Below are 57482 nucleotides of genomic sequence, written 5' to 3'. Positions count from 1 at the left end.
CAGCCCCTGACACAAGGTCCAGCGACTCGCCACCAACACATCGTGCCCGTGCGCCGGTAATGCCTGACGTGTGGTTCAGATCCAACGCCGTAGCAGCGGCCATTCCGGGCGCAATATCGATCAGCGCGATCTCATCCGCGATATCCTGCATCGCCGCCAGATGCGCCACATTGCCCCCGACGCCCCCTGCCCCGATCATGGCAAGTTTGCCAAGCCTTCGGGCCTTGTGTTTCGCACGCACCGGAGCAACCCATTTTGGCGAGCGGCGATACAACACCCGCTGCATTGAAATAGCAGCGTCTGTACGCGTTGGTTGTGGCTTTTCCAGCGGTCCGTCGACAAGCTTTATGCCAACACGCTCGGCAGTTTCGCGTGCCAAGGCCGTCACGATATCGTCGGGCAGGACTTCAAACACGATCCGACCGCGACGGCGGGCATCTTCAACCGCCTCTGAACCTATAACGCGCGGCGCTGCCATCAGTTGGCTCGCCCGTCCACCGCCTCTATCGCGCGGGTTGCGGCCTCGACGGCGGTCTTGACCGAGTTTTCAGACCCCGAGATGAACAGGCGGCCAAATCGCCCCACGGCGCGCACTTCGACAATATCGATCTCTGCTGCCTTCTCCGCTTCATTCGCGGCAATCGAGATATAAGCAGCCGGGGCACATTCGACGATGCCCAACGTCTGCCCTGGAACGATCAGAGCCCCCTTGCGCCATTTGTTCAGCAGTTGCGCCTGATAGGGTTCGACGCTGGTGATAATCTGCGTGGAACTGATCGCCGGTTTCAACCGGTCAGACATTGTTGCGCCGAGCTCGGCCAGCATCGCATCGCGCGCGGCGGACACCTCCGCATTCGACGGAGACCGCAAGATAAAAAACCCGAACTCGCGCTCGACCATCTGTGTTGTCGCCTCAACCGAAGATGCCTTGAGCGCCCGGTCGATCAGCGAGAATACTCCGTTACCCGGCGCAAACTCTCCGATCAAAACCGTATCCCCGGACAAGGGCACCGACCCTTGCACCGTCGCACCGTTATAGGCGGCGAATTTTGGTTGCAGGTTGTCGATCTGCATCAGCGCCCGGATGGTAATCTCGCTCATGCGCCATACTCCTCGTAAATGTCGCGCCAGGGTCTGCTTTCATAGGCTACCCGTTTGATGTTGATGAGATGCAGGGCCGTCACATTGTCCGAAGTGATCGAACCGGACCACGTGCCGGTGCCCAGCATGAAGGATGGTTCCAGATCAGTCGAATATCCCATACCGCCCATGATGCCCGGTGTATTCACCAGTACCCGACCCGTCGGCACGGTGGCAAAACGGGCCACGATCTCAGGGTCGTCCGAATGGATGACCGAGGAATGACCCCACCCTTCGAACTTGGCGATGGATTGCGCCAGCTCGATCCCATGGTCTGTGGATTTCGCCGCGTAGAACGCTAGAACGGGGTTCAGCTTTTCTGCAGACAGCGGGCGCTGCCAACCTACTTCTGTCTCTTCCGAAACAAGGCACCGGGTGCGTGGTGGGATGGAAAAACCGGCAGAATCCGCCAGCGCCTGCGGGCTTTGCCCCACCTTCTCAGGGTCCATGGCCTGCACGCCTTTGAAGATCACCCCGGCAAGACGATCCGCTTCGGCCGGTGTGCAGAAATAGGCACCTTTCAATTTAAGCTCGTGGCGCAAATCACGTGCGATCTCAGGATCAGCGACGACGGCCTGCTCACTGACGCAGGCGGTCCCGTAGTCAAAGCTCTTCGACGTCACGATCATCTCGGCGACTTCCGCCAGATCGCGTGCTTTCGACTTGTGTACGTAACACGGCACGTTGCCCGCACCGACCGCGAGCGTGGGTTTGCCGCTGGAATACGCCGCTTTGACCATGGCAGGACCACCGGTTGCCATCACAACCGAGGTACGGCGATGTTTCATCAACTCGGCTGTGCCCTGAATTGTCACGGAATCCAGACATTGGATTAGACCCGTGGGCGCACCCATTTGTTCAGCCACGCGCGCCATAATTCGCACCGTTTCGATGCCACAACTCACACCACGCGGATGCGGCGCACACACGATCGCATTGCCTGCCTTCACCGCAGAAAGCACTTTGTAGATGATGGTTGAAGTGGGGTTCGTCACCGGGATCAGAGCTGCCACAACGCCCATCGGTTCACCGAAGGCTGCGATCTTTGTCGCATCATCGCGCCAAAGCAATCCCAGCGTTGTCACATCTCTTAGATAATCCGCGACTGAAAGCGCGTTGAACAGGTTCTTGACGCGCTTGTCCGGCACATTCCCATATCCGGTTTCCTCGACGGCCATTTGCCCCAGCCGTTCGGCCTCGGGCTCGATGGCGCGCGCCATGGCGTCGACTATTGCGTCTACCTGCGCCGGGTCGGTGCCCAGAAAGGCGCGATAAGCCTCGAAAGCGCTATCTGCGGCACGCCGTGCGGCGGCGATTGATTTCAGATCTGCATCCATCAAGAAGCTCCGGTGACGATGGTGTCAAAGATACGGCGCGCTTGATCAACGTCGCCCGCTGAAACCCCTATTGCTTCGAGGCGCCGTCCGGCGGCAGCCACATCCGCCCCCAAAATTCGGTCGGACATCGCGATCAGGCTGTTCGTCAGCGGGCTCGGGATACCCGCAAGCTCACCCGCTGAGACCAAAGGTACAAGCGAGCCCAACACGCCATCCCGCATCATACCGCGCGACGTTTGTTGATCCGGGATCGGACGCGCGCCCGAGCCACGTTCGGCGCCGGCAAAAGTGGATATCCACCGCCCTGTCTCCGGCAGATTACGAACTCCAAACGCAGCAGCAATGCGTCGCCGTTCGTCTGCAAGACCCTGAATGACATCTGTCTGGTCCGGACCAATCAGAGACGCAAACGTCTGGTTATCCTCAAGCGGAACACCACCCATTGGAATGCCAGGACCACCTGTCCCCATTGCGGCACCGCCGAGGATCAGCGCAGGTATCTCGACTGCGGCCGACAGATCGTTGAAGCCGCACGACAAAACCGAGTCGACCACCTGAACGCTGGACAAATAGGCGGACACGGCGTCCAGAACCTCTTCCCGACCGCGCGGCAAGGTTGCCGCAGCCATCGGTGCCGCCTGCGAAAGCGTCAAAGCTGCGCCCTCGGAACGGAACCAGTATGGCAGACCCTGAACCTCAACCAGCGTGACGTCCGCCGCGCAGCCTCCGATCCGCAACAACCAGGCTGTTTCCACAGCCCCGAGAGATCGTCCCGGCGCAAGGACCAAGATTTGCCCGTCGCTGAGGTGATCGGCCAGCACCATCGCATACGTGCGCTGTTTGTGAAGCGGTCCGGTCAGGAATATCACCTGTGCATCGCGCACCGCTGCATCCAGCTCAGCGGTTGTGCGCACCGACGGCCCATCCCGATCGACTTGATAGGTCCCGACCGGACCTTCACCGCGAAGCGAGATGCCTGAGGACTGGGCCAACAGCGACAGTTCGGCCCCATAGGCCGAAAACAAGGTGACTTCAGCCCCTTCGGCAAGACAAAGAGCGGCCAACAGGCGCGCATCAGCCCCGCCGCCCAACACCGATATTCGGTCGAGCTTGGGATGTTCAGGTGCACCCCGGGTTGAGCCACGTGTCGCTGCACGTGTGAATTCCTCGAAACCGGCTGACATAGCGTCTCCTCAAGACAGACGGATTAAGCCGCAGAGCCAGCACCAAGGCTGTCGATTATGGCCTCAAGTTCATCATGTGGGCGCGCGATCACGTGGACGGATACGACTTCACCAACTTTGTTTGCCGCTGTCGCACCTGCATCCGCGGCGGCTTTGACTGCGCCGACTTCACCACGCACAAGGGTGGTGACTAGGCCTCCGCCAGCCTTGGTTTGGCCGACAATCGAAACGCTGGCCGCCTTGACCATCGCATCTGCCGCTTCGATCGCGCCGACCAGTCCGCGCGTTTCGATCATGCCCAGGGCCATTTGCCCCGCCACTGGTTTCGCCATTTTTAGTTCCTCCAAAGAAATTTAGATGTTTGGTGTTCTTGGTTCAGGTCGTGGACACGCGATCCACAATCGCGATGATCGCCAGATCGACGGGCGCGGTGGACAGACCGGCGGCCATACGCGCCGCCGAGCCGTTGACCAGCAGAACCGTATCCCCCACCCCGGCACCGCAGGTGTCGACGGCGACCCGCGCCGGTTCGATCACCTTGCCTTTGCTATCGACCAAATCCGTCACCAGCAGTTTCGTACCGACCAGTTTTGCGTCTTTGGCCGTGGCTGTGACGGTCCCGGCGACCTTGCCCAAATGCATCAGAAAGTCCTCAGGTAACGGTCCAACTCAACCGGAGTGACCTGTTGATTGAAGAATTCAAGCTCGCGCTCGGCCTGTTGCAATACCAACTCCCACAGCATTTCGCCCATGAGATCGCGAAGCCATTCGGATCCTCGCGCCAGTTCGATCGCCGTTGGCAAGTCGGTCGGGATCGGATCGCCGATCCCTTCTTCGTAACCGTTGCCGGTCGTCGGTTCTGACGGAGCCAGGCCCTGCTCGATCCCGTCCAGCCCCGCTGCAATCTCGGCCGCCAACAGAAGGTAGGGGTTGGCATCCGCACCAGCATCGCGTTTTTCCACGCGCACCGCGCTGTCGGATCCTTCAATGACCCGAATACCAACGGTTCGGTTGTCATAACCCCAGCTCGTGTTGATCGGGCAGAAAGTATAAGGCTGACGGCGTCGATAACCATTGACGGTGCCACTGCCACAGATTGCCGTTTCGCACATGCGTTGTTGCAGCCCGGCGATGAAGGATTTGCCGGTATCGTTTATCTTGCCGTTGTCGGCAAAGACATTCTTGCCGTCTTTCCAAAGCGAGTAGTGTGTGTGGAAGCCGTTGCCGGACTGATCGAAGAACGGTTTTGGCATGAAGGTTGCCAGATAGCCGTGGGCGATGCCCAGCTGGCGGATCAGCGACTTAAACAAGACGACACGATCTGCCGCTGCCAGCGCTTCGCCGTAACGGATATTTACCTCAATCTGACCCGCAGCGTATTCGGGGTTCGATTGCTCGATTGGGATACCGCACTCGTTGATCTGTTGACGGATCGGCCCAACGATGTGCTCCATCCGCGCAGCACGGCCCAGACCGTAGACCTGGATCCCGCTATCGCGCGGCTGTCCGGTCTCCGGATCCAGTAGATAGAATTCAAGTTCAGTACCGACATTGACCTCGAACCCCATTTCGCGGGCCCGTTCAACTTGACGCACCAACGCCTGACGCGGATCGATCGGAACAGGCTTGTGATCCATACCTTCCGCCCGACCAAAGCAAACAGCGACGCCTGGCTCCCACGGCACAGCGACGGGCTGGGTCATTGGGAAGACGTGCATATCGGGGTAGCCGTTGTCGAAATTGACATAAGGCGTATCCCAGACGTCGCACGTCATATCGATCGCCATCAATGCAATCGACAGCGCATTGCCGCTTTTGCAGACGTGGTCCCAGTGGCTGGCCGGAATGCGCTTGCCGCGCATGATGCCGTTGAGGTCACCCACACCGAGTATGACGGTGTGCGTGCCTTCGGGCAGATCAAATCCCGAACTCATTGATGCGCTCTCCCTGTTTTTTGGCTTTATAATTGTTGTATTCTGTATACAGTATTCACAAAGACAATCGATAAACAAGGAAAATCTGCATCATGTCCAAGAACTCGGTCATCGTTGTCGGAGGCGGCATCGTCGGCGTCATGACGGCGCTTACACTGCAACGACGTGGTGAGGCAGTGACTTTGATAGATCGCTGGGAACCGGGACATTCCCGTGCATCTTCAACGGATTACAACCGTGTCATCCGTGCGATTTCCGGGCGGGATGAGTTCTATACACGTTGGGCCCGCGAAAGCCGCCTGCGCTGGCTGGAACTGCAAGCCGAGAGCGGCCAGAACCTGATGTATGAATGCGGTGCGCTGATTCTTGCAACAGGCGGTCATTGCGACTGGGAGAACGCCACAGCCGAAACCTTCGACCGCGTTGGTGTGCCCTACTACAAGTTCGGGCGGCAGGACATCGAATCGCGATTTCCGCAGTTTCGCGTTCCTGACATCGAATACGCCCTGTTCGAACCCGAAGCCGGAATGCTGATGGCGCATCGCTGCGTCCTGACCGGGCTTGAGCTGTTTCGTCGAGCGGGCGGGATCGTACGGCGCGGTCGCGTGACCACCGATGGATCAGAGCGCCCAATGCTGGATGGAAAGCCGCTTGAGGCTGATCTTATTATTGTCTCAACCGGCCCCTGGATGGCGGACATGTTCCCCAGGACGATCAAGCCGATATCGACGGTGGTTGGTGTGAATGTCCTCTATACCTCGACGCCAGATGGGTCCGAGGAGTTCGATATGAGCCGGATGCCCTGCTGGATCGATCATGGTCAGGGCTCATTCGGGCTGCCCTCATCCGAAGGTTCAGGCGTGAAAGCCGCAGTCGTCATCCCGGACAAGATCGATCTGGACAATGACGAAAGGCTGATCCGACAGGAAACGCTAGGACGCACTCGCAGCTACATCCGTCATCGTCTTCCGGGCCTTGAAGGTGAGCGGATAGTGGATTCCAAATTCAACCAGATCATCCTGACACCTGACACGCACTTTATTGTCGACTGGCACCCCGAGCATGAAAACGTGCTGTTCGCCGGAGGCTGCTCGGGACATCTGTTCAAACACGCGCCGGTTTTTGCAGAGTTTGCGGCAGGTGTTGGAATGAAGGATTTCGGAACTGCTGATCGTTTCAAGATCACTGGTCGAAGAAAACTGAGCCCAAAAGAAAGTCCAAGCGGGCGTTAACCTTCTGAAAGCGCCGCATAGAGCCCTGAATTCGGGCACTTTTCCTGAGGCAGGCGAACACCTGATCGAATTGCATCTCGGCAGGTCTTTGCTTGGCGACAATGTCCACATTTTTCCGCCAACTCAAGGCCAAGCTCAGGATGGGCCTTAAGATCATCTTCACTCAGGCCAAACTGACTAGCCATCGAGAGTATACGCTCTCGCGCGTTGGGCGCGCCAGAGCGCAACATGGCCAAATCAGCGCGGGTCAGGCCGAGATCCGATAGCTCCAGATCGCTGATACTTCCCTCGCGTGGAGCATTCACAATCCGCGCAATCCTCTCAAAGAAATCCTTGTATCCCGTCATTGCCAACTCTCCCAACCGATTTTGTATACAGTATACATAATGCGGCTTGGCTGGACTTGATTAGGATCAAGAGCCGTTCGCTCAAAGGCTTATTGTTCAGGGACGTACGTACCGCGAAAAAGCTCTACTGCTTGAAGCGCTGCAATATCGTCCGGCACCTTTGCCGCGTTGATCGAGGACATCCCATCATCCGCCTCCGTAGCTGACAAAAGCACCTCTCGACCTCTGGTGAACAGATCGCGCAAGTGATGCGCCTTGTATTCGGGATGAAACTGAACAGAGCGGGCAGGAAAATCATAATCCAGTGCACCAACTGGACAGTGGCTCGCCGATCCGGTCACCCGAGCCGAGTCCGGAATGCTTGTTACCTGATCCTGATGCCAGACATATGCATCCACGCTATCTCCGCCATAGTCGAAGGGCCGTGCGCCAACGACATTGCCTACCTCGGCTTTCTCGGCCCGACCACCATAGACGTCAGCCATGATCTGATGACCGAAACAGATACCAAAGACTGGTTTTCGGATTTCTCGACAACGGTCCAGGAAGGCACGTAGCGGCTGCATCCAATCCGTGTCATCATAAACACCAAATTCAGATCCGCCGACTATAGCGCCGTCGAAATCGCTCTCGTCCGGGAGCGGTTCTCCATCAACAACCCCTACTACTACGAACTCGGCTTCCGGTAGGTGTGGGGCGATCCACTCCTGAATCTGCTGTGAAGTCCGCGGCATTCCCTCCAACAATGGCAGCGGGTGGCTAGTCAACTCAAGAACTGCGATTTTCACCAGTCAAAAGCCCTGTCAATTCCAGCCATTTTCACCCCAGTGAAAGCTGACGCTTGAAAGCTAAGCGCACGCAAGTCTTCGGTTTCCAGATTGTGTACCGAGGACTTTCCGCAGGCTTTCGTAAGCGCTGTAATCTCCATGGTCATGGCCGTCAAATAGCGCGCAATGCGCTCTGCCCCTGCATTCGGGTTCATACGAGCTTCGAGACTTTCATCCTGCGTCGCAATCCCGACCGGGCAGCGACCTGTGTGACAATGGTGGCAGGCACCTGGGGATGTTCCCAAGGCCGCGTAATCTTCGAGATAGCGCGGACTGTTGCATCCTAGCGCAACCATGGCCGCGTTGCCGATCATCACAGCGTCAGCACCGAGGGCCAGACACTTCGCCGCGTCCACACCGGACCGAATGCCACCGGCAGCGACCAGAGAGACTTTGCCGGTCATGCCGCATTCGTCTAATGCTTCACGCGCAGCGCGAATGGCGCTCATCGTCGGGATACCGGTATGGTTTAACAACAACTCCGGAGACGCGCCGGTACCACCTTCGGCACCATCAACTACTACAACATCAGCACCCGCTTTGGCGGCAACTGCCACGTCAAACCGGGGACGTGTCGCACCCATCTTGATGAAGATCGGCACCTGATAGTTGGTGGCGATGCGCAATTCTTCAATCTTCACTGCCAAATCATCAGCGCCGAGAAAATCTGGATGGCGGATCGTAGATCGCTGATCCACGCCTTCGGGCAAAGTTCGCATCTGGCTGACGCGCGGGCTGACCTTCATACCCAGCAACAGACCCCCGGTTCCGGGTTTCGCACCCTGACCCACGACAAGTTCCAAGGCATCCGCGCGGCGCAGATGATCCAGATCCACACCATACCGCGCGGGTGACATCTGATAGAGCAGGCGTTGGGAGGCTTCGCGCTCCTCTTCCAGCATGCCACCCTCACCCGTGCAAGTCATGGTTCCTACTTTCGAGGCCCCATAACCCAGCGATGCCTTGGCCGATGCCGACAAAGCACCAAAGGACATTGAAGCGATGTAGATCGGGATCTTCAATTCAAGCGGGCGCTCCACAAGGCCGCGCCCTCCACCCAGTACGGTCGTCGTATCGCAATTCTCGCGATAGCCTTCCAGCGGCAGACGGGTCATCGTTGCAGGAACGAATGTCAGATCATCGAAGGTCGGCAATTGCTTGTTGAACGTGTTGTATCCACGTACCTGATAGCGCCCAAGCTGCGCCAGCGCGTGAACTTCCGAGATCGCCTCGGGTGTCCAGCGGGTCGAACCTCCTTCATCATACGACGAAGGAACGCCAGCCGGGCGGTCGTCGATCGCTCCCGCATCGCGGAACCTGATTTCCTCTTCCGAGGCAACATCGAACGGATATTCGTAAGGTTTACTCAGATCATGAGCCATGCGCTTGCGTCCCTGCTTTCAAAATACCAAAGACGCTGGCCCGAAACCATTTTGCGCCAATTTCGCGAACTGTCGACAAGCCCGAGCGGGTCGAGGATCGCATCAACCTCGGCTACTTCTTCAGCAGTCGGTTCGATCACGTCGACATCCACACCCAGGCTGTCGACCTCGCCAGCTACCCAGACTTCGCCTTCCCAAAGCGCATCAGCACAGGATTCACCCGCACCGCCAAGCGCTATGATCCGACCGGAATGCGCCATGAAGCCGGACTGATAGCCAATCTTTCCTTCGACGACGATGTTTCCACCTTTCATCGCAACGCCCACCCTTGGCCCCGCATCGCCTTTGACATGGATCGTGCCGCCGATCATCGCAGCACCACAGGACATACCGGCATAGCCACCGACAGTGATGTGCCCTTTGGCCATACCTTCGCCAACGGCCCAGCCGCAGTTGCGTTCGATAGTGATTTTCGCCCCGGTATTGAGACCGCCGCAGTAATAACCAACCGACCCCTCGAAAGCGATATCCACATTGTCTGGCAGACCCACGCCCAAATTATGACGAGACAGCGTATCTACGACGCGGATCGGCCGACCCATTGTGCAGGCTTCCATTATCTCACGATTGACCTCGCGGATATGTCGCTTGCCGACTTCGATGACGATCTCATCCATCTTTGCAGCCACCTCATTCATGCCGCCAAACTCCGGTTTCCGACGCCCCAGATACCGGTCAGCGACGGGCCGTCGTAGTTGATCACATCGCATTCCTCGGTCATCACCCGGCGGACCGCTTGTTCTTCGGTCGCAGCCGCCAGATCGCCATTGCGTTTGACGACGACCAGAGGCTTCATTGCAAATCGGTCTTTGGCAAACCCAATCCCGTTTGGCGTTGCGATCATGTAGGTAAACACACCATCGATAGAGGTAATAGACTTCTTTAGCGCCTGCTCCATGGTCAGGCCCGCCTTCATCTGGTCGCTGACCCAGACGGCAATCAACTCGCTGTCATTCTCAGTCAAGAACCGATAACCCATTCGGGTCAGCTTATCGCGCCAAGTGAAGTAATCGGTGATCTGCCCGTTATGTACGATCGCGACATCCGAAAATGGGCGCGCCCAGAACGGATGCGATGCGTTAGGCAATACCGAACTTTCCGTAGCAAGCCGCGCATGCCCCAGCCCATGTGTTCCTATCATATCGCGAACGCCGTGCTTTTCTGCCACGGCTTCGGCACCACCAATATCCTTAATGATCTCAAGACTGCGGCCGCAGGATTGAACTTCAATGCGGTCTGTCAGCTCATCCGCGTCCGCGACCCAGGCTTGAAGATTCCTTGGGTCTGAAATTTCCATCCGAAAGCAATAGTGACGACTTTGGTCCGTTACGATTTGGGGGTCAGACAGAAAGCTGCTTCCGTGTTCACGCAATATCGTTTCAAACGCGGAGAGATCCGCATCCTGTTGAGACTTGTCGAATCCCATTCCGCGTAAAACGTATCCCGTTTCTCGTGGCAAACCATAAACGGCGAAGCCAGTGCTGTCGGCGCCTCGATGTTCCTGCGCATCCATCAGGTCAACAAGATCCGCCCCAACCTTCCCGGGCGCGGCCAGTATTCTACCAGCAATTCCACACATGAAGAGCTCCCTGTTCATTCTTTCCTGTATACTGTATACAGTACACGAACAATAGCAACCCCATTCGCCTTGGCAGCAGTTGTTTTATTGAATACAGAATTCATGAAGGACAGAAAGAGAGGCTCCGAGTGGCTCTGAAACAAATCAAAACACAGCGCAGACGCCTGGCGGACGAGGTCTATGACCAACTGGTCGAAGCCATCATGAGTCGCGAGATCACCGGTGAAGATCGGCTAGTGCAGGAAAAGTTGGCCGCCGAGTTGAACATCAGCAGGACGCCTGTACGCGAAGCGCTCATGCGGTTGGAGACTGAAGGCGTGTTGGAAGTGGCCGCCAGCGGCGGATTTCGACTGGCGCGCATGGACCAGACCGAGGTGCGGCAACTATACCAGGCACGTGCAGCCATCGAAGGACAAGCCGCGCGCATACTTGCGGTACACGCTGAACCAGAGGTGCTGGATCGATTGCGTGAACTCATTCGTCGCGAAGAAGATCTGAGTCAGCCGACGACCCGAGACTACTTTATCGCAAACCGGCGCATTCACCGTGCCTTCATGGTTGAGGCGGGCAACAAATTTCTGATCGACATGTTCGATATGATTTGGGGCAAAGCAATGGCGTTCCATCTGTTTTCGGCGATTGAAAACGTCGATATCTCCAAATCGCTCGGAAACCACCTGACGCTCGTTGACGCGATTGCGACGGGTGATGTCACCGAAGCGCTGGAAACTTTCACCAGCCACATTCAGGAAGGTTTCGACCTTCAGATCGAAGGTCTGAAAGAAGCGGATAACGGCTAAACCGCGTTTCTGATCGAGCGACCAATCAGGGCCTGAGCCCTGATTGGCCGCAACTGGTTCAAATCACAAAATGCAACCTATCGAACTCACTGCGCCATCCAGATACCTCGGATAGAACGGATTCACCGCCCAAGCCACGTCGGATCAGTTCTGCCAGACGCTCTGCATCTCCTGCTGTCATACCCCACCGGACCAGCTCGGGCGTGCCGATCCGTAGGCCATTCATGTCGCCTTCCACCGGCTCAACTGGCAATCCGATCCCACATGCCAGAAACCCGGATTTTCGAAGCAGTTTGGAGGCAGTCTGACCCCCACCATACGGCGCTGCCAGTACCGCGAATTGATGAGAATTGGTGAAACCCTCTCCACCCGCGAAGACCGGAACACCTTGCGCATCCAACGCGGCAGCAAGTGCTTTGGACATCGCAATCATTTCATCTGCATAGGCTGATCCGAACTCTTTCCAATCCAGCATGGTGACGGCAAGTGCAGCCGTTTTGGCTGCATCAAAGTTGGCTGTCATGCCGGGGAAAGCAATTGTATCCAGCGCCTTGGCGATTTCCGCATCGTTTGACACAATCAGCCCCCCGGCCGGTCCGCCAAGGCTTTTGTAGGTACTCATGGTCATGAAATGCGCACCCTCCTTCAGCGGGTTGGACCACGCATGCCCGGCGATGATCCCGCACTGGTGGGCGGCGTCGAACATGACCTTTGCGCCGATTTCATCCGCTATGGCACGCACTTCGGCCACAGGATGCTCAAACAGGTTCAGACTGCCGCCTATCGTGATTAGCTTGGGGCGTTCGGCTTTCGCCAATGCTCTCAACCGGTCCAGATCAACGGTATACCCATCTGCGTTGACGGGGGCCTCAATAGTGCGCAGACCAAACAGACCGGCACACCCCGCCAGGTGGTGCGTCACGTGGCCACCAATCGACGCGGGCGGAGCGATGATCGTACCTCCGGGTTTGCAGGTCGCCATAAAGCCATAGAGGTTGGCAATGGCCCCCGAGGGCACGCGAACCTCGGCGAACTGCGCATCAAAGACATCGGCACATAGTTCTGCGGCGATAACTTCGATCTCTTCGATCGCCTCCAGTCCCATTTCATATTTGTCACCGGGGTATCCCAGCGATGGTCTGGATCCAATGCCCGAAGACAATAGCGCCTCGGCCCTCGGGTTCATGACATTTGTCGCCGGGTTGAGGTTAAAGCACTCTTTTTCGTGAATGCGGCGGTTTTCGTCCGCCAGATGCTCGATCCGGGCCAGAAGATCGCCAGACGACAACGATGCGGCCTTTGTCGCGATGTCCTGGATCAGAGTTTCGCTTGCGGCAGGCACCCAATCTCTTTGTACAAGTGTCATCTGACATCCTCCTGTTTTTTGCAGTTTGGCGGCTTTCGCGTGACACCGCAAAGCAGAATTGTTATTTCTTGGCGTAGAAAAACTAAGGCTAGATCAATGAGTGTCTCCCCCAAACGCCCCAAGGGACCTCCGCTGAATGCAATGAGGGCGTTCGAGGCCGCGGCGCGTCACGTCAGCTTTGTCGCGGCGGCGGAAGAGCTGAACGTTTCTCCGGGTGCGATCTCACAACATGTAAAGGCGTTGGAGGGTTGGGCAGGTGCGCCGCTGTTTCGCCGCAACGCCCAAGGGGTGGAACTGACGCCCCAAGGTCAATCACTTGTCGCGGTCTTCACCACAGCCTTTGATCAGATGGGCGATGCCGCTCGGGCCCTTCGGAACCTCAAGCCAAATGCCGATTTTCACATCGCCGCCTTGCCTGCTGTTGCCCAACTCTGGTTGCCCAAACGATTACGCCGGATCAGAAAGTGTTTTCCGCATATCAATTTTTCGGTCACGGCGCTGGAAACACCACCCAGCCTTTCGCGTGAGATGTTCGATTTGGCGATCTTCTTCGCGACCTTGGACGAAGCACCTGACCAAATTGTGCTGTGCGAGGATGAAACCCAACCGGTTTGCGCCCCTGCTCTGCTGGATCGGGTGACCGACAACAACGGGTTTCAAGGCACTCCCTTGTTGCACGATCAGACGTGGAGCAGCGATTGGTCCACATGGTCGCGAAGCACAGGTTGTGAGGTCCCAGATGTCAAAACTGGCCCGCATTTTTCGCTTTACAGCCTTGCCGTGGAAGAGGCCAAGGCCGCAGCTGGCGTGCTAATGGGGCACCTATGCTTACTCGAAGAGCCATTGAAATCTGGTGCACTCGTAACGGCCCACGCGCAATCCTGCCCGACAGGGCGTGCTCTAGCGGTTCAAGTGCCAGTGGCATCGCGACGAAGAGCCGAAACCGATCAAGTCATCGCCTTGTTGTCAGATTGAGTCAAATCTCATCAATCCGGTACATTGTGCACGACACTTCACATTGAAAGCCGCGCACAAAACAGTCTCGCATAGACCGCAAGGCAACTCAGATTTCATGGGGTATATGGCGGAGAGACAGGGATTCGAACCCTGGAGACGGTTTCCCGCCTACACACTTTCCAGGCGTGCGCCTTCGACCACTCGGCCACCTCTCCGGTAGAGGTGACTTATGCGAATTTCTGAACCGAGCGCAAGGCCCCATTCGCAAAAATGGACCGGTCAGAAAATACGAAAGCTGGCGACAAATGGCAGATGATCCGACACCTCATCCTTGAACGCCTCGCGCCCCATATTCATGGTCCAGTGCATTGGAAACAGCCGCAGGCTGCCGCGGACATAATCGGTGGAATAGGTGCGTGATACGGCAAAACCGTCCAGTAAATTGGCGCGACCCTTATCCAGAATATGCGAGAACCGATCCTGCAAGTCCCAGCACGAAACAAAGTCCATCATGTCATCCCCACCAAGATGGTGGAAATTGCTGACGTCCTGACCGGGGATCATGTTGAAATCACCCATCAGAAGGATCGTGCGCTGTGTCAGACCGGGGGTCGAGCGGATCTCGGCGATCTTGTCTCCGATAATCCTGCATTGGCTGTCACGTATCTGCTGCTCGGGCCGGTCTCGTCCGGATTTAAGATGCACAGCGATCAGCTTGGCCTTGAATTTGCCGACCTCGACATCGGCGATCAGGGCCTGGCGTCCGCCGGGATCGTCACCTTCCGAGCCGTCGATCAGCTGCAAACCTGTCACCGAGACCCCCGGTTTGTGCAGAAACCCGATATGGATATTGCCGTTGGGCTGCGGCAGGATCTTGACCTGATAGTCCAGCCCCTTATCGGCCAGACCCAAGGCCAACCGATCGATATGTTCGATGGGGCTGACCTCGACCAGAGTGATCAGTTCGGCGTCCAGCAGGGCCAGCCCTTCGATTTGATGGGTGACCCGGTCACTGCTGGCCGGAATACCCAGACTTGTGTTTACTGGATTGAAGCCGGCCAGATTCCAGACGGCAATACGCGCGAGGCTGTGTGAAAATGTAACCATCAAAATTCCTCCTGCAAATGACTTCAGACTACATCAAAATGAAACAGTCCGATAACCATTTGCGGGAAAATGTCGATCGCATCACGCTCAGTGGTTGTCGCCCTCGCCGTCCTGATCCCCTGCCGCGTCCAGATCGTCTGCTGTCATGTCCACTGGTTTTGTCGATGGCGCATGGGGTGATAGGTCGTCATCCACGGCAGAAGCATCATTGGACGGATCGGACTGACCCGTCAGCACCTCAGGGTTACGGAGCCACAGGTCACGCTGCGCGAACGGGATCTCGACGCCTTCCTCAACGAACCGGCGATTGATCTCGTGGTTCATGTCGGATTTGACAGACAGCACCCAATTCACATCCCGCAGGATCGCGCGGATTTCGAAATCCAACGAGTCTGCACCGAAGCCCTGGAACACTACGCTGGGCGCGGGATTGGCCAGAACCATCGGGTGCCCGTTTGCGATCTCGCCCAGAATAGTTTCGACCTTGCGGGTATCGGTACCATAGGCGACGCCTACAGGCACGATCACTCGGCCAATCGTATTGCCCCGGGTGTAATTCGTAACCACCCCACTGATCAGGTCCGAGTTCGGAACGATCACATCCGTCCGGTCGAACGTCTCGATCCGCGTCGACCGGACTGAGATATCGCGCACATATCCCATCATACCGTTCACATCGATCCAGTCACCTTTGGAAATAGGACGCTCAACCAGTAGGATGATCCCTGAGACAAAGTTCGATACAATGGTCTGAAGACCGAAACCGATGCCGACCGACAAAGCACCCGCCACGATCGCAAGCGAGGACAGGTCAAAACCGGCAACCATGATAGCGATCAGTGCCGCCAGAAAAATTCCGACATATCCGGTACCCGACACGATGGCATTCTGCCCGCCGGGATCAATGCTGGTCTTCGGCAGCAGTGAATTGCGCAGCCCGCTTTGCAGCAAACGGGTCAGCGTATATCCAATGGCGAAAATGGCAACGAACGTCAGGAAGTTACTGGGTGAAATCGTAACCCCGCCAATATCGAACCCCAGCAACAATCGCGACCAAGCTTCAAGCAGGTCCGTCTGGCGCGCGCCCCAGTAAAGCGCCAATATCGGCAACGCCAGAATGGCCAGCGCGAACCCGACCAGAACCGAAAACAGTGAATCGCGCGCGGCGTCGCCCTGCCCCGAAAGCCAGCCATATACCGTACCAATAAATCGCTGCACGATCACCAGTGCTGCAATCAGAACCAGCGTTTTGATGGCAGGAAATACGATAGCTTCGGCAGCGTTGATGTATCCGAAGGCCCCCAAGATCGGAGTCGCAATCCCAAGCATGAACAAGGCGCGCCGCAGGAACTCGACCAATTGGCTGAACCCTGCGCCACGGCGGGTAGCTTCCTGGTCTGACTGTTCTTGCTGAGGCTCTGATTGGCGGACCTGACGCACACGCAGCAAAAGAAGGGCCGATACCACAACGATCGGGAAGCCAACAACGGCACGGGTCGCGTCCGAGATATTCTCGATCTGCTCGAACAATTGCGCCAGCTCGTGCAGAATAAGCATGACCGCCAACAGGTCGATATAAACCCGCAATTCTCTGATTTTGCCTGCGGACAGTCTTTGGAAGTTCTGCGCCGCTCCCATCAGATAGACCTGCCGGCCGATCCAATCAAAATAGAAGATAATCGCGGCCCAATAGGGGATTTGCTGGAACAAAAGTGTACCGCGCAGGCCCAGCACGCCAGTTAGCACGACAGCGGTGACCAACGCCAACACGCCCAACCAAGGCAATAGAATGCGCAACAGCGAGACAATAAAGGTCCAGACCCCGCTGCCGCTACCTCCTAGCGAGCGGAGATATTCGCCGCCTTTCTCAGACCATTTGCGCCCAAACAGCAATAGAACTGCTGAAACAACCAACAGCACGAGAATGCCAAGACCGCGCTCGCGGATTTGTTCGCGCACCACATCAGAGCGCAAGTTTTCGATGGTTTCGTTAATAAGGCTGTGCGTCGCCTCTTTGATGTCGACCCAAGCTGGTCCCCAATAGACGGGGTTGAGCGGCGACGGCCCGCGTTTCAGCATCTCTTTCTTTTGTCGGTCTCGGACGATCCGATCAATTTCGCTGATCAGCCCATTCGCGCGACTGAAAGCCTCTTCCGAGATGATGCGGGGAACACGCAAACTGTTCAGTTGTGTTTCGAGTTGCGCACGCAGCTTGGCAATGTCTTCGGCCTCGCTTTCCCCTTCAGCCGGCTTTGGGCCAAGCGCCTTGAGTTGGCTTTCCAGCGTCTGAATACGATCGGTGTTGGCACCTCGGGCTTTGTTAAAGTCTTCGCGATACTCATTTATTTCCGAACGCAAATTCTCTAATGCTGCGTTGGATGCACGGTTCGCGCGAATAACAGATTCCGCCCGGTCCGCCGTGCTGACCCAGCCCTGATAATACTCGCTTTGCCGATCAGTAAGTTGGGCAGAGGCGATTCCGCCCAAACCAATCAAGCAGAATAGCACCAGAACCAGACACAGGCGGACCTGTTGCAGCATCACACGTCCTCAAACACGCCAGGAATACTGCGCGGCGCATCGGTCATCCAATCGGGCACGGGAAGTTCCTTTTCACGCAGGAATTCAGGATTGAACAGTTTGGATTGATAGCGGGTGCCGTAGTCACACAAAATCGTAACAATGGTGTGCCCTGGCCCCAGTTCTTTCGCCAAACGGACGGCACCGGCAATGTTGATCGCGGTTGACCCGCCCATCACCAGACCCTCTTCGCGCAGCAGATCGAAGATATAGGGCAGCGCTTCGCTATCGGTAATCTGCCAGGAATGGTCAGGTGTGAACCCTTCGAGGTTCTTGGTAATCCGCACCTGTCCGATACCTTCTGCGATAGAACCACCCTCCATCGCGATCTCACCCGTAGTGTAGAAGGAATAGAGCCCCGCCCCCATCGGATCAGCCAAACCGATCTTGACACCCTTGGGCTGCAACGCTTCGGCCACCCCGGCCAGAGTACCACCCGATCCAACGGCACAGATGAAGCCATCGACTTTACCGCCGGTCTGCTCCCAGATTTCGGGACCAGTGGTTTCCACATGTGCCTGACGGTTGGCGACATTGTCGAACTGATTGGCCCAAATCGCGCCATTTGGTTCGGTTTGAGCCAATTGTTCGGCCAGACGGCGCGAATAGTGCACAAAGTTGTTGGGATTACGGTACGGCGCCGCAGGCACCTGCACAAGCTGAGCCCCCGCCAGGCGGAGCATATCCTTTTTCTCTTCGGATTGGGTTTCAGGAATGACGATCACCGTCTTGAACCCCATCGAGGCACCAACCAGCGCCAGACCGATGCCGGTATTCCCGGCCGTGCCCTCAACAATCGTGCCGCCGGGTTTCAGATCACCGCGCGCTATCGCATCGCGGATGATAAACAACGCAGCACGGTCTTTGACGGACTGACCCGGGTTCATGAATTCGGCCTTGCCGAGAATCTCGCATCCCGTTTCTTCGCTGACGCGACGCAGCCGGATCAAAGGTGTTTTACCGACAGCGTCGGCAAGGTCTCGTGCAATGCGCATGGCATCCTCTTGTCATATGGTATTGCAGCAGATTTACAGGTGCCCTGACGCGATCACAAGCAGGGATCACTTAGCGCGCAGTCGATCGCGGTTCCGCGCCAACCAATAAGCAAGAGTTAGAAGCGGCAGATCCTTGAAAACATGAGCATCTACCATGCTCATGAATTCATCAAACGGCAGAATTCTGCTGCGGATATCCTCACCTTCGGAAGCGAGGCCACCGCTTTCAACCGTACTAGTCAGATCCCCAAGACCGACATAGAGATAAACATATTCTGTTGACGATCCGCTGGATGAATAGGCACCACCTGCATATTCCAGTTGGTATAGTGAAATCTGCGCTTCTTCCATGGCCTCGCGGGTGGCCGCCTGCTGAGGTGTTTCGCCCGGGTCGATCATGCCAGCCACAGGCTCCCACATCCACGGCTCGGGGTCGTCGATCAGGAACACGGGCGCGCGGAATTGCTCTACCAGCAACACCGTATCGCGCACCGGATCATAAGGTAGGACGACCACAGCGGACCCTTGCATCAATCCATTGCGATGCAGCACCGGACTCATCTCGCCGTTATTCTGACGATGCTGCAGTTCAATTTCATCCATCCCAAAATAGTTGACATAGGCGCGCTTGCGGTCATGAACGATCACGTCATCCGCAACGCTCCGCTCATCCCCCGCTCCACGTTGTCTTGCCGCTAATCTGGCCCAGGCGCGTGTTCTTATGGCTGGAAAGCTGCGCACGATGTCCGAGGCATCGACTCTTCCATAATGGGCCATCACCTCGTCTGCCGCGAACACCGAAAGCGCACCCCAATCCCTGATCCAGGTTTCAAGATCCCACGGTGCGCCTTTTTTCCAAATGTCAGTATCCGGAAAGAACACCAAGGCCTGATGTTCTTTTCCATCCTCAGTCACGATTGTCTCCGGGCGCAGTTCATATTCGAAACCGCCTTCATAGAAGGCCAATCGACTACGCTCGACGTCACCTAGGCCCTGCACCAGAATGCCACTGGCCTTACTGCCCTTTTCGGTGACAATCATTGGAAAGGGTTGATCTTGAACCGCGTATACGGCGTGATCCGGCAAAACAGCCTGCATCGCCGATAAATCGCCTGCGCTGCGACCCATGACGAGTTCCAGCAAAGAGACATGGCGCAAAGTGCCATAGAAAAACAGATTGGACAAAGCAGAGGCCCCGAATTGGCAGATCAGATTTAACGCCAGCGGCGAAAGGCAATTTCGGTAAGTATCCCGCTGAGAACAGCACCAAAACCCAGCGTAAGCAGGATTTCCGGTGCCAGAAGCTGTTCACCATAGGCAATCCCGATCTGAAAGATGGCAAGCAGAGCCTCAAACGGACCACCAAACCGATGGCGCATCGCCTGACTGAACATCTCGTAGGTGCCCTGAACGAACAGCCCCCAGAACACCAGTGCCGCAACACCGGTCAAACCGTTGTTGACGGCCGCGGTCCAGCCACGGCCAGCACGTTTACCCATGACAACCCAGCCACAGATCCAACCCAGGATTATGTTCACGTAAGTGAAATAACCATAGTCCTTACCCTCTTCCCCGTTGTCGATGATCATGCCCGTCACAAGGAACGCGATCACCAGCAGACACAACGCGGCGACGAGACGTGAGGCTGTAGGCATTCGATTTTTCCGTTCTTCAACTGGGTTTGGCTATCGTGATCTGTGTCACATCACAATTACCGGTGTCAAAGGCTGCGCCACATGCGGTCAAATAATAATTCCACATGCGGCGAAAACGCTCATCAAACCCCATCTCCGATATCTGATCCCACTTGGCATTGAAGGTCTCGTACCAGCGCCGCAGGGTCAGATCGTAGCTTTTGCCAAACTCTTTTGAGCGTACAACGGTCAACCCCGCCTGATCGATCTGATCTCTAAGGATAGACGGTGCTGGCAGCATCCCGCCGGGAAAGATATATTTCTGAATGAAATCAACGCCGTTCTTGTAAATGTCCCAGCGATGATCCGCGACCGTGATGATCTGCAAAGTGGCATGGGCGCCAGGCTTCAACCGATCACGGACCGTGTTGAAATATGCGGGCCAGTATTTCTGACCGACTGCCTCGAACATCTCGATCGAGGCAATTCCATCATATTGACCCTGCTCATCGCGGTAGTCCTGTAGCTTGAACTCCACGAGATCAGAAAGTCCCGCTTTTTCAATTCGCTCTCTAGCAAACTTCAACTGCTCTTGGCTAATGGTCAGCCCGGTGACGCGCAGCCCACGCTCTTTCGCGGCATATTCGGCGAACCCGCCCCAGCCGCACCCGATCTCAAGGATATGATCCCCCGGTTTGGCCCCCATTTCATCCACCAGGCTGGCATATTTCGCAGTTTGCGCCTTTTCGAGGCTTTCCTGACCCGTTTCAAATATGGCGCTGGAATAGGTCATCGTGTCATCCAGCCACAGGCCATAGAAGTCATTGCCGAGATCATAGTGATACGAGATGTTCTTTTTCGCCTGCGACCGGTTGTTACGATGCAACCAGAACCGCAGTCTTTCATAGGCTCGCACTAGAAACTGTCCGGTAAAATCATCGTAGACCGTCTCAGTTCCCAGATGCACGAGGTCCATGAAACTGCGTAGGTCCGGTGTGCTCCAATCGCCTTCAAGGTAGCCGTCCGAGAAGCCCAGCTCTCCCTCGCGCACCAGCCGGGAAAAGACGTCCGGGTCGTGGATGTCCACATGTGCCACGGGGCCTGGTTGGGGCGCATCCGCGCGGAAAATGCGGCCGTCGGGCAGCGCGATGTCAAGTCGGCCGCGCTCCATCCTCTTCAACATCTTGAAGACTTGTGTAAAATATCTCGGCAGGTTTTCCTGCCCTTCGGTGCTCGTCAGGAACATCCGCTCTCCCCTCTGCGGTTGCGGGTCAAAGCTAGGACGGGATTCGGTTTCTGGCAAGTTTTCAGTTCCTTACTGGTCTTTTCCGGCATTATACGCGCCCAACGCACGGGCGCGGCCTTCCTTCAGCCCCACCACAGGTGCGGGATACATCTGGTCACGAGAAAGCCCCCATGATCGCGGCACGGCATCAAAATAGGCCAGCGCGGTCGATGGCGGCTCGGATTGGCCCTCGGCAATCCAGCGACGCACATAACCTGAGTTTGGATCAAACCGCTCGCGCTGTGTGTCGGGATTGAAGATACGGAAATACGGTGCGGCATCAGGGCCGCAACCGGCCACCCATTGCCATCCCATCGCATTTGCAGCTGGGTCCCAGTCGATCAGGCAATCCCCGAACCAGTCTGCGCCGATTTTCCAATGCGTCATCAGATGCTTTGTCAGATAACTCGCGACAATCATTCGAGCCCGATTGTGCATGCGTCCGGTGACATACATTTGTCTTAGACCGGCATCGACAAGCGGAATTCCGGTTCTTGCCTGACGCCACGCGCGCACTTCGGGCGTGTCGGGATCAGTATTCCAAGGGAATGCGTCCCATTCAGGCTTCCAATTGGCACTCAGAAGATGCGGCCAGTGGTACATTAAGTGATATGCGAACTCACGCCACACAAGCTGACGCAGATAGCCTTCACCACCATGCGCCCCGGTTTGGTCGGCGATTTGCACCCGATGCCAGATTGTACGCGGCCCGATCTCGCCCAGTGCAAGGTATTCTGAAAGATCAGAGGTTCCAGATTGATCTAGTTGATCCCGCTGTTCGCGATACTGATCAATACGTTCCAGAAACGCGTCCAGCTGGTCCAGCGCCGCGTTTTCGCCCGGGCGGACAAACGGGCGGACCACTGCGGCCCCGCGCTGCATATCCCGATCCAGTCGCCAATCAGACAATTGATCGGACGCAGGCCAGGTTTTCGGCGTCATAAGCCGCGTGGGCGCGGGCTCGGGCAAAGAGACTTCGCGCCCCTGCACTGATCGCCACATCGGAGTGAAGACCCGAAACGGCTGGCCGGTTTTGGTGGCGATCGTCCAAGGCTCAAACAAAAGTTGGCCAGCAAAAGACTGTGCCTGGATACCCTGTTCGGTCAAAGCAGCCTTGATCTGGGTATCCCTGTTGATCGCCTCCGGATCATAAGCCCGCGTCCAGAATACGGAGCCTGCCCCAGTTTCTCTGACCAGTTCACAAAGAACATCCAGTGCTTGACCCTGGCGCAGTATCAACTTGCTGCCAAGCTGCTCAAGCCTGCCGGCAAAAGCGTCAAGGCCCAGACCAAGGCGCCATTTCGGCGCGGCACCCAAAGTCTGAACCTGATGATCTAGAACAAATACGGGCACGATGGGTCGACCTGATTGCACCGCCGCGCTCAGCGCCGGATGATCTCCTAACCGAAGATCGCGCCTGAACCACAAAATGATCGGAGAATGATCAAAATCCATGTCCGCCCCATGTTTTCTTCGAACTACGAAGCGCCGCAGAAACTGGATCACAAAACGCGGTCAAGCGCCTCCAAAAGCTGATCAATTTCCTGTCGACTGGTGTAGTGTGTAAAGCTAAGGCGCAAGACCCCTTGTTCTGCGTCAACGCCCATCGCTTGCAAAGGGCGATGTGCGTAGAAATCACCGCCACCTGCCATGATACCGTGTTTGGAAAGCTCGGCAGCAACAGGCTCGGCCTTCTTATTCAGACTTAACGCTACCGTCGGTGCGCGCCGACTGGCATCAGACGGTCCGATCAGGCGCAGAGCGTTCCGGTCTTTGACCGCGTCCAGTAGAGGTTGCAATAGAGCGACCTCGTGTTCCCGCATCAGATCATGCACAAAGGACCCCCGTGCCGAAGCTCCTGTTTCCGGTCCTCCATGATGGGCACAAAGCAGGTCCACATAGTCCGCCATGCCTGCGCTGGCCGCGATCTGAGCATGGTCAGGCCCGGCTGGTGTGAACCGCTTGAAAAGAGTGTCGCCGTTAAAATAATGCGCTTGGTTGGGCAGCAATTCACCCAGAGCTCGTCGAATAACCATGCAACCCTGATGCGGGCCATAGGTTTTGTAGGCGGAGAACAGATAGATATCAGGGCCCAGATCACCGACATTGGGGAACCCGTGCGGTGCGTAAGAAACCCCGTCGACACAGGCAAAAGCACCCGCAGCATGGGCGATTGCGGTGATTTCGGTGACCGGGTTGATTTCCCCAACAACATTCGAGCAATGCGGAAAGCACACCAGCCGCACTTTCTCGTCCAGCAAATTCTCCAAATCTTGCGGGTTCAAAGACCCACTCTCCGGATCAATCTTCCATTCCCGAATTTCGATCCCCTCATCGGCCAATCGCCGCCAGGGCCCCGAGTTTGCTTCGTGGTCTTGATTGGTCACGACAATCGCTTCGCCCGGCTGCATCCACTGCCGGAATGCCTGAGCCAGTACATAGGTGTTCTGCGTCGTCGAAGGGCCAAAGCTCAGCTCATCTGCTTCCACCCCCAATATCGCGGCAAGTCGCGCTCGTGCTTCGTCCATTTCCGCGCCACCCACACGGCTCGCCTCATAGGGCGCGTAGGGCTGAACCTTTCGCTGGGTGTAGAACCGGCTCAACCGATCAAGCACAGGTTTGCAGGTATAGGATCCACCTGCATTCTCAAAAAAGGCCTGTCCTTGAAGGCTGGGTTCCGAAAAGGCCGGGAACTGCGCCCGAACGAATTCAATATCAAGAGCGCCCATCGCATCTCTCTCCCTTATCATGCACTACAGTCCGGGTCGTTGCCCGTGCAAAGTCCGGACATCCCCGAAAACAAGGCAGGTCTTCCAGCCTAGCCGCAGGTCCTTGGAACGGGTAAGGATCGACGGCAGCCCCCATGATGGCCCCATCACCACCAGCAGACCCGGCCAGATAGCCAGAGGTAGAAGGTTGGGTCAAGTGATTGCGTTAATGGTATTTTTTGCCGCCACGCAATGCGTGCACTGACGACGTCATTGGCCCACGCGGGGCTTAGTTTCTTTTTGAGTACAAAAATGCCGGGCAGAGATGCCCGGCTCAGTGTTGTTCAAATCAGCATTAGCCCTGAACTTTGGTATAAGTCCCCTCACCCGCCAGGATGCCGCGGAACCCGCCGGGCTCATCCAGACCGAAAACGATCAGTGGCAGATTGTTGTCGCGCGCCAACGCTATGGCCGATGCGTCCATCACGCGCAGCCGCTTGGCCAAAACATCGTCATAGGAAACCTGATCATAGCGCACTGCATCCGAGTGTACCTTGGGGTCTTTGTCATAAACGCCATCCACACCGTTCTTGCCCATGAAGATCGCCTGACACGCCATTTCGTTAGCGCGCAGAGTCGCAGCGGTATCGGTGGTGAAATAGGGGTTCCCGGTTCCTGCGGCAAAGATGCAAACCCGCTTTTTCTCAAGGTGACGAACAGCACGGCGGCGAATGTAGGGCTCGCACACCTCATCCATCCGAATGGCCGAAATTACACGTGTAAAGACCCCTACCCCCTCCAGAGCGGATTGCATCGCCAGCGCGTTCATGACAGTCGCCAGCATGCCCATGTAGTCGGCTGTCGTACGCTCCATCCCCTGCGCAGATCCAGACAGACCACGGAAGATATTGCCACCCCCGATGACCATGCAAATCTCAACACCAAGATCATGAACCGATTTGACCTCTTGCGCGATGCGCTGAACGGTGGGCGGATGCAGTCCGAATCCCTGATCTCCCATCAGCGCCTCGCCGGAAATCTTCAACATGACACGGTCATATGTTGTTTTTGGGGTCTCGGTGGTCTCGACGGAAGGGGAAAGGCTCATGTTGCGCTCCGGGCTGGCACGGGGTTATTTTCCGGCGCAAAATGAAGCAAAACCTCCGCAGGTTCAATGCGGATAGTCAGGAACGGGGCAACCAGTCATGGCCGACAACTCTGAGAACCGGCTTTTGGCGCAATTGCCGTCGATTCCCGATGACAAACCTGTATTGATCGCCGGGCCCACTGCCTCGGGTAAATCGGCGCTGGCGCTGTTGATCGCCGAGCGTTTCGGAGGCGTGATTGTCAACGCCGATGCCAGTCAAATCTATGACTGCTGGCGTATTATCTCGGCCCGCCCCTCGCCCGAGGATGAGGCCCGCGCACCGCACCGTCTGTATGGGCATGTTGCCTATGACCAGACCTATTCGACTGGTCATTGGCTGCGAGAGGTCACGCCGATGCTGTCGCAACGCCCTCGTCCGATAATCGTCGGAGGGACCGGTCTGTATTTCACAGCTCTGACCGAGGGGATGGCCGATATCCCCGCAACCCCGCCGGAAATCCGGGAACACGCGGATAAGTTGCCGTTGCAAGAACTAATCGCGGGTTTGGACGGTCTGACCCTGCAGAGGATCGACACCCAAAACCGCGCGCGTGTTCAGCGCGCCTGGGAGGTTCAGAACGCAACCGGGCGATCCCTTTCGGATTGGCAGGCTGACACCCCCGCCCCGATACTGGATATTCAAAACACGGTGCCGATTGTTTTCGACGCCAGAAAAGACTGGCTGCTGGATCGCATCAACCGACGGTTCGACCTGATGTTGGACCAAGGAGCTATAGAGGAAGTGGAGGCCATGCGCGATCGCTATGACCCCTCTTTTCCCTCCTGTAAAGCGATCGGCGTTCCGGAGCTAATGGGCTACCTGGACGGCCGCATGACACTGGATGAGGCGCGCGAAAAAGCGACGATCGCGACACGTCAGTTTGCCAAGCGCCAACGCACATGGTTCCGTGCGCGCATGAAGTTCTGGCATCACCTTGACGCAGCGCGTTGAAGGTTGCAGCCGCCGGATACGATAAAGCCCAAAATAACAACGCCTTAATCAGCACCATGGTGAGAGATAGATATGTATCCATCTATCCGTCACAACGTGTCTCGTTTCCTTTCACATTGAAACTTTCCGAACCTCACTTTCTGCCCGGATGTCGTTTTTGTACCATCTATGACGATTTCCAACATTGACGCAGGGAAAAAACTGGTGCCGAATGCGGCTATGGGGATGTTGATAAATCGTAAATCCAAGCCCGTGGCCCTACCAACCGAGACTAAACGGTCCCTGTAGTGCCCGGCTCTATCAATCAGAAACACGAAATCTAAAAAAAAATTATGTGTCACAGGGAGACATCTATGGAAAACCAGACAATCAACGGAAAGCCGATGCATTGGGCGGCAGAGATGCACGCCAAGGAATATCGTGAGGGCAATCTGAGCCGTCGTGAATTTCTGGCCCGTGTAACCGCGCTGGGCGTTGCTGTACCGACGGCATATGGCATGATTGGCCTGCAGTCACCGGCAGCCGCTGCCGAACCTCAGCGTGGCGGCACCATCCGCTATCAAATGGAAGTGCGCGCACTGAAAGACCCGCGCACATATGACTGGACGCAGATCGCAACCTTCACGGCTGGCTGGCTGGAATATCTTGTCGAATACAATAATGACGGCTCGTTCAAACCCATGCTGCTGGAAAGCTGGGAAGCCAATGATGACGCCACTGAATACACGCTGAACGTCCGCAAAGGTGTGAAGTGGAACAATGGTGACGATTTCACTGCCGAAGACGTAGCTCGCAATATCGAAGGTTGGTGCGACGGATCTCTGGAAGGGAACTCGATGGCCTCGCGCATGGCCTCACTGATGGATGAGAGCACTCAGAAAGCCGCAGATGGCGCCATCACCGTTGTCGACTCGCATACAGTCAAGCTGAAGTGCAACGCGCCGGATATCACGATCATCCCCGGCATGGCAGATTATCCGGGTGCAATCGTACACAGCAGCTTTGATGCAAATGATATGCTGTCCAACCCAGTTGGTACGGGTTTCATGATGCCCGAAAGCCATGAGGTCGGCGTGAAGGGCGTTCTGGTCCGCAATGAAGGCTTTGACTGGTGGGGCTACGAAGCTGGTAAAGGCGGCTATATCGACCGGATCGAATTCATCGATTATGGCACTGACCCTGCTGCTTTCTTGGCCGCCTATGAGGCCGAAGAGATCGATATGAACTGGGAATCGGTTGGTGAGTTTGTCGACATCTTTGACAGTATTGGCCTTGTCCGCTCGGAAATCCCATCGGGCTTTACCATTGTCATTCGCCCCAACCAGCTGGCTGAAGACGCCGATGGCAACAAAATCTATGGCGACAAGAGGGTCCGTCAGGCCCTTGCCATGGCAGTTGACAACGCCGTCTGCCTTGAACTTGGCATGTCCGGCTACGGCATCACTGCCGACAACTGTCATGTCGGCCCGATGCACCCCGAGTACGACTCGGCTGTGACGCGTATCCCTTACGATCCGGCAGGCGCAAAGGCGCTGATGGACGAAGCGGGTATGGGCGATTTCGAACACGAAGTGCAGTCGATCGACGATGACTGGCGTCGCAATACCACGGCTGCGGTAGTGGCTCAGTTGAACGATGCGGGCATCAAGGCAAAGCACACGGTTCTGCCTGGTTCGACATTCTGGAACGACTGGACCAAGTACCCGTATTCCTCGACCAACTGGAACCACCGCCCGCTGGGCACGCAGGTTCTGGCACTGGCGTATAAGTCGGGTGTCGCTTGGAATGAATCTGGTTTTGCCAACGAAGAGTTCGACAAGCTGCTGGCCGAGGCGAACTCGATCGCGGATGTCGATATGCGCCGCGAGGTGATGGCGAAACTGCAGGCGATCATGATCGACGAAGGCGTGGTCATCCAGCCGTATTGGCGGACCGCGATGCGTCACCACCGCGACAATATGGTCGGTGTCGAAAAGCACATTGCGGACCTGCCGCAGCTTTATAAGTTCGGCCTGACTTCCTAAGCCGAAACCTACAAGGGCCGCGCCAATCTGGCGCGGCCCTTCGTCCTCAATACGGCGACCAGAATAATAGCAATGCGTGGGGCGAAATGCCTGTCACGCCAGCCGATCAACAGGGGCTAACATGGGACTTTTTATTCTAAGGCGTGTGGGGATTATGCTGTTGACAGCATTGTGCCTGACATTCCTGGTCTTCTTCCTTACCAATCTCTACCCGAACCTGGAAAAGCTTGCGAAGACGCAGGGCAATTTCAGGATGTCTGATGAACAGGTCGAAAGCTATCTGGAGAAAAACGGCTACCTCCAGTCCACGCCGATCAAATACGGTGAATGGCTCGGTGTCCTGCCCTCGTTCCGACACACGAATGAGGACGGTACCGTTCAGGGCAGATGTATCCTGCCAGGCAAAACTGCCGAGGAATCTCCGAATTTCTGCGGTATCCTGCAGGGGTACTGGGGATATTCAACTGTCTTCAAGGAAGAGGTCTCTACCGTTGTTGGCAATCGGCTGGCATTGACCGGACGGCTGATGTTCTGGGTGATGCTGCTGATGGTCCCTTCGGCACTCATTCTGGGCATCCTGGCCGGGATGAAGGAAGGTTCGGCCACTGACCGGACGCTTTCAACCTTTGCCATCACGACGACGGCGACCCCAGAATACGTCTCGGGCGTTATCTTCATAGCGATCTTCACATCCTCCGCCGTCGGGTTGAAATGGTTCAAAGGCACCGCCACGCAAGCGATGGAGAACCCGACGTTCGAGAACTTCTTCCTACCAGTTCTGACCATCGCGCTTTACGGGATGGGCTATATCGCCCGGATGACTCGCGCCTCAATGACCGAGGTGATGACGGCGCAATACATCAGGACGGCGCGTCTGAAAGGCGTGTCATTCCCGAATATCGTCATGAAACACGCGCTGCGCAACGCGCTTATCGCGCCCTTTACAGTCATTATGTTGCAGTTCCCATGGCTGCTGAATGGTGTCGTGATCGTCGAGACCCTGTTCAACTACAAGGGCTTTGGCTGGGCGCTTGTACAGGCAGCGGGCAACAATGACATCCAGCTGCTGCTGGCGATCTCGGTCGTGTCGGTCTTTGTGGTGCTGGTGACGCAGCTGATCTCGGATATCGGCTATGTCTACCTCAACCCGCGCATCCGCATTTCGTAAGGAGGGATAGATCATGGAACCACTTACCTGGACCGGCTCTATCGCCTTCCTGAACCCGCTGTTGATGCTTGCGTTGGGACTGATGCTTTTGTCCATCGTTGTCTGGATGCTGGCAAGTATCGTGCTGCCCGAAGATCAGATGATTGTGAATGCCGATGGGACGCTCAGTTCGAGCTCTGGCCTGAGAATCCTGATACAATCGGCGCTGCGCTATAGCTTTCTGGCAAGTGTGGGAATTGCGGTGGCGTACATTGTCCTTGGCATCCTGATGGGGACCAGTGCTGGCATCATCGGCGCTATCTCTCAGCAGTTTCTGCCCGTCTGGCTGTCGCTGATCATCCTTTATGCGATGTCGATTGCGTTCAAGCGCAAGCTGGGCCTATATGGCAAGCTGTTCGACAGCCCCATTGGTATGATCGGCTTTGGCCTTGTGATGTTCTGGGTGTTCACCGGCATATTTGGCGCACTCGATCTGATCGTAACCCACGATCCGCTGTCGCAGGTCTCAGGCATGAAGAACAAGGTGCCGGGCACCCCGCTTCCCAATCTGGAGGATGGACAATACGCTTGGTATTTGCTGGGTGGAGATAACCTCGCGCGCGACGTCTTTAGCCGTATGGTTAAAGGTGCCTGGATCGTCGTGCAGATCGCGCCGCTGGCGACGATGTTTGCCTTCATGGTTGGTATCACTCTGGGTTTACCCGCAGGCTACTATGGCGGGCGTCTGGATACGCTCCTGTCATTCCTCGCGAACCTGATCCTGGCCTTTCCCGTGATCTTGCTGTTCTACCTTTTGGTCACGCCCGAGATCGTAGCGACCGGCGTGCCGAACTATATGGCCGCGATCCTGTTCGTGTTCCCGATCATCTTCCTCGGCGTTCTGCTGAATTCGCGTTTCTATACGCGTCCCAGTTTTCGAACGCCTTTGTTGATCGGGGTTCTGGGTGTTGCGCTCTGGCTCTACCTGTCGCTGATTTCGACCGGTGGCTACATCATCAACACCGACAGCTACCGCATCTGGGGTCTGCCGACCTACCTTGATCTGTTCGATATTCCAGGCGGTATTCTGGTGGTGTTCGTCTCGGTGGTCTTCGTGAACTCTCCGACCGTGTTCCGCATCGTACGCGGACTGGCACTGGACATCAAAACTCGCGACTATGTGGCTGCGGCCCAAACGCGCGGCGAGGGTCCATGGTACATCATGCTGTGGGAAATCCTGCCCAACGCGCGTGGTCCGCTGATCGTCGATTTCTGCCTGCGCATCGGCTACACGACCATCCTGCTTGGAACCTTGGGTTTCTTTGGGCTGGGGCTGCCACCGGAAAGCCCGGACTGGGGCTCTACGATCAACGAGGGGCGCAAGCTTCTGTCGATCTATCTACATCCCGCACTGCCGCCCGCGCTGGCATTGCTGTCGCTGGTTCTTGGCTTGAACCTGCTGGCGGATGGTCTGCGCGAAGAAAGTCTGAAGGACTGATTGTGATCGAGGCCGGGGGCTCTGCCCCCGGACCCCCGAGATATTTTTAGCCAGATGAAGGGGAACCCCCGGACTCTCGCGAGGAGTAATAAGATGAACAAACTGGCGGATTATGACGGGCCAATCCTGGAGATCGACAAGCTTTCGATTTCCTTCTTTACCCGCCTTCGTGAGATCCCTGCCGTGATGGATTTCTCGGTCAGTGTGCAACCCGGCGAAGCCGTCGGTTTGGTGGGTGAATCAGGTTGTGGGAAATCTACCGTGGCGCTGGGTGTCATGCAGGATCTGGGCAAGAACGGGCGCATCGTTGGCGGCTCGATCAAGTTCAAAGGCCGCGATTTGGGCGAGATGACCACCGAAGAGCTGCGCGACATTCGTGGCAATGAAATCGCGATGATCTATCAGGAGCCGATGGCATCGCTGAATCCGGCGATGAAGATCGGCAAACAGCTGATGGAAGTGCCAATGATTCATGAGGGCGTTGGTGCCGAAGAGGCCTATGCTCGTGCGTTGGAAGTGGTCACCGATGTACGCCTGCCCGACCCTGAGCGGATGCTGAACTCGTTCCCGCATCAGCTGTCAGGCGGTCAGCAGCAGCGGATCGTGATTGCGATGGCGCTGATGTCGAAACCTGCCTTGTTGATCTTGGATGAGCCAACAACCGCTCTGGACGTGACGGTCGAGGCCGCCGTGGTCGAGTTGGTCAAGGATCTGGGCAAGAAATACGGCACCTCGATGCTGTTCATTTCGCACAATCTGGGTCTGGTGCTGGAAACCTGCGACCGGCTGTGCGTGATGTATTCAGGTGAGGCCGTCGAGCGTGGCTCGATCAAGGATGTATTCGACGAAATGCAGCACCCGTATACGCAGGCGCTGTTCCGCTCGATCCCGCTGCCGGGCGCCGACAAGAACTCGCGCCCGCTGGTGGCCATACCTGGGAACTTTCCCCTGCCCCATGAGCGGCCTCCGGGCTGTAACTTTGGTCCGCGCTGCGACTATTTCGAAGAAGGCCGCTGTGACGCCAAGGATATCCTGATGGAGGCGGTACCGGGCAACGACCGACACCATACGCGATGCTTGAAATTCCAGGAAATCGACTGGAACGCGCCAATCACCGTTGGTGAGCAGAAAGAGAAAGGCGAGATTGGCCGGACTGTTCTGAAAATGGATAACCTCAAGAAATACTATGAGGTGGCTGCGAATGCATTGTTCGGCGGTGGTGAGACCAAAGTGGTCAAGGCCAATGAGACGCTAAGCTTTGAAGCGCATGAATCCGAGACGCTTGCCATTGTCGGCGAATCCGGTTGCGGCAAATCCACCTTTGCGAAGGTCTTGATGGGGCTGGAAACAGCCACCGACGGGCAGATCCTGCTGGACAATCGCAATATCGAGGACGTGCCCATCGAAGAACGCGACGCCAAGACCGTTGGCGAAGTGCAGATGGTGTTTCAGAACCCGTTCGACACGCTGAACCCGTCGATGACCGTAGGCCGTCAAATCATCCGGGCGCTGGAAATCTTTGGTGTCGGTGACTCCGAGGCCGATCGCAAGAAGCGGATGCTGGAACTGCTGGATCTCGTGAAATTGCCCCGCGCCTTCGCGGACAGGATGCCACGCCAGCTATCAGGCGGTCAGAAGCAGCGCGTCGGTATCGCCCGCGCCTTTGCCGGTGATGCACGGATCGTGGTTGCGGATGAACCGGTTTCGGCGCTGGACGTATCCGTACAAGCTGCCGTTACAGACCTGTTGATGGAAATTCAGCGCGAGCACAAAACCACGCTGCTGTTCATCAGTCACGACCTTTCAATCGTACGCTATCTCAGTGACCGTGTGATGGTGATGTATCTGGGGCATGTGGTTGAACTGGGCACCACCGATCAGGTCTTTAGCCCACCCTATCATCCCTACACTGAGGCATTGCTAAGTGCGGTTCCAATCGCGGACACATCGATCGAAAAACAGCACATCGTGCTTGAGGGCGATATCCCCTCGGCCATGAACCCGCCGCCGGGTTGCCCATTCCAAACACGCTGTCGCTGGAAATCAGAAGTGCCGGATGGGCGATGCGAATCCCATGTGCCCCCGGTGCAAACACTTGCGGATGGTCATCAGGTGAAATGTCACCTTGCCGAAGACATTCTGGCCAAAATGGAGCCGGTTATCAAGATTGCGGCCGAATAGATCCGCGCAAACGAAAGAAAAGGGCCGGTCAAAACCGGCCCTTTCAATTTGCGTCACGTTTAGTGGGGAGACAGGCGACGCAGGTCGTGGGTGAGTGGCAGTTTCTGATTGTAATCAGCCCGTCATCACGTTGTTGCCGAAGTGCATGAACTCCTGATTCATACCCGCCACATCTCCGGCTTCCAGTTTTAGACTGGCGCTGTCGAGCATCTTGTAACTCTGCTGGCTTTTGACCCAATCGTCTGCGGCCTGCAGCGTCGTAAGCGTGTATGACGTAACCTCATTGAGGTAGTGCGTCGGGATGATGATCTTGGGCTTGAGCTTGGCGACAATATCATTGCCCTGATCGAAGCTAAGGATGTGTTCCGATCCGTCGACGGGCAAAGTCAGCACGTCTACCTGTCCTATAGCATCCCAGAACTCCTGAGGCGGATTGTGGCGGTTGTCGCCCCAGATCAAGGTGCGAATGCCTCCGGTTTCGACAAGGTAGACCACCATGTCCATATGTCCGACGTTGTTGGGCGGACAAGCTTCCGCGCCAAACTCGGCCAAGGCGTTGGTCCATTCGTACCAACCCGGCGCAACGCAGGCATGTTTGTCAGCAAAACCTGTGATCTTAAGATCAGCAAATTCAAAATTGCCCGCCATCCTGTCTAAAACCATTGTGGAACTTGGTCGCTCGATAGCGTCATGGTCAAAATGAGCATGAGTGGACATGGTGATATCAACTGGGATCTGCGGGAACTCGTTGCGGAACCACAGGCCCCATGCGCCGGAGGGATCATCGCGCCAAGGATCAAACAATACGGTCGCTCCGTTTGGGGAGGTAATTTTGATCGCGCAGTGACCGTAATAATCGATTCCAACCGCTCCCGTACTTGCCTGACCAGTCGAGCCCTGTAGATCGATTACATGGTTATTGTTGCCAGGCTGCAGCCAAGCCTGCGATTGCGCCTCGGCCGGTTTGCTACCCAGCAGTGAGGCCCCTGCACCGACACCGGCGGCCCCGGCAGCCATAAAGAACGATCGACGCGACAGACCAGTTGCCAATGTGTCGCGTTCTCCGTTTAGAATTGTGGGTTTCAGATCTTTGCGATCCATTTTTTATCCTCCCGAGTTGAAAAGGCCCGGCTTGGTCCGCACCCTTGCGACCAACCTAGCGCGCGTGGCACAGGTTGCTCAGATCAGAAAAATCGGGGGGTAATATGGGGGAAATCCCCATATTCAGAAATCACGAAATCGACAAAAGATGGCTTCGCAAGTTCTGGTCACGGCCTTCGAGGCCAAGTTTTCGACGAATATTATTCCGATGAAAATCAATTGTAGAAGTTTCGCGCGACATGGCCCGGGCGATATCTTTCGTGGTTTTGCCCGACATGACCAGCTGAGCAATTTCGATCTCGGTCGGCGTCATGACCGAAAACGCATCCGATAGTTTGTCGGAAATCATTGAAGTAATCTCTTGCAGATTACGCTCGGCCAGTTCCAGATAAACTTGCGAGGCGTCGCCTTCGGTCAATAGCCCGCGCAACTTGTCCAGATAAGGCAACACCATCGTGCGAACCTGATCTACGATATCCTGATCCCGGTCTTTCCGATCGTCGTCCAAACTGGTCAACAGCACCCGTAGCGCCGTGTTTGTTTCCTGCAGCTCCCGCGTCCTCGCCGCGACGCGGTGCTCCAGTTGCGCCAGAGTTTCATTCAACTTCACTTCCAGCGCTCGGCGCAGGTAAACCTCTTGGATCAAAGCCAAATCCGATTCAACCATGCGCGCAAACTGTGCCAAACCTTCACGAAACAACAAGGCCCGGCGATTGCGGTGACGGTCCAAGACGCAGATTGTTCCGAATACCGAACCATCCGGCCACTTCAGCGGAAAACCGATATAGAAGGACATGCCATGCTCCATGTCCTCATTGTCGCTCCAGGCCGGGTCACAGGTTGCGTCCTCGACAACAAATTCGCCGTCGCGTTCCAGAACGCCCTGACAATAGAGCTTCGGGTTCAGTCGAAAATTCATGCCGACCGGGTATGGGTTTTCTGGATGATCCGATGTGATCAGAACCGCATGATCCGGCGCTTCGGTCTTCATGATCAAAGTGGCGGGCACATCGGCCAGCTGCGAAACAAGGTCGACCAAACGCTGCCAGTTCGCCATTGTTTCGGGCGGTATGTTGGGTCGATCTTGGATCATCGCAATTCGCACCAGTCCGAAAAGTTATCCAATCAGACTAGGACAGCGTTTGGCGGTAGATCAAGAAACAGACACGCTGCGGCGCAGCTAGCCCCCCCAGATCACTTTTACGTAGTTCTGGGTTTCCTTGTAGGGTGGAATTCCGCCGTGCTTTTCAACTGCTTTGGGCCCTGCATTGTAAGCTGCCAGTGCAAGGCGCCAGGACTTGAACTTGCGGTATTGCCAGGAAAGATAACGCGCACCACCCTCCAGATTCTGGATCGGATCGTGCGGATTGACGCCAAGCAGCCGCGCGGTCTGGGGCATCAGTTGCGCAAGACCCAAGGCCCCTTTGTGGGATTTGGCATTCGGGTTCCACCCGCTTTCTTGTTGAACAAGTCGCAGGAAAAGTTCTTCCGGCACATTATGTTGCCGCGCTGCTTTTCTGGCATGATCCAGATACTGGCCCCGGTAGTTACCAGTGTAACGCTTGACGAATTTCCCACGCTCGGTCTTGGGTTTAAGCCGTTCAGAGCCGCGATATTGCGTAGCGGCCCGATTATCCAAAACCTTGGATTGCTTGAGGAATATCGCCTTGCGATTCTTGGTGGACAGCGTTTCTGCCTGCGTCGCGAACGACGTCAGACAAAGACCCAATACCGAGATACCACCGACCAGAAAACGCATTAATGCCAATCCTGCACCCTCAACAACCAATCAGATTATAGTTAAATCAGCCGGAAATGAAAGCTTGGTTAAGACAGTCCTAATGTTTTCCTGCTCACCGTTGCACGATCAATCATGTTTCAACCAAGTCGTAGCCCGTATAGGGTCAGCACCAGAATACAGCGCCAGATTCGGGCGCCATCCAGTCAGAGTAAAACGAGGGAATATATGGCGGGTTCAGTCAACAAGGTCATTCTGATCGGCAATCTCGGTGCCGACCCCGAGGTGCGGTCGTTCCAGAACGGTGGTAAGGTGTGCAACCTGCGCATCGCAACGTCAGAGACATGGAAAGACCGCAACACTGGTGAGCGTCGGGATCGAACCCAATGGCACACAGTCGCCATCTTCTCGGAACCTCTGGTTCGCGTTGCCGAGCAGTATTTGCGTAAAGGCAGCAAAGTCTATGTCGAGGGCCAGTTAGAGACCCGCAAGTGGCAGGATCAGTCGGGGCAGGATCGCTATTCGACTGAGGTTGTCCTGCGCCCTTACCGCAGCGAGCTGACTATGCTGGATGCCCGCGGTGAAGGCGGTGGCGGCGGTGGTGGCTATGGCGGTGGTCAGGCCGGGGGAGGCTATGGTGATCCCTATGGCGGTCAGTCCAGCGCCCCTGCCCCTGCATCGGGCGGCATCGATGACGACGAGATTCCGTTCTAAACCAAACGGAGAAACAACATGGCATGGTCCTTCTCACTTGGCCGATTGCTCGGCTCGGAACTGAGGGTCCATGTCACCTTCTTCCTGCTGCTCGCCTGGGTTGGTTTTGCAGCGTATTCCAGCGGCGGTTGGCCCGCTGCGCTCAACAACATCCTGTTCGTTCTGGCTTTGTTTGCCTGTGTCGTCGCGCATGAATTCGGTCACGCGCTCATGGCAAGGCGATACGGCATTCGCACCCCTGATATCACTTTGCTGCCAATCGGTGGACTGGCACGTCTTGAGCGGATGCCAGAAAAACCGATGCAGGAGGTTTGGGTCGCCTTAGCAGGCCCGGCCGTAAACGTCGTCATCTGGGCCATCCTTGTGGTTTTAGGCGCGGGGATACAACTTGGATCGCTGGCCCAGATCGACTCGGCAGGCACGAACCTATTGAGCGGTCTGGCCTATGTGAATCTGCTGCTGGCGGCCTTCAACATGATCCCGGCATTTCCGATGGACGGCGGGCGTGTATTCCGCGCCTTGCTATGTATGAAGATGGAACGTGCCAAGGCCACGCGGATCGCCGCCCTTGGCGGTCAGATCGTAGCGGTCGGGCTTGGTTTTCTGGGGCTGACCTCTGGCAACCCGATCCTGGTTCTGATCGCCGTATTTGTCTTCATTGCCGCGAATTCCGAAAACCAGGACGTTGCACTACGTTCGGTTGCGCGGCGTGTGAAGGCCCGGGATGCGATGATCACCGAGTTCAAGGCGTTGTCGCCCGATGATACGTTGGCGACGGCGGCTCAAGCGGTCATTCATACGACCCAGCACGAGTTTCCCGTCTTGGCCGAGGATGGCAGCCTTTTGGGTTTTGTCACCCGTGACCGACTGTTCGCAGCGTTAGCAAGCGACCATCCCCGATCCGAGCCTGCAGCGTCGATTATGGATAAGAACATACCACAAGTCGCACTCACCAGCGGATTGGACCAAGTTCTGAATGGCCTGCATAAAGGTGCACCCGCAATTGCTGTATGCACCAAATCGGGACACATGGTTGGCTATATCACCCGCGAAAACATCGGCGAGCTGATGGTAATCCAGGGGCGCTGAATCTCAGCAGGCGGCCAGCGCATCATCAAGCACCGAGACCACTGTCTCGCGCGGCACTTCTGAAGTGACGAATGCCTGCCCGATGCCTCGTGCCATAATGAAACGCAACTGGCCATCCACGACCTTTTTGTCCTGCGCCATCAGATCGACCAGTGTTTCTGCATCCGGCAGTTCACCCGGAATATCGGCCAGATCAGTCTTCATGCCCATGGCGCGCAAATGCGCCCTGACACGGCTTGGATCTTCTTGCGGGCAAAGCCCCAGCCGAGAAGAAGTTTCAAACGCCAGCGCACAGCCGATGGCGACACCTTCACCGTGCAGCAATCGATCAGAATAATCGGTTGCAGCCTCAAGCGCGTGGCAGAAAGTATGACCCAGATTGAGCAGCGCCCGGTCGCCCTGCTCGGTCTCGTCGCGTGCCACGATATCGGCCTTCATCTGAACCGAGCGTGTGACGGCCTGCACGCGCGCAGCCATGTCGCCGGATGCTAACAGAGGCCCGTTATCTTCAAGCCACTCAAAGAACTGGGCATCGCCCAACAGTCCATATTTGACGACTTCGCCATATCCGGCGAGAAAGTCCCGCGTCTGTAACGTACCCAGCACGTCCGTGTCGGCCAACACCAGTGACGGCTGGTGAAACGCTCCAATCAGGTTCTTGCCCTGTGGCGCGTTGATCCCGGTCTTGCCGCCAACCGAGCTGTCGACCTGTGCCAGCAGCGAGGTCGGTATCTGAACAAAGCGCACCCCGCGCCGCATCACTGCTGCAGCAAATCCCGCCAGATCACCGATCACACCCCCTCCTAGCGCAACGACGATGTCGTTCCGTTCAACCTTTTCCGCCAGCAACCATTCCACAGCGCGCTCAAAATGCGGCCAGCTTTTGGTCGCCTCACCCGCCGGAAGCGCCAGCGCGGTCATCTCGATCCCGGCTGAGGCCAGACCATCGCGCAGGGCGTCCAGATGCATTCCCGCGACCGTTTCATCGGTCAGAACGGCAACGCGTGGGCGCTTTAGAAGCGGGGCAATCCGTTCCCCTGATTGCGCCAAAAGGCCGGGGCCGATCTCTACATCATAAGAACGCTCGGCCAAATCAACATGTACGGTTTGATGCATTAAATTCGTTCCAATATATCCGGGCGCGTCACCAATGCGGCAATCACCCGATCCACCATATCTTCGATTGCGGTTTCGCCATCTGAGTCAGCCACCAGATCGGCCTGTTCATAGATCGGCACGCGCGCCTCGTACAAACCACGCAACGTTGCATACGGGTCTGCCGTACGCAGCAATGGGCGCGTGTCTTTATGTTTGACGCGATTCCACAACACGTTCAGATCGGCCCGCAACCACACAGATGCACCACGATCTGAGATCATTTTTCGATTGCCTTCTGCCAGAAACGCGCCGCCTCCAGTCGACAGAATGCCTTTTTCCTCGTCCAGAAGCCGCCCGATGATCTGACTTTCCTTGCTGCGAAAGAACGCCTCACCATCGCGGGCAAATATCTCGGGGATGGTCATGTTGGCTGCCGATTCGATCTCGGAATCGCTATCGAGAAAGGGAACGCCGAGCCGAGCCGCCAGAGCCCGGCCCACCGCAGTCTTTCCAGCCCCCATCATTCCGACCAAAACGACGGTTTTGTGCAGTTGAAACTGCGCGGCTGTGTCGGAACGCACCGTGTTATGCTTAATTTCGCTCATTTCGTCGTGAATGACGTGATCTTAAGAAAAATGCTAGTTATAACTTGGGCAAAAGCAAAAATTGAGGCAGCGTTCACCCATGGGCCGTTTAATCAAGTTCCTGATTTACCTCATCTGCCTGTGTTTCATCGGGCTGGTTGGGTATGCCTATGTCGGGCCGTTTTTTGGTGCGGACTTTTCCGCTCCTCAAAGTGAAGTCCGCGAACCGGTCATCTTGAATGCCGACTAGAACCACTCTTCTGGCGCTTTTTCTGGCCGGAACTGCGCAGGCACAATCGACGGAGCCCTTGTCGATCATCGACTGGCTGACCGACCCGCCTGAGAATCTGCCGGGCACAGTGCTATTAGAGCCACCTGTCACCCAGACAGGGTTACAGCCGGACGTGCAGGTCACCCCGCTTGAGGCGCTGTCGCCTCCGTTGGGTTTGGTGGCCTCTTCCGTCACGGGTCTGCCAGTCAACTTGTGGCAGAACAGCGATGCGGATCGTCTGGCGGAACTGATCGCGCAGGTGCGGGTCAAGTCCAACCCCGCTATGCAACGGCTGCTGTTCACCCTGCTCCTTTCCGAGGCACGTCCCCCGAGCGGAGGACAGGCAGAAGACAAATTGCTGATGGCGCGACTGGACCGCCTTATGCAATTGGGCGCATCCGATCCGGTACAATCTCTGGTTCAGCTGGCCGGTCCGACCGATACGCAAGCTCGTTTCAAACGCTGGTTCGATGCAACTTTGCTGACGGGTGACGAAGACCGGAGTTGTACGGCGCTGATCGCGCAGCCGAATTTGTCTCGGGATTACGCAGCGCAAATATTCTGCAAGGCCCGTCGTGGAGATTGGGCCTCAGCCGCGCTGACGCTCGAAGCCGCTCATGCGCTGCAGGTGCTGCCCGAGGACCAGCTTGCGTTGCTCGATCGCTTTCTCAGCCCGGAATTGTTCGAAGGGGCTGAGTATCTTCCTCAGCCCGACGACCCGAATCCGCTTACGTTCCGTCTGTTCGAGGCCATTGGTGAACGTTTGCCCACGGCTTCACTGCCACGGGCGTTCGCCAATGCCGATCTGCGCGATGTGGCGGGCTGGAAAGCCCAGGTCGAAGCTGCTGAACGATTGACGCGGATTGGGGCGCTGACACCCAATCAGTTGCTTGGCCTATATACCGAACGTTCGCCGGCTGCTTCGGGCGCCGTGTGGGATCGCGTGGCTGCCATCCAACGGTTCGAAACCGCATTGGGAACCGGAAATCCCGATGCGGTTTCCAAGACTTTAATTGAGGTTTGGGCCCAGATGAAGTCAGTCGGGCTTGAAGTTCCGTTTGCCGAACTCTTTGCCCCGCGCCTGGCTGCAATCAAACTGTCTGGTCCGGCTGCCGAGAATCTGAGGTGGCGTATTCTGCTGTTGTCCGAGCTTTATGAAGACGCGGCGCAAAACGTGCCTGATAGTTCAGAGACCAACATGTTTCTGGCCGCCCTGGCACAGGGCGATCCGCAACGCGCGCCGTCGCCAACCCCTTTGGCGGATGCCATTTCGCAGGGCTTTGCCTGGTCCGCGCCCATCCCTTCGGATATCGACGGGCTGCTGAGTAACGATCAATTGGGCGAAGCCATTCTGGAAACGATGCAATTGTTCGCCCATGGCGCGCGCGGCAATCTGGTCGACCTGACCGCTGCAATCGCTGCGTTCCGCCGCGTGGGTCTTGAAGACACCGCACGTCGGGCCGCGTTGCAGTTGATGATCTTGAACGGGGCTTGAGCATGACCGCGCCCGCGTCTCAGGAGCTGTGGATTTCCACCTTCCTCGAAGCACAAGCTGCCGAGCTTGGCGCTGCCACCAACACCCTGCTCGCCTATGGCCGGGATCTGAAAGATTTCTCTGATTGGTTGACGCGTCGGAAATCGGGCTTTTCCGAAGCGGATCGCGATCGGATCGAAGGTTACCTGATCGATTGCGATGCGCAGGGCCTGTCGCGCTCGACAAGGGCACGGCGGTTGTCGGCGATCAAACAATTGTATCGATTTGCTTTCGAAGAAGGCTGGCGCGAAAGCAACCCGGCCATCCAGATCAAGGGACCAGGGCGCCCCAAGCGATTGCCTAAGACACTGGACGTGCCCGAAGTTGACCGCCTGCTTGCAGCAGCGCGGCGCACGGGTCGTTCCGACGCAGACAAAATTCGCAACACGTGCCTGATGGAACTGCTCTATGCGACGGGGATGCGGGTGACAGAACTGGTGTCGCTGCCGGTCAGTTCAGCCAGAGGTGATCCCCGCATGCTGCTGGTCCTCGGCAAAGGCGGGAAAGAGCGGATGGTTCCGCTGTCCCCCCCTGCCCGCGAGGCGTTGGCAGACTGGCTGCAAGCCCGCGATGCGGCCGAGGAAAAAGCCGTTTCCAAGGGAGGACAAGCGTCGCGTTTCCTGTTCCCGTCGCGCGGGAAATCCGGTCACCTGACGCGGCATCGCTTCTTTCTGCTGGTCAAGGAACTGGCGATCGAAGGCGGTGTTTCGCCTGAAAAAGTCACACCTCACACGCTGCGCCATGCGTTTGCGACGCACCTGCTGGCCAATGGCGCGGATTTGCGCTCGATCCAGACGCTGTTGGGCCATGCAGATGTGGCGACGACCGAGATCTATACGCATGTTCTGGATGAACGCCTGTCGGAACTGGTGTTGGAACACCACCCGCTGGCCAAAGACGACACCTCAGATCAGGGCTAACCCCTTGATTGGCCGGGCCCGCACCCCCATAACGAATGCAGCAACACGAACAACCTAGGACCAATGGAACCCACTCCTTCTCTGCTTGATGGCGCATTCTGGATCACGACAGGATCCATTCTTCTTCTCCTTGTCCTATCGGGCTTTTTCTCGGGCTCCGAAACTGCGCTGACCGCATCATCGCGTGGCAAGCTGAGAGCGCAGGCTGACAAAGGCTCGCGCGGGGCGAAAAAAGCGCTGGAAATCACCGATGATAACGAACGTCTGATCGGCTCGGTCCTTCTCGGCAACAACCTTGTCAACATCCTTGCCGCTTCGTTGGCGACCGCCCTGTTTACACGCCTGTTCGGCGAAAGCGGTGTGGCGCTGGCGACGCTCGTGATGACCCTTCTGGTGCTGATCTTTGCCGAGGTGCTGCCCAAGACCTACGCGATTACCAACGCCGAAAAAGCCGCCGCCTTGGTGGCACCCGTTATCAGCGTCGTCGTAACGGTGTTCTCTCCGGTGGTGGCTGCCGTCCGACTGCTGGTGCGCGGTGTATTGCGCCTGTTCGGCGTACAGATCGACCCTGATAGCAACATCCTTGCGGTCCGTGAAGAAATCGCTGGCGCATTGCAACTGGGCCATTCCGAAGGTGTGGTCGAAAAAGAAGATCGCGACCGTATTCTGGGCGCGCTCGATCTTGGCGACCGCGCGGTGGAAGAGATCATGCTTCACCGCTCGAATATTGAGATGATCGATGCGGATGACGAACCCGAGGCGATCCTGAAACAGTGTCTGGAAAGCCCACACACCCGCCTGCCTGTGTTCCGTGAAGAACAGGAAAACATCGTGGGTGTCGTGCACGCCAAAGACTTGTTCCGCGCAATGTATGCGCAGGTAGGTGGCGCGGATGGTGACCCTGAACGGCTTAAGAACTTCGACATCGCGAAGGTTGCCAATGATCCTTATTTCGTGCCCGAAACCACCACTCTGGACGACCAAATGCGTGAGTTTCTTCGCATGCACAGCCACTTCGCGCTTGTTGTTGACGAATATGGATCGCTGCGCGGGCTGATCACGCTGGAAGATATTCTGGAAGAGATCGTGGGCGAGATCGCAGACGAGTTCGACATCGACGAAGATGTCCCCGTTACCCGATCTGACGACGGCCAGTATCTGGTCGAAGGCGCGATGACCATCCGCGACGCAAACCGCGCGCTAGACTGGTCGCTGCCGGATGAAGAAGCCAACACGCTGGCCGGTTTGGTGATCCACGAGGCTCAGATGATCCCCATTGTGGGCCAAGTATTCTCGTTCCACGGTTTCCGGTTTGAGGTCACGGCCCGCGAAGGCAACAGGATCACGGCCCTCAAGGTCCGTCCTCTCTAAGCCCTACAGCATGCGTATTCAGCAAACGACGCGCGGTGTCGCGAACGGAACAGTAATACGCCAGAGCCCTCGGCAGGCTCGGCCAAAAGCCGAGGGAGAAACATCGTGAAAACCACCACCCGTGTCGCAGTTATCGGAGGCGGCGTTGTCGGATGCTCGGTCCTATATCACCTGACCAAGCTCGGTTGGTCGGATGTGATGCTGCTGGAACGGTCTGAGCTAACCAGCGGTTCGACCTGGCATGCGGCGGGCGGGTTTCACACCCTGAACGGTGACACAAACATGGCCGCCCTGCAGGGCTATACCATCCGGCTGTACAAAGAGCTGGAAGAGATCACGGGCATGTCGTGTGGACTGCACCACGTCGGCGGCGTCACGCTGGCCGACAATCAAGACCGGTTCGACATGTTGCTCGCCGAACGCGCCAAGCACCGATTCATGGGTCTTGAGACCGAGATCGTCGGGCCTGAGGAGATCAAGAAGATCGCTCCGATCACCAACACCGATGGGATCCTTGGTGCGCTGTATGATCCGCTGGACGGGCATCTTGATCCGTCCGGTACAACACACGCATACGCCAAGGCCGCGCGTATGGGCGGGGCTACGATCGAAACACATTGCATGGTGCGCGAGACGAACCAGCGCCCGGACGGAACTTGGGACGTGGTGACCGACAAGGGTACAATTCACGCCGAACATATCGTCAATGCGGGCGGATTGTGGGCGCGCGAGGTCGGTGCGATGGCCGGGATCTATTTCCCGTTGCATCCGATGGAGCATCAATATCTGGTCACCGACAACATACCCGAGATCGAGGCCATCATCGACGCAGGTGGCGAGCACCCGCATGTGATGGACCCCGCTGGCGAAAGCTATCTGCGGCAGGAAGGGCGTGGACTGTGCATCGGCTTCTACGAACAGCCTTGCAAGCCTTGGGCGGTCGACGGCACCCCGTGGGAGTTTGGCCATGAATTGCTGCCCGATGACTTCGACAAGATCACCGATAGCATCGAATTCGCCTACAAACGCTTCCCTGTTCTCGCTGAGGCGGGTGTCAAATCCGTCATCCATGGGCCGTTTACCTTTGCCCCGGATGGCAACCCTCTGGTCGGTCCGGTGCCTGGCGTGCGGAACTACTGGTCAGCCTGCGGTGTCATGGCCGGTTTCAGCCAAGGCGGTGGTGTTGGCTTGACCCTTGCTCAATGGATGATCGAAGGCGAACCCGAACGCGATGTGTTTGCCATGGATGTGGCGCGGTTTGGCGATTGGATCGGCCCGGGCTATACGCGCCCCAAGGTGATCGAGAACTATCAGAAGCGGTTCAGCGTCGCTTATCCGAACGAGGAACTGCCTGCAGCGCGTCCCAACCGAACCACACCAATGTACGACATCTTCAGCGATCTCGGTGCCGTTTGGGGGCAGCAATACGGGCTGGAAGTACCAAACTACTTTGCCCAAGGCGATGAACCGGATTTCGAGACACCCTCATTCCGCCGTTCCAACGCCTTTGAGGCCACCGGCCGCGAAGTTCGTGCCGTACGTGGAGGTGTTGGGATCAACGAAGTCCACAATTTCGGAAAATACCGTATTACCGGTGCCGGTGCTCGTGCATGGCTGGATCGCATCATGGCGGGCCGCATACCCAAACCAGGCCGCGTTTCACTGACGCCAATGTTGTCGCATAAAGGTAAGCTGATCGGGGATTTCACCGTCTCCTGCTTGGGCGACGACCTTTTTCACCTGACCGCCTCATACGGAAGTCAGGCATTTCATATGCGCTGGTTCCTGCAAAACCAGGACCATGGCGTGGGCATCGAGAACATCAGCGACCGGTTGAATGGGTTTCAGATCGCAGGCCCCAAGGCCACCGAGGTTTTGTCGGCCTGCACCAGAGAAGCAGTCACCTCGCTCAGGTTCCTCGACGTGCGCGAGATGACAATTGGCATGACGGACTGCATCGTTCAGCGTGTCAGCTATACCGGCGATCTGGGTTATGAGATTTATTGCGACCCAATGGCCCAACGGCAACTCTGGTGGAGTTTGTGGCAAGCGGGTCAAGCTCATGACATGACCCCATTTGGCATGCGCGCAATGATGAGTCTGCGTCTGGACAAGTTCTTTGGCTCGTGGATGCGAGAATTTTCACCCGACTATACAGCGGCAGAAACCGGGTTGGATCGGTTTATCTCATTCTCAAAGAACAGTGATTTCATAGGCCGAGCAGCGGCCGAGGCCGAGCGCGCATCTGGCGCTGATCGCCGCTTGGTGGCTTTTGAGGTCGACGCGGCAGATGCAGATGTAAACGCGTACGAACCGATCTGGTCGGACGGCACTGTCGTCGGCTTCTGTACATCTGGTGGGTATTCGCACTTTGCGGACAAGTCGATTGCCATGGGGTTCCTCCCGACTGAACAGGCCACCGAGGGACGTGCAGTTGAAATTGAAATTCTGGGTCAGATGCACAAAGCGCGTGTCATCACGACCCCACTTTTCGATCCCGATGGCGCAAGAATGCGGGGATGACTTATTAATCCACCGACGGCATGCTTGCGAAATGACGCAGATTCCCATCATCCTGCTCGCTGCCGGGCAATCCAGCCGCATGGGTGGTGCTGATAAGTTAATGCAACCGATTGAAGGCGTGCCGCTTCTGCGCCGAGTGGCTCAGCGGGCGCTTGCCGCAGGTCACGTTATCATCGCCCTGCCCCCGGCCCCACATCCCCGATATACGGTGCTACAGGGCCTCGATGTTCAACTGGTCGAAATCCCAAATGCGCAAGAAGGCATGAATGCCAGTTTGAGAGGCGCAATAGCCTCCGTTCCAGCAAATGCACCTGCGGTCATGATCCTGTTATCGGACCTTCCGGACCTCACAACCCAAGACCTGAACAGCGTTCTCCGATCGGTCAAAACCCACCCTGACAATCTGATATGGCGTGGGGCTACTGAGGAAGGTGCTCCCGGCCATCCTGTCGTCTTTGATCGTTCTCTATTTTCAGAGCTTTCGGAACTGAACGGTGACAGCGGCGCGCAGATTGTCGTGCAACGCTACAAGGGCAAGGTTCATCTGCATCGCCTGCCCGCCCAGAATGCGCTGCTTGATTTGGATACACCCGCCGATTGGACCCGTTGGAATGCGGGCCGACCGCAAAAGCAGCCCCTCAAATAAACGCGACCCGGTCAATAATGACCGGGTCGCATGCCCAAAAACAGGACTACCACTTTCACCAATCTCTAAAGCGCGGTCAGATCGCCAATCAGGCTTCCCGACGTTGTGCTGCTGAACCTAAACAAGACCCCCTCGTTAACATGCCGCTCAGCGCTATGGAGACTGAGATGCGCCTTTGACACCCCCTAGTGCCTAAGGCCCCCCTCACTTGGGCAACTCCAATGTCGCTGATCCGATGCGTTCAAACAATGTAAAATTGGATGAAATGGTAAATTTCAGCGCAGGCGCACTGGCTTTTGAGCAACAATGCAACACTCTGGATTCTACCAATGGTTGCATCGACTTATACTTTTTCCAGAAGTTTCCGTCAGTTGCGCACTTAGAATACGGCTAACTTACCTATTTCAAAGGCATCGACGGGCGTGTTCGAAATTTGAACACTCCATCTCACGCAACTTTTAGGAGAAGTATTTTTGAGACCGCAAAAGCGTCGTTTCTTTGTTAACAAAAATGAATCAATTCAATGCTTTTTCGAAATTATTGACTTTATCGGCAACAATCCACCGATTCGCCACATAGCACCCAAGCTGATTCTTGCTACCCGAGCACCTTGAACGGAGTCATTAAAGCGGCGAAACGTGGCGAAATTAAGGTTTCTTAATATTTCTCTCAGGATATCCCAAGGTTGCCAGTGCATCTCCTGTCTCAATGCGCGGGATCAACCGCCGAAATAGACAGGAGTCAAAATGAGCATCCGTAAATCCTCACTGCTTATTCCACGCACATCCAGCTGGATGGGAGCTACCGCACTGGGCGCGGCCATGATGGCCACCACCGCCCTGCCCGCAATGGCAGACGAGGCTCTGGCCGATCTGGTCGAAACCGTCTCGCCTTCGGTGGTCACGATCACCGCCAAGCAAGATGCCAAACCACGCCCCACACAAGGTCAGGAGTTCGACCTCGAAAACCATCCCTTTGGCGAGTTCTTTAAACGGTTCGGCGGTCCTGAAGGATTTGACATGCCGCAGCGAGGCCCCAGCCAGGGTTTGGGATCAGGCTTTGTGCTGGATAAGGCAGGATACATCGTCACCAACCACCACGTTGTCGATAACGCTAGCGAAGTGACCGTACGTCTGAGCGATAACCGCACATTCGAAGCTGAAATCGTTGGTACAGATCCGCTTACGGACATCGCCGTGCTTAAAATCGACGCAGGAGAAGACCTGCAAGCCGTTCAAATGGGTGACAGCGATGTCATTCGCGTGGGCGAAGACGTCGTCGCCATCGGCAACCCGTTTGGCCTGAATGCAACTGTTACGACCGGTATTGTTTCCGCGAAGGGGCGCAATATTTCGGAAGGTCCCTACGCCGAATTCATCCAGACCGACGCTGCTATCAACAAAGGCAACTCGGGTGGTCCGCTATTCAACATGGATGGTGAGGTGATCGGTGTAAACTCGGCGATCTATTCGCCCAGCGGCGGCTCAGTCGGGCTCGGCTTTGCGGTGACTTCGAATATTGTAGATCACATCACGGCTGATCTGCGCGATGACGGCGAGGTCAGCCGCGGTTGGTTGGGAGTGTCGATCCAGAATGTCAGCCCCGAACTGGCTGCTGCGATGGGTATCGATACGGCAACAGGTGCACTGGTATCGGATGTTGTACCTGACAGCCCGGCCGATGGCGTACTGCAGCAAGGTGACGTGATCCTGACCTTCAATGACGAAGCCGTTGATTCCAGTAGCGATCTTCCGATCCTGGTTGGCACGACCAAGGTAGGTACTGATAGCACGCTGACTGTTCTTCGAAATGGCAAAGAAGAACAGATCGAACTGACAATCGGTCAGCATCAGTCAGCCTCGGCGGCGACCGATAGCGTGGTTGAAGACAAGTTCGAAGGTACGTCGCTGGGCGTAACCGTGGCACCGCTGACCGAAACCGCCCGCGCCGAGATTGGCGTGGCCGAGAACATCGATGGTGTTGTTGTCACCGATCTGGAGCCCGAAAGCCCTGCGGCCAAGGCCGGATTGCAGCGTGGTGATGTGATCGTTCGACTGGGCAATCTGGATACCGTTACGCCAGACGCTTTGAAAGAAGCGCTGGAGAACGAAAAGACGGATCCAGCTCTGGTTTTGATCAATCGCGGTGGCAACCAGATCTTCGTCGCGGTCGAAATCGCCTAACCCTACACCTAAGCGCGCCACATGATGGGGAAATCTGGAGCGCTTATTCTGGCAGGCACGGATTGTCCACGTGCCGCCGGAACAGCCGGGTGCACCTTTGCACCCGGCATGTTTTTTTCAAAGAGTATGTGTGTTTAAATCCCATTGGGAAGGAGCCCTGACCATGAGCAGACGCTTGTTGATCGTTGAAGATGACCAAGACACACGGGACTTCATTGCCAAGGGATTTGGTGAAGAAGGCTATGTTGTCGAAGTCGCATCAGATGGCCGCGAAGGCCTGTACCACGCAACTGACGGCGGATTTGATGCGGTCGTACTGGACCGAATGCTTCCCGGGCTGGACGGGTTATCACTGATTAAGTCAATGCGTGCGGCTGGGTTGAAAACACCTGTTCTGATGTTAACCGCCATGAGTGCAGTGGATGAGCGAGTCAAAGGCCTCCGCGCGGGCGCAGACGATTATCTGGTCAAACCATTTTCATTCCAGGAACTTCATGCCCGGATCGAAGCCCTGTTGCGTCGACCGCAAGAAGCCGAAGAAACGCCTACCCTTGCGTGCCGCGATCTCGAAATGGATCTGTTGACCCGCAAGGTCACGCGCAACGGTCGTGAAATCACCCTGACCCCGCGCGAATTTCAAATTCTGGAGTTCTTTCTGCGCCGAAAAAACCGCGTCGTCTCGCGCACGATGTTGCTTGAAGGTGTGTGGGATTACCACTTTGACCCGAACACCAACGTGGTCGACGTCCATATTTCGAAACTGCGCCGCCAGCTTGATGAAGACGGAGCCGACCCGGTGATTGAAACAGTCCGAGGCGCCGGATACATGGTTTCGGATGGATAACCTGCGCCTGTCGCTGAAAAACTCTCGTACTCGGTTGGTTCTGGCCAGCATGGTGCTTAGCACTTTGCTGACGGCGACCGTTCTGACGATGGTGTATTTTACGGCCAATCGCACGATTTCAGGCGAGACGCGTTCGGTCGTTCAGGCCGAGCTTACGGGCCTCGCAGATGAATATGAACGGCGTGGCATGATCGGGTTGATCTCGGCCATCGACCGCCGCTTGCCGACAGCGGCTGAGCGGGATGCCTTGTACCTGCTGACAGGTCGGCAAGGCACGAAACTGGCGGGCAACCTGACGCATTGGCCGGAAGGGATAACTCCGGGCAGCGGCTGGGTCGATCTTCAGCTTCGCAAAGAAGATACGGATCAATATGTCCCGATCTCTGCCGCTTCAGTCCGGCTGCCGGGTGGTGAGAGGCTGCTTGTCGGGCGTGATTCATTGGCCAGACAGCAATTCGACCGGGTTCTGTTCCGGTCAGTCGCGCTGGCACTTGCCACGGCATTGGCGCTGAGTTTATTGACCGGCTGGCTGCTGACCCGGCTGGTGTTTTCACGACTGAAAGACATCGCCAATACAGCCGACAATATCGTTTCCGGAGATTTAGCTCTGCGCATGCCTCTACGAGGCACGGGCGATGAATTCGATCAGGTCGCGGCCACATTGAACAACATGCTGGATCGTATTGAAGAACTGATCAGCAAACTGCGCACAACGTCCAATTCTATTGCTCATGACCTGCGCTCTCCCCTGTCGCGACTGCGGCAACGGGTCGAATCCCTGGCTGAGCCCGGCAAAAGCGATCAAGATCGCGAGATCGACATGGCGCGCGCGACCGGCGAGATTGATCACCTGCTGCGCGTTCTCAGCCAACTGACCGAGATTTCGCGCGCCGAGGCCGGTCTGGGCCGCGAACAATTTGAACCGGTAAAGCTTTTGCAACTGGTCGGTGACGTGGTTGAGTTATACGAACCTGTCGCGTCTGATCAGAACATCCGACTTGAGGTCGTTGGAAACGCGGACCCAATCCAAGGCCATCGCCCTCTGCTGTCTCAAGCACTGTCGAACCTTCTTGAAAACGCCATGCGCTACGCCCCGCCCGGCACAGCGATCACCATCGAAATTCGAGACGACGGCGACTATGCGTTACTCAGCGTTCGCGACCGGGGCCCTGGCGTACCAGAAAGCGATCTGCCCCGATTGCAGATGCCGTTTGTCACGCTTGATCCTGCAAGGACCGGGCGCAATGCCGGTCTTGGACTGGCGCTTGTGGCGGCAATTTCGCATATGCACGGCGGCACATTTCTTGCGCGTAACCGGAAGCCAGGGCTTGAGACAACTCTGAAGTTGTCACGCAATTCGTAATTACATGAAGAGCATCTACTATAGCCTTGATAAAATTACATAACTGCAGGCAAGGAAGCGTATCCGTGAAAGCGAATGCGACCACCCTGCACCCGTTTTCCTTGAATCTGGTAATCGGGAAAACGATTCAACAACCGGCCCAATGCAACACGACCTTCAAGACGCGCCAAAGTCAGGCCAACGCAGACATGCGGCCCGCCTGCGAAAGCTAGGTGCCTGTTCGGCTTGCGTGTGATGTCAAACCGGGTCGGGTCGGTGAACACCTCGGGATCACGGTTCGCTGCCCCGATACATAGATGCAGGTTCGTTCCTTTGGCGATCTGATGTCCTCGGATTTCAACGTCCGCCGTAGTTTCCCGGTTGCCAAATTGGTTGGGCGACCGAAAGCGCAAGACCTCTTCAACCGCCGGAGCAATCAATTCGCCATCTTCCAACAGTCTTTGGCGTTGTTCTGGATAGTCATGAAGCAGCGCCAGCCCATTGCCGATCAGATTGGTGGTCGTTTCGTGGCCCGCGTTCAGTATGAAGATGCAGTTTTGCAGAAGCTCAATCTCGCTCAGCATCTCATCCGCGCCTTCGCCACGGATCAGACGTGTCAGAACATCTGTTTCCGGATCTCCCGGTTTTGCGCGACGACGGGCGACGAGATCCCGAAGGTAAGTTTTGAAGTCGCGAACAGCAGTGTGACCCTTTTCCAGCTGAGCTTCCGTCAAAGCGGGTTCCAAAGCACCAAGGATAGCCAGAGACCAATCGCGCAGAGGCGCGCGTTCATCCATCGGTACATCCAGCAGATTGCCGATGATCTGGATTGGAATGGTCGAGGCAAAATCCGCAATCAGATCAACCCGTCCCCTGCCCGCCATATCATCCAGCAGCGTATCAACGGTTTCGATCAGACCCGGCTCCATCCGCGCGATTGCCCGGGGCGTCAGGGCTGAGGTCATGATCTTGCGCACCCGCGTGTGCAGCGGCGGATCGGAGAACACCAGTGAAGTTGTATGATGTTCGAATAACGGCGAGCCAACACCGAATTTAGGGCCGAACGCAGCCTCTTTATCCGAGGAATAAAGCGTCGTGTTGCGATAAATGGCATCCAGATCCGCATGGCGCGACAACAACATGGAACCGTCCGGCTGCCGCAATATTGGCGCATGCTCAAGCAGAGCATCGTAAAAGGGGAACGGGCCGTCGACAAACCCCTCGGGCGGGTTCATCAGGTCCAGATTTTGCGCGACATTCTCTAGGCTTAGATCGTTCATTCTTGGCCCCTCCAACGCTTGGGTAGCGGAAAGGGAAGCTGCAAACAACCTTGAGCGGGTGACAGGCCGTATCGGGCGGGATAAGACAAGGCATGTCTGATCCGATATCCGCCATCCGCAATCTTGGCCCGGCGTTCGAGCAAGCCTGCGCACGTGCGGGCATTATGACAGCTCAGGAGTTGCGAGCGTTGGGAGCAGACGAGGCTTATACGCGCCTGTTACAGGCCGGAACGCGCCCTCATTTCATCGGCTATTATGTACTGGTCATGGGCTTGCAAGGCCGACCCTGGAATGACTGCAAGGGCGAGGAAAAGAAGGCCTTGCGCGAACGGTTCGATGCGATCAAAGCCGGAGTCAGCATAGCGCCAAAGCATCGGATGATTGCCGATCTTGATGCTTTGGGCGTGCGAATTTCAGCCAAGGATTTGGCGGCAGACTAGGCTTCGAGCACCCCGATCATGTCGACCCGCGTTGCGTGGCGACCACCTTCGAATTCGGATGTCAGGAAAGCAGCCGTGATTTCCAGTGCTTGCTTTTCATCGATAATCCGCGCCCCCAGCGAGAGCATGTTTGCGTCGTTGTGCTGTCGGATCATCTGGGCCGAAAAGACATCACTGCAAACGCCACATCTGACGCCGTTGATTTTGTTCGCCGCCATCATGATACCCTGTCCGGTGCCACACAAGATGATACCAAAGCGACAATCACCCGAAGCCACGAGGCGCGCGGCGGCAGCTCCGTGTTCGGGATAATGAGTGCTTTCCGATGTGGTCGGGCCGATATCTACGACCTCCCAACCTTGGGCTTCAACGTAAGCAGAGATAGCCTGCCTGAGGTCGATTGCAGCGTGATCACTGGAAAGAACAATGCGTTTGTTTGTGCTCATGACGGCATTTCGCTCCTGTCGACTAAAGCAATGCGGACAAACACTCTTGAGCCCTGCCCTCATAAGAAAGGCCGCACCCGATATGGGGTACGGCCTAAAGCTGTGATCTGACGACCGATTAGCCGACCAGTTCGATGCCCGAGAAGAAGTAGGCGATCTCAACCGCGGCAGTTTCCGGTGCGTCCGAACCGTGGACCGAGTTTTCACCGACCGATTCAGCGAACTCGGCGCGGATGGTGCCAGGTGCTGCGTCTGCAGGGTTGGTTGCGCCCATGACTTCGCGGTTCTTTGCAATGGCACCTTCGCCTTCGAGAACCTGAACAACAACAGGGGCCGACGACATGAATTCGCACAGTTCGTCATAGAACGGACGCTCGGCGTGCACGTCATAGAACTTGCCTGCTTGAGCTTTGGTCATGTGGATGCGCTTTTGCGCAACGATGCGCAGGCCAGCTTCTTCGAACTTGGCATTGATCTTGCCAGTCAGGTTGCGGCGGGTTGCATCGGGTTTGATGATCGAGAATGTGCGTTCCAGTGCCATATTGGCCTCTCCTTGACTTAAGGGCGCGATCCTCGCGCCGAAATCCATCGCGCGCCGCCTAACATGGTATTTGTCTCATGAAAAGCGTTATGATCGTTTATCGCTCAGATCGCCTCAGGCAGTGGGTCGGTACGATCCAACCGGCGGACATAGAGCACTGCCAAAAGACCAGCAAAGCTGCTGCCGCACATCATGCTCAGCACCAGATATGGCCCATTTTCAGGGCTTACAAACGTCCCGGTCATCATGGTCAAGACAGCCCCCAGTGCCACAATCAAGGCGCCTGATAATCCAGCCGCGCTGCCGGCTAGTTTCGGACGTACCGACATCACCCCGGCCGAGGCATTTGCATTGGTCAAACCATTTCCGAAACCAACGCAGATGGCGGATCCAAAAAACACCCAGACCGAGCCCATATTGCCGATGAACAGCAGCAGCCCGCAAAATGGCCCAACCGACGCCACTACCCGACCGAACAAGATCATTGTCGTCAGCTGGGTGCGCTTTGCGATGCGCCCGGTGACAAAGTTGCCGACCATAAACCCGCCCGTGATGATACCGATGCCCAGACCCAGCATTGCTGGGCTCAGGTCGAACCAGGCTGCGGCGACCAGAGGCGCGCCGGTGATAAAACTAAAAAAACCGCCGATGGAGAACGCGGCGCATAAGGCGTAACCCCAGAACCTACGCGCGCGGAACAAATGCGGGTATTCCCGCATCTGCGCCGCGAAAGTCGACGAGCGGTTGGTGTTGGTTTCACCCATGTCAGCCCAAAGCAGCAACAGCACCCCTGCCCCAAGCAGCGAATACAGCACGAACCCGGCCCGCCAACCAAAAAGCATATCCAGCGCGCCACCTAGCATTGGCCCAAGCATCGGTGCCAGTGCCATGGCCATTGCGACATAGCCCAGCTTGCTGGCGGCCTCGTTTGGTGGATATCGGTCGCGGATCGAAGCACTCGACAGCACCGGCCCGGCCACCACCGCCGCCTGAATCATCCGAAACGAAAGGAAAACCCAGATTGACTCGGCTAAAACGCATCCAATTGATGCGGCGACAAATATGACCATCGCGATCAACAAAACCGGCCTGCGCCCGTAGCGATCCGACAGCGGCCCGACGATCAACTGCAAGACCGCCGAGACAAATAGGTACCCTGCGACGGCCACGTTCATCAGGCCATAATCCACGCCGAAATCTTCGCTCATATGCGCCAGCGACGGAAGGAACATGTTCAGTGTCAGAACCGAGAGCGCCGTTGCAAAGATCAGCGTAATCAGGGTTGGAGGAGATTGAGCCGCACGCATATCGAAACCGTTTGGAAGACGAACCGGAACAGCGCTAACACATTGCTTCTGGCTTGAACATGGTGACCTCTGGCGGCGTCTTGGATGCTCTGATAAGAGCGCCTCATGCTACGGATCGATAACATCACATACGCCGTTGAAGGGCGTCCTCTGTTCGACGGGGCCAGTGCGACCATTCCCGATGGCCACAAGGTCGGCCTTGTCGGGCGCAATGGTACCGGAAAGACGACGCTCTTTCGGTTGATCCGGGGCGAGCTGTCGCTGGAATCAGGCAATATATCCCTGCCAAAACGCGCGCGGATCGGGGGCGTGGCGCAGGAAGTGCCGTCCTCGGATGTCTCGCTGATCAACACGGTTCTGGCCGCGGATGTGGAACGCAGCACATTGATGGCCGAAGCAGACAGCGCAATAGATCCGGACCGAATTGCTGAAATCCAGACACGGCTGGCTGATATCGACGCATGGTCGGCTGAGGCTCGGGCAGCCTCAATTCTCAAAGGACTGGGCTTTGACGATGAGGATCAGCTGAAACCCTGTTCGGATTTCTCGGGCGGATGGCGCATGAGGGTAGCGCTGGCGGCCGTACTGTTTTCGCAGCCTGACCTGTTGCTGTTGGACGAACCGACCAACTATCTGGACCTTGAAGGTGCGTTGTGGCTTGAAAGCTATCTGGCCAAATACCCTCACACCGTCATCATCATCAGCCACGACCGGGGGTTGTTGAACCGCGCCGTCGGATCAATTCTGCATCTCGAAGATCGCAAACTGACTTATTACGCGGTTCCCTACGACAAGTTTGCCGAACGTCGCGCTGAACGTCTGGCACAAGCAGAGTCGGAAAACGCCAAGGCCAAGGCCCGCATCGCACATCTGCAAAGTTTCGTGGATCGTTTCCGCTATAAGGCGTCAAAGGCCGTTCAGGCCCAGTCTCGTTTGAAGATGATCGAGCGCATCCAACTGGTTTCAACTCCGCAAGAGGCGGCTTTGCGCGCCTTTTCATTCCCCGAGCCAGAAGAACTGTCGCCACCGATCATTCAACTTGAAGGAGGGGTAACCGGTTATGGTGAGACCGAGGTTCTGCGACGACTGAACCTGCGTATTGATCAGGATGATCGGATCGCTCTGCTGGGCAAGAATGGTCAGGGCAAGTCAACCCTTTCAAAACTGCTATCTGACCGCCTACCCCTGATGGCGGGTAAAATGACCCGAAGCTCCAAGCTGCGCATCGGCTATTTCGCGCAGCATCAGGTAGATGAGCTGTATGTGGACGAAACACCATTGGATCACCTGCGCCGCCTGCGCCCGAATGAGGCGCCCGGCAAGTGGCGCTCGCGTCTGGCGGGGTTCGGATTGAACGCGGATCAGGCGGAAACGTTAGTCGGGCGTCTTTCTGGCGGGCAAAAAGCGCGTTTGTCGCTGCTGATCGCTACCATCGACGCGCCGCATATGCTGATCCTTGACGAACCGACGAACCATCTGGACATCGAAAGCCGCGAAGCGCTGGTCGAAGCGCTGACTGCCTATTCCGGCGCGGTCATCTTGGTCAGCCACGACATGCACCTACTGTCGCTTGTCGCTGATCGGCTATGGCTGGTCTCGGATGGCACCGTGAAGCCATTCGATGGCGATCTTGAGGCCTATCGCGCTCTTTTGCTGGCCCGCGAGAAACCGGTCAAAGATAAACTACAGGCGCCCAAACCCAAACGTGCGTCACGCGAGACCGTATTGGCCCTGCGTGCGGATCTGCGCAAATGCGAAGACCGGGTCGAGAAACTGACCGATATGCACGACAAGCTTTCTGCCAAGCTGGCCGATCCGGCGCTTTATGAAGATGACCGGATCAACGATCTGGAAACCTGGAACCGCAAATTCGCCGAGGTGGTCGAAGCCATGCAAAAGGCCGAAGCCCTATGGGTTGCCGCCGCAGAACGGTTGGAACAGGCAGAGAGCGCAGCATGATCGACATGGCCTTTTTCATAACGGCTTTCACCACGATGTTTGTGGTGATCGACCCTTTCGGAACCACGCCAATTTTCGTTGCCTTGACGCAGGACATGGATGCGGCCACACGCCGTAAGATTGCCATTCGCAGCTGCCTGACCGCGGT

General features: G+C 56.6%; 53 protein-coding genes and 1 tRNA gene (2 of these 54 cut by a window edge). 22 read left to right on the top strand and 32 right to left on the bottom strand.

The genetic code is table 11. The annotated features are described in order from the left end of the window. The 7 genes in view from ACR0I1_RS01400 to ACR0I1_RS01370 are tightly spaced (at most 43 nt apart) and all read right to left on the bottom strand, a layout consistent with a single transcriptional unit that may run on beyond the window. Positions 1-478, bottom strand: the 5' portion of a protein-coding gene (locus ACR0I1_RS01400; protein ID WP_170662355.1) for a malate dehydrogenase. Its footprint begins 704 nt before the window's first position; only the first 478 of its 1182 coding nucleotides appear in the window; it begins with the start codon at positions 476-478; the stop codon falls past the left edge of the window. Beyond that, positions 478-1101 (bottom strand): BMC domain-containing protein, encoded by a 624-nt coding sequence (locus ACR0I1_RS01395; RefSeq protein WP_170563025.1) that lies wholly within the window; start codon positions 1099-1101, stop codon positions 478-480. The genes ACR0I1_RS01400 and ACR0I1_RS01395 overlap by 1 nt, the downstream gene beginning before the upstream one ends. Then, the gene (locus tag ACR0I1_RS01390; RefSeq protein WP_170662353.1) at positions 1098-2477 is read right to left on the bottom strand and encodes an aldehyde dehydrogenase family protein; all 1380 of its coding nucleotides are present in this window, start codon (positions 2475-2477) and stop codon (positions 1098-1100) included. Before ACR0I1_RS01390 ends, ACR0I1_RS01395 begins: the two co-directional genes overlap by 4 nt. After that, positions 2477-3661 (bottom strand): hypothetical protein, encoded by a 1185-nt coding sequence (locus tag ACR0I1_RS01385; protein ID WP_480704648.1) that lies wholly within the window; start codon positions 3659-3661, stop codon positions 2477-2479. The genes ACR0I1_RS01390 and ACR0I1_RS01385 overlap by 1 nt, the downstream gene beginning before the upstream one ends. 23 nt (positions 3662-3684) lie before the next feature. Beyond that, the gene (locus ACR0I1_RS01380; RefSeq protein ID WP_170393275.1) at positions 3685-3993 is read right to left on the bottom strand and encodes a BMC domain-containing protein; all 309 of its coding nucleotides are present in this window, start codon (positions 3991-3993) and stop codon (positions 3685-3687) included. A 43-nt stretch (positions 3994-4036) separates the two neighbouring features. After that, the gene (locus ACR0I1_RS01375) at positions 4037-4303 is read right to left on the bottom strand and encodes a EutN/CcmL family microcompartment protein (protein ID WP_170393276.1); all 267 of its coding nucleotides are present in this window, start codon (positions 4301-4303) and stop codon (positions 4037-4039) included. Continuing rightward, positions 4303-5595: a glutamine synthetase family protein gene (locus ACR0I1_RS01370; protein WP_170405351.1), complete on the bottom strand. Its 1293-nt coding sequence runs from the start codon at positions 5593-5595 to the stop codon at positions 4303-4305. The genes ACR0I1_RS01375 and ACR0I1_RS01370 overlap by 1 nt, the downstream gene beginning before the upstream one ends. Before the next feature lie 92 nt (positions 5596-5687). On the opposite strand from ACR0I1_RS01370, the gene ACR0I1_RS01365 reads away from it, so the two are divergent. Then, complete coding sequence (locus ACR0I1_RS01365; protein WP_480704646.1) at positions 5688-6827, top strand: FAD-dependent oxidoreductase; 1140 nt, start codon at positions 5688-5690, stop codon at positions 6825-6827. On the opposite strand, the gene ACR0I1_RS01360 is transcribed toward ACR0I1_RS01365, so the two are convergent. The 5 genes from ACR0I1_RS01360 to ACR0I1_RS01340 form a co-directional block, all read right to left on the bottom strand. Then, positions 6824-7174 carry a hypothetical protein gene (locus ACR0I1_RS01360; protein ID WP_170465426.1) on the bottom strand — a complete coding sequence of 117 codons (351 nt, stop codon included), beginning with the start codon at positions 7172-7174 and terminating at the stop codon, positions 6824-6826. The genes ACR0I1_RS01365 and ACR0I1_RS01360 overlap by 4 nt on opposite strands. Before the next feature lie 89 nt (positions 7175-7263). Next, complete coding sequence (locus ACR0I1_RS01355; protein WP_170421279.1) at positions 7264-7908, bottom strand: type 1 glutamine amidotransferase; 645 nt, start codon at positions 7906-7908, stop codon at positions 7264-7266. 50 nt (positions 7909-7958) lie between these two features. Beyond that, positions 7959-9383, bottom strand: coding sequence for an FMN-binding glutamate synthase family protein (locus tag ACR0I1_RS01350; RefSeq protein ID WP_480704644.1), 1425 nt, complete (start codon positions 9381-9383; stop codon positions 7959-7961). Further along, on the bottom strand, positions 9368-10081 hold the full coding sequence (locus tag ACR0I1_RS01345; RefSeq protein WP_170645945.1) for a GltB/FmdC/FwdC-like GXGXG domain-containing protein: 714 nt from the start codon (positions 10079-10081) through the stop codon (positions 9368-9370). Before ACR0I1_RS01345 ends, ACR0I1_RS01350 begins: the two co-directional genes overlap by 16 nt. Next, entirely contained in the window at positions 10078-11022 is a 945-nt protein-coding gene (locus tag ACR0I1_RS01340) for a class II glutamine amidotransferase domain-containing protein (RefSeq protein ID WP_170645944.1), read from the bottom strand. Before ACR0I1_RS01340 ends, ACR0I1_RS01345 begins: the two co-directional genes overlap by 4 nt. 128 nt (positions 11023-11150) lie before the next feature. Here ACR0I1_RS01340 and ACR0I1_RS01335 point away from each other — a divergent pair, with 128 nt between their 5' ends. Next, a complete protein-coding gene (locus ACR0I1_RS01335) occupies positions 11151-11822 on the top strand; it encodes a GntR family transcriptional regulator (protein WP_170405336.1) in 672 nt (223 codons plus the stop codon). A 58-nt stretch (positions 11823-11880) separates the two neighbouring features. Here the strand turns inward: ACR0I1_RS01335 and ACR0I1_RS01330 are convergent, their stop codons facing one another. Next, positions 11881-13188 (bottom strand): aminotransferase class I/II-fold pyridoxal phosphate-dependent enzyme, encoded by a 1308-nt coding sequence (locus tag ACR0I1_RS01330; protein ID WP_480704642.1) that lies wholly within the window; start codon positions 13186-13188, stop codon positions 11881-11883. Positions 13189-13284: 96 nt separating this feature from the next. Here ACR0I1_RS01330 and ACR0I1_RS01325 point away from each other — a divergent pair, with 96 nt between their 5' ends. Then, positions 13285-14163, top strand: coding sequence for a LysR family transcriptional regulator (locus tag ACR0I1_RS01325; protein ID WP_480704640.1), 879 nt, complete (start codon positions 13285-13287; stop codon positions 14161-14163). 107 nt (positions 14164-14270) lie between these two features. Here ACR0I1_RS01325 and ACR0I1_RS01320 read toward each other — a convergent pair. The 10 genes from ACR0I1_RS01320 to pyrH form a co-directional block, all read right to left on the bottom strand. Next, a tRNA-Ser gene (locus ACR0I1_RS01320) sits at positions 14271-14360 on the bottom strand. Between the two features lie 64 nt (positions 14361-14424). Continuing rightward, positions 14425-15252, bottom strand: a complete 828-nt coding sequence (locus ACR0I1_RS01315) for an exonuclease/endonuclease/phosphatase family protein (RefSeq protein ID WP_170510728.1) — start codon at positions 15250-15252, stop codon at positions 14425-14427. 87 nt (positions 15253-15339) lie between these two features. Further along, a complete protein-coding gene (locus tag ACR0I1_RS01310; RefSeq protein WP_480704638.1) occupies positions 15340-17793 on the bottom strand; it encodes a DUF3772 domain-containing protein in 2454 nt (817 codons plus the stop codon). Further along, complete coding sequence (locus ACR0I1_RS01305; RefSeq protein WP_170393289.1) at positions 17793-18827, bottom strand: cysteine synthase A; 1035 nt, start codon at positions 18825-18827, stop codon at positions 17793-17795. Before ACR0I1_RS01305 ends, ACR0I1_RS01310 begins: the two co-directional genes overlap by 1 nt. A gap of 66 nt (positions 18828-18893) precedes the next feature. After that, positions 18894-20012, bottom strand: coding sequence for an NUDIX domain-containing protein (locus ACR0I1_RS01300; protein ID WP_480704636.1), 1119 nt, complete (start codon positions 20010-20012; stop codon positions 18894-18896). A gap of 29 nt (positions 20013-20041) precedes the next feature. Continuing rightward, positions 20042-20482, bottom strand: coding sequence for a TrgA family protein (locus ACR0I1_RS01295; RefSeq protein ID WP_480704634.1), 441 nt, complete (start codon positions 20480-20482; stop codon positions 20042-20044). A 16-nt stretch (positions 20483-20498) separates the two neighbouring features. Next, on the bottom strand, positions 20499-21707 hold the full coding sequence (locus tag ACR0I1_RS01290; protein ID WP_170393292.1) for an SAM-dependent methyltransferase: 1209 nt from the start codon (positions 21705-21707) through the stop codon (positions 20499-20501). Between the two features lie 69 nt (positions 21708-21776). After that, positions 21777-23201, bottom strand: a complete 1425-nt coding sequence (locus ACR0I1_RS01285; RefSeq protein WP_480704632.1) for a cryptochrome/photolyase family protein — start codon at positions 23199-23201, stop codon at positions 21777-21779. A gap of 47 nt (positions 23202-23248) precedes the next feature. Beyond that, positions 23249-24475 (bottom strand): aminotransferase class V-fold PLP-dependent enzyme, encoded by a 1227-nt coding sequence (locus tag ACR0I1_RS01280; RefSeq protein ID WP_480704630.1) that lies wholly within the window; start codon positions 24473-24475, stop codon positions 23249-23251. Positions 24476-24809: 334 nt separating this feature from the next. Then, a complete protein-coding gene (gene pyrH / locus ACR0I1_RS01275; protein WP_170405311.1) occupies positions 24810-25562 on the bottom strand; it encodes a UMP kinase in 753 nt (250 codons plus the stop codon). Positions 25563-25659: 97 nt separating this feature from the next. Between pyrH and miaA the strand changes: the two genes are divergently transcribed. The 5 genes from miaA (at position 25660) to ACR0I1_RS01250 (ending at position 33403) form a co-directional block, all read left to right on the top strand. Continuing rightward, positions 25660-26553: a tRNA (adenosine(37)-N6)-dimethylallyltransferase MiaA gene (gene miaA / locus ACR0I1_RS01270; RefSeq protein ID WP_480569397.1), complete on the top strand. Its 894-nt coding sequence runs from the start codon at positions 25660-25662 to the stop codon at positions 26551-26553. A 353-nt stretch (positions 26554-26906) separates the two neighbouring features. Beyond that, positions 26907-28577 (top strand): ABC transporter substrate-binding protein, encoded by a 1671-nt coding sequence (locus ACR0I1_RS01265; protein WP_170393298.1) that lies wholly within the window; start codon positions 26907-26909, stop codon positions 28575-28577. 121 nt (positions 28578-28698) lie between these two features. Next, positions 28699-29745 (top strand): ABC transporter permease, encoded by a 1047-nt coding sequence (locus ACR0I1_RS01260; RefSeq protein ID WP_170393299.1) that lies wholly within the window; start codon positions 28699-28701, stop codon positions 29743-29745. 13 nt (positions 29746-29758) lie between these two features. After that, on the top strand, positions 29759-31222 hold the full coding sequence (locus ACR0I1_RS01255) for an ABC transporter permease subunit (RefSeq protein WP_170393300.1): 1464 nt from the start codon (positions 29759-29761) through the stop codon (positions 31220-31222). Between the two features lie 93 nt (positions 31223-31315). After that, entirely contained in the window at positions 31316-33403 is a 2088-nt protein-coding gene (locus ACR0I1_RS01250; protein WP_170393301.1) for a dipeptide ABC transporter ATP-binding protein, read from the top strand. Between the two features lie 114 nt (positions 33404-33517). Here the strand turns inward: ACR0I1_RS01250 and ACR0I1_RS01245 are convergent, their stop codons facing one another. The 3 genes from ACR0I1_RS01245 to ACR0I1_RS01235 all read right to left on the bottom strand — a co-directional run bounded on the left by ACR0I1_RS01245 (position 33518) and on the right by ACR0I1_RS01235 (position 36263). Continuing rightward, positions 33518-34504, bottom strand: a complete 987-nt coding sequence (locus tag ACR0I1_RS01245; RefSeq protein ID WP_170510750.1) for an MBL fold metallo-hydrolase — start codon at positions 34502-34504, stop codon at positions 33518-33520. Positions 34505-34634: 130 nt separating this feature from the next. Further along, positions 34635-35597 (bottom strand): LuxR C-terminal-related transcriptional regulator, encoded by a 963-nt coding sequence (locus ACR0I1_RS01240; protein WP_170405297.1) that lies wholly within the window; start codon positions 35595-35597, stop codon positions 34635-34637. A gap of 87 nt (positions 35598-35684) precedes the next feature. Next, positions 35685-36263 (bottom strand): lytic transglycosylase domain-containing protein, encoded by a 579-nt coding sequence (locus ACR0I1_RS01235; protein WP_170405293.1) that lies wholly within the window; start codon positions 36261-36263, stop codon positions 35685-35687. A gap of 207 nt (positions 36264-36470) precedes the next feature. Here ACR0I1_RS01235 and ssb point away from each other — a divergent pair, with 207 nt between their 5' ends. Both ssb and ACR0I1_RS01225 read left to right on the top strand, forming a co-directional pair. Next, positions 36471-36956: a single-stranded DNA-binding protein gene (gene ssb, locus ACR0I1_RS01230; RefSeq protein ID WP_170393305.1), complete on the top strand. Its 486-nt coding sequence runs from the start codon at positions 36471-36473 to the stop codon at positions 36954-36956. Between the two features lie 18 nt (positions 36957-36974). Beyond that, on the top strand, positions 36975-38045 hold the full coding sequence (locus ACR0I1_RS01225) for a site-2 protease family protein (protein ID WP_480704627.1): 1071 nt from the start codon (positions 36975-36977) through the stop codon (positions 38043-38045). 3 nt (positions 38046-38048) lie between these two features. Here ACR0I1_RS01225 and aroB read toward each other — a convergent pair whose 3' ends face one another. Beyond that, on the bottom strand, positions 38049-39161 hold the full coding sequence (aroB, locus tag ACR0I1_RS01220) for a 3-dehydroquinate synthase (RefSeq protein ID WP_480704625.1): 1113 nt from the start codon (positions 39159-39161) through the stop codon (positions 38049-38051). Beyond that, positions 39161-39748 carry a shikimate kinase gene (locus tag ACR0I1_RS01215; protein ID WP_170393308.1) on the bottom strand — a complete coding sequence of 196 codons (588 nt, stop codon included), beginning with the start codon at positions 39746-39748 and terminating at the stop codon, positions 39161-39163. Before ACR0I1_RS01215 ends, aroB begins: the two co-directional genes overlap by 1 nt. A gap of 79 nt (positions 39749-39827) precedes the next feature. On the opposite strand from ACR0I1_RS01215, the gene ACR0I1_RS01210 reads away from it, so the two are divergent. The 9 genes from ACR0I1_RS01210 (at position 39828) to ACR0I1_RS01170 (ending at position 51382) form a co-directional block, all read left to right on the top strand. Then, positions 39828-39977, top strand: coding sequence for a hypothetical protein (locus ACR0I1_RS01210; protein WP_170393309.1), 150 nt, complete (start codon positions 39828-39830; stop codon positions 39975-39977). Continuing rightward, on the top strand, positions 39967-41493 hold the full coding sequence (locus tag ACR0I1_RS01205; protein ID WP_480704622.1) for a hypothetical protein: 1527 nt from the start codon (positions 39967-39969) through the stop codon (positions 41491-41493). Before ACR0I1_RS01210 ends, ACR0I1_RS01205 begins: the two co-directional genes overlap by 11 nt. 2 nt (positions 41494-41495) lie before the next feature. Beyond that, positions 41496-42452: a site-specific tyrosine recombinase XerD gene (locus tag ACR0I1_RS01200; protein WP_170563074.1), complete on the top strand. Its 957-nt coding sequence runs from the start codon at positions 41496-41498 to the stop codon at positions 42450-42452. A 63-nt stretch (positions 42453-42515) separates the two neighbouring features. Beyond that, positions 42516-43823 (top strand): HlyC/CorC family transporter, encoded by a 1308-nt coding sequence (locus ACR0I1_RS01195; RefSeq protein WP_170393312.1) that lies wholly within the window; start codon positions 42516-42518, stop codon positions 43821-43823. A 105-nt stretch (positions 43824-43928) separates the two neighbouring features. Beyond that, complete coding sequence (locus ACR0I1_RS01190) at positions 43929-46346, top strand: GcvT family protein (RefSeq protein WP_480704620.1); 2418 nt, start codon at positions 43929-43931, stop codon at positions 46344-46346. Positions 46347-46377: 31 nt separating this feature from the next. Then, positions 46378-46992 (top strand): nucleotidyltransferase family protein, encoded by a 615-nt coding sequence (locus ACR0I1_RS01185; protein ID WP_170393314.1) that lies wholly within the window; start codon positions 46378-46380, stop codon positions 46990-46992. A 746-nt stretch (positions 46993-47738) separates the two neighbouring features. Continuing rightward, entirely contained in the window at positions 47739-49175 is a 1437-nt protein-coding gene (locus ACR0I1_RS01180; RefSeq protein WP_480704618.1) for a DegQ family serine endoprotease, read from the top strand. Positions 49176-49338: 163 nt separating this feature from the next. Beyond that, positions 49339-50019 (top strand): response regulator transcription factor, encoded by a 681-nt coding sequence (locus ACR0I1_RS01175; protein ID WP_170393316.1) that lies wholly within the window; start codon positions 49339-49341, stop codon positions 50017-50019. Continuing rightward, complete coding sequence (locus ACR0I1_RS01170) at positions 50012-51382, top strand: sensor histidine kinase (RefSeq protein ID WP_480704616.1); 1371 nt, start codon at positions 50012-50014, stop codon at positions 51380-51382. The genes ACR0I1_RS01175 and ACR0I1_RS01170 overlap by 8 nt, the downstream gene beginning before the upstream one ends. A gap of 35 nt (positions 51383-51417) precedes the next feature. Here the strand turns inward: ACR0I1_RS01170 and ACR0I1_RS01165 are convergent, their stop codons facing one another. Further along, positions 51418-52641 (bottom strand): cytochrome P450, encoded by a 1224-nt coding sequence (locus ACR0I1_RS01165; RefSeq protein ID WP_170645922.1) that lies wholly within the window; start codon positions 52639-52641, stop codon positions 51418-51420. Positions 52642-52733: 92 nt separating this feature from the next. Between ACR0I1_RS01165 and ACR0I1_RS01160 the strand changes: the two genes are divergently transcribed. After that, positions 52734-53081: a TfoX/Sxy family protein gene (locus ACR0I1_RS01160; RefSeq protein WP_480704614.1), complete on the top strand. Its 348-nt coding sequence runs from the start codon at positions 52734-52736 to the stop codon at positions 53079-53081. Here ACR0I1_RS01160 and rpiB read toward each other — a convergent pair. The 3 genes from rpiB to ACR0I1_RS01145 form a co-directional block, all read right to left on the bottom strand. After that, on the bottom strand, positions 53078-53527 hold the full coding sequence (rpiB, locus tag ACR0I1_RS01155; protein WP_480704612.1) for a ribose 5-phosphate isomerase B: 450 nt from the start codon (positions 53525-53527) through the stop codon (positions 53078-53080). The genes ACR0I1_RS01160 and rpiB overlap by 4 nt on opposite strands. 118 nt (positions 53528-53645) lie before the next feature. Next, on the bottom strand, positions 53646-54068 hold the full coding sequence (ndk, locus tag ACR0I1_RS01150) for a nucleoside-diphosphate kinase (RefSeq protein ID WP_008757405.1): 423 nt from the start codon (positions 54066-54068) through the stop codon (positions 53646-53648). Between the two features lie 104 nt (positions 54069-54172). Beyond that, positions 54173-55375: a multidrug effflux MFS transporter gene (locus tag ACR0I1_RS01145; protein WP_170405251.1), complete on the bottom strand. Its 1203-nt coding sequence runs from the start codon at positions 55373-55375 to the stop codon at positions 54173-54175. 105 nt (positions 55376-55480) lie between these two features. Between ACR0I1_RS01145 and ACR0I1_RS01140 the strand changes: the two genes are divergently transcribed. Both ACR0I1_RS01140 and ACR0I1_RS01135 read left to right on the top strand, forming a co-directional pair. Beyond that, positions 55481-57334 carry an ABC-F family ATP-binding cassette domain-containing protein gene (locus ACR0I1_RS01140; protein ID WP_480704610.1) on the top strand — a complete coding sequence of 618 codons (1854 nt, stop codon included), beginning with the start codon at positions 55481-55483 and terminating at the stop codon, positions 57332-57334. After that, positions 57331-57482: the start of a MarC family protein gene (locus ACR0I1_RS01135; protein ID WP_170393323.1), read on the top strand. 469 nt of this gene lie beyond the right edge of the window; only the first 152 of its 621 coding nucleotides appear in the window; it begins with the start codon at positions 57331-57333; the stop codon falls past the right edge of the window. The genes ACR0I1_RS01140 and ACR0I1_RS01135 overlap by 4 nt, the downstream gene beginning before the upstream one ends.

It is taken from the genome of Ruegeria sp. B11, assembly GCF_056539785.1.
This window is presented reverse-complemented; position numbering and strand designations above follow the sequence as displayed.

Excerpts from the sequence above, each read along its gene's own strand:
- ACR0I1_RS01250 (WP_170393301.1), top strand. The coding sequence starts at position 31,316 with ATGAACAAACTGGCGGATTATGACGGGCCAATCCTGGAGATCGACAAG.
- ACR0I1_RS01350 (WP_480704644.1), bottom strand. The coding sequence starts at position 9,383 with ATGGCTCATGATCTGAGTAAACCTTACGAATATCCGTTCGATGTTGCC.
- ACR0I1_RS01235 (WP_170405293.1), bottom strand. The coding sequence starts at position 36,263 with ATGCGTTTTCTGGTCGGTGGTATCTCGGTATTGGGTCTTTGTCTGACG.
- ACR0I1_RS01185 (WP_170393314.1), top strand. The coding sequence starts at position 46,378 with ATGACGCAGATTCCCATCATCCTGCTCGCTGCCGGGCAATCCAGCCGC.
- ACR0I1_RS01160 (WP_480704614.1), top strand. The coding sequence starts at position 52,734 with ATGTCTGATCCGATATCCGCCATCCGCAATCTTGGCCCGGCGTTCGAG.
- ACR0I1_RS01385 (WP_480704648.1), bottom strand. The coding sequence starts at position 3,661 with ATGTCAGCCGGTTTCGAGGAATTCACACGTGCAGCGACACGTGGCTCA.
- ACR0I1_RS01345 (WP_170645945.1), bottom strand. The coding sequence starts at position 10,081 with ATGAATGAGGTGGCTGCAAAGATGGATGAGATCGTCATCGAAGTCGGC.
- ACR0I1_RS01390 (WP_170662353.1), bottom strand. The coding sequence starts at position 2,477 with ATGGATGCAGATCTGAAATCAATCGCCGCCGCACGGCGTGCCGCAGAT.
- ACR0I1_RS01175 (WP_170393316.1), top strand. The coding sequence starts at position 49,339 with ATGAGCAGACGCTTGTTGATCGTTGAAGATGACCAAGACACACGGGAC.
- ACR0I1_RS01265 (WP_170393298.1), top strand. The coding sequence starts at position 26,907 with ATGGAAAACCAGACAATCAACGGAAAGCCGATGCATTGGGCGGCAGAG.
- miaA (WP_480569397.1), top strand. The coding sequence starts at position 25,660 with ATGGCCGACAACTCTGAGAACCGGCTTTTGGCGCAATTGCCGTCGATT.
- ACR0I1_RS01330 (WP_480704642.1), bottom strand. The coding sequence starts at position 13,188 with ATGACACTTGTACAAAGAGATTGGGTGCCTGCCGCAAGCGAAACTCTG.
- ACR0I1_RS01245 (WP_170510750.1), bottom strand. The coding sequence starts at position 34,504 with ATGGATCGCAAAGATCTGAAACCCACAATTCTAAACGGAGAACGCGAC.
- ACR0I1_RS01205 (WP_480704622.1), top strand. The coding sequence starts at position 39,967 with ATGCCGACTAGAACCACTCTTCTGGCGCTTTTTCTGGCCGGAACTGCG.
- ACR0I1_RS01255 (WP_170393300.1), top strand. The coding sequence starts at position 29,759 with ATGGAACCACTTACCTGGACCGGCTCTATCGCCTTCCTGAACCCGCTG.
- ACR0I1_RS01195 (WP_170393312.1), top strand. The coding sequence starts at position 42,516 with ATGGAACCCACTCCTTCTCTGCTTGATGGCGCATTCTGGATCACGACA.
- ACR0I1_RS01315 (WP_170510728.1), bottom strand. The coding sequence starts at position 15,252 with ATGGTTACATTTTCACACAGCCTCGCGCGTATTGCCGTCTGGAATCTG.
- ACR0I1_RS01280 (WP_480704630.1), bottom strand. The coding sequence starts at position 24,475 with ATGGGCGCTCTTGATATTGAATTCGTTCGGGCGCAGTTCCCGGCCTTT.
- pyrH (WP_170405311.1), bottom strand. The coding sequence starts at position 25,562 with ATGAGCCTTTCCCCTTCCGTCGAGACCACCGAGACCCCAAAAACAACA.
- ACR0I1_RS01370 (WP_170405351.1), bottom strand. The coding sequence starts at position 5,595 with ATGAGTTCGGGATTTGATCTGCCCGAAGGCACGCACACCGTCATACTC.
- ACR0I1_RS01365 (WP_480704646.1), top strand. The coding sequence starts at position 5,688 with ATGTCCAAGAACTCGGTCATCGTTGTCGGAGGCGGCATCGTCGGCGTC.
- ACR0I1_RS01165 (WP_170645922.1), bottom strand. The coding sequence starts at position 52,641 with ATGAACGATCTAAGCCTAGAGAATGTCGCGCAAAATCTGGACCTGATG.
- ACR0I1_RS01145 (WP_170405251.1), bottom strand. The coding sequence starts at position 55,375 with ATGCGTGCGGCTCAATCTCCTCCAACCCTGATTACGCTGATCTTTGCA.
- ACR0I1_RS01310 (WP_480704638.1), bottom strand. The coding sequence starts at position 17,793 with ATGCTGCAACAGGTCCGCCTGTGTCTGGTTCTGGTGCTATTCTGCTTG.
- ACR0I1_RS01215 (WP_170393308.1), bottom strand. The coding sequence starts at position 39,748 with ATGAGCGAAATTAAGCATAACACGGTGCGTTCCGACACAGCCGCGCAG.
- ndk (WP_008757405.1), bottom strand. The coding sequence starts at position 54,068 with ATGGCACTGGAACGCACATTCTCGATCATCAAACCCGATGCAACCCGC.
- ACR0I1_RS01210 (WP_170393309.1), top strand. The coding sequence starts at position 39,828 with ATGGGCCGTTTAATCAAGTTCCTGATTTACCTCATCTGCCTGTGTTTC.
- ACR0I1_RS01260 (WP_170393299.1), top strand. The coding sequence starts at position 28,699 with ATGGGACTTTTTATTCTAAGGCGTGTGGGGATTATGCTGTTGACAGCA.
- ACR0I1_RS01180 (WP_480704618.1), top strand. The coding sequence starts at position 47,739 with ATGAGCATCCGTAAATCCTCACTGCTTATTCCACGCACATCCAGCTGG.
- ACR0I1_RS01380 (WP_170393275.1), bottom strand. The coding sequence starts at position 3,993 with ATGGCGAAACCAGTGGCGGGGCAAATGGCCCTGGGCATGATCGAAACG.
- ACR0I1_RS01170 (WP_480704616.1), top strand. The coding sequence starts at position 50,012 with ATGGATAACCTGCGCCTGTCGCTGAAAAACTCTCGTACTCGGTTGGTT.
- ACR0I1_RS01340 (WP_170645944.1), bottom strand. The coding sequence starts at position 11,022 with ATGTGTGGAATTGCTGGTAGAATACTGGCCGCGCCCGGGAAGGTTGGG.
- ACR0I1_RS01225 (WP_480704627.1), top strand. The coding sequence starts at position 36,975 with ATGGCATGGTCCTTCTCACTTGGCCGATTGCTCGGCTCGGAACTGAGG.
- ACR0I1_RS01240 (WP_170405297.1), bottom strand. The coding sequence starts at position 35,597 with ATGATCCAAGATCGACCCAACATACCGCCCGAAACAATGGCGAACTGG.
- ACR0I1_RS01140 (WP_480704610.1), top strand. The coding sequence starts at position 55,481 with ATGCTACGGATCGATAACATCACATACGCCGTTGAAGGGCGTCCTCTG.
- ACR0I1_RS01395 (WP_170563025.1), bottom strand. The coding sequence starts at position 1,101 with ATGAGCGAGATTACCATCCGGGCGCTGATGCAGATCGACAACCTGCAA.
- ACR0I1_RS01200 (WP_170563074.1), top strand. The coding sequence starts at position 41,496 with ATGACCGCGCCCGCGTCTCAGGAGCTGTGGATTTCCACCTTCCTCGAA.
- ACR0I1_RS01305 (WP_170393289.1), bottom strand. The coding sequence starts at position 18,827 with ATGCGCATTGCACGAGACCTTGCCGACGCTGTCGGTAAAACACCTTTG.
- ACR0I1_RS01285 (WP_480704632.1), bottom strand. The coding sequence starts at position 23,201 with ATGGATTTTGATCATTCTCCGATCATTTTGTGGTTCAGGCGCGATCTT.
- ACR0I1_RS01360 (WP_170465426.1), bottom strand. The coding sequence starts at position 7,174 with ATGACGGGATACAAGGATTTCTTTGAGAGGATTGCGCGGATTGTGAAT.
- ACR0I1_RS01295 (WP_480704634.1), bottom strand. The coding sequence starts at position 20,482 with ATGCCTACAGCCTCACGTCTCGTCGCCGCGTTGTGTCTGCTGGTGATC.
- aroB (WP_480704625.1), bottom strand. The coding sequence starts at position 39,161 with ATGCATCAAACCGTACATGTTGATTTGGCCGAGCGTTCTTATGATGTA.
- ACR0I1_RS01375 (WP_170393276.1), bottom strand. The coding sequence starts at position 4,303 with ATGCATTTGGGCAAGGTCGCCGGGACCGTCACAGCCACGGCCAAAGAC.
- ACR0I1_RS01325 (WP_480704640.1), top strand. The coding sequence starts at position 13,285 with ATGAGTGTCTCCCCCAAACGCCCCAAGGGACCTCCGCTGAATGCAATG.
- rpiB (WP_480704612.1), bottom strand. The coding sequence starts at position 53,527 with ATGAGCACAAACAAACGCATTGTTCTTTCCAGTGATCACGCTGCAATC.
- ACR0I1_RS01355 (WP_170421279.1), bottom strand. The coding sequence starts at position 7,908 with ATGCCGCGGACTTCACAGCAGATTCAGGAGTGGATCGCCCCACACCTA.
- ACR0I1_RS01290 (WP_170393292.1), bottom strand. The coding sequence starts at position 21,707 with ATGTTCCTGACGAGCACCGAAGGGCAGGAAAACCTGCCGAGATATTTT.
- ssb (WP_170393305.1), top strand. The coding sequence starts at position 36,471 with ATGGCGGGTTCAGTCAACAAGGTCATTCTGATCGGCAATCTCGGTGCC.